The sequence below is a fragment of the Microcoleus sp. A006_D1 genome, from assembly GCF_036702805.1.
Classification (GTDB): domain Bacteria; phylum Cyanobacteriota; class Cyanobacteriia; order Cyanobacteriales; family Microcoleaceae; genus Microcoleus.
This window is the reverse complement of record NZ_JAUBVZ010000011.1, coordinates 57,672-115,342: the sequence shown is the minus strand read 5'-3', so window position 1 is coordinate 115,342 and position 57,671 is coordinate 57,672. Positions and strand designations below refer to the sequence as shown.

Below are 57,671 nucleotides of genomic sequence, written 5' to 3'. Positions count from 1 at the left end.
CGACGAACTTGCCAATCTTTTTTGAAATCTGCTTTGGCTTTTTTAACAGCCTGACAAGCGTCTTTGATGGCAATTGATTTGATTTGAAATGGAACTGATGATGCCCAATCAGGTAGTGAATTAAGAATTTCCGTCTTGATTGCCATCCAGTTTGCCTTGGTTCCCGGTTCCTGCAAGTATTTAATTGTTGCATTGAATACGAACCGCGAAACGCCGAACCATTTCTTCAGAAGAGCTTTTTGTTCAGGGCTGGGGAATATTCGGATCTTCCTTGATTTTCTGGCTGTAGCTTCGCCGGGAGTGCATCCTGCAACGGTCGCCGTGAAGGATGGCAAGAATATCGGCTGTGAGTTCGGTTTCAGGACAGTGTACAGGGCTTGAGAGAACCAAGATTTCTCCACCGTTTTGTCTGACCATGAACTCGAATAACTCAAATCCGAATCGACACAATCTGTCTCTACAGGCAACAATAATTTGGAGCTGATCTGGGCGCATAAGTCTGACCAATAGGGCTTGCAGTCCGTTAGAGTCGATAGAGGGATTGCTACCTCTACCTCTCCTTCAAAACCGTGCATGAGACTTTCGCTTCACACGGCTCCTCAATAACTCCATCCTTGTTACGGATACAATTCAAAACGGATTATCGAAATAACTCTTGTGGAGGGAGGTATCTTGAACCGTTTTTATGTCGTGACAATGCTTGTGTAGAAGTTGTAAGTTGTCCTAGGTATTTTTACCACCTAACGATGTTGCTTTGATATGGTCAACTTCTACTATATCTGTACTTGAAAAATACAGGTTACAGTGGGTACATTTACCCTGTTGCCTTTTGAGTAATTTTGCAACTCTGTTGGGCGTTCCTGGGTATTCTCCACGTCGCTTACTCCAGTAAATCCAGTCGCCGTTGTACGGACTAACTTCACCTTTTACTTTGGTATGCCTTACGATTGGCGTACTTGCGTGTTGGGCTAATTTTAACCCGTCTTCTGTACTGAAACACCAATTTCTGTCGCCTACTGTTCGCCAGTATTTGCCTTTGTTGATGCTACCTTTTCCCCTGCTTCTAGCCCAGGCTCTAAGTTTCTGCCATGTTAGGAAATCTACCTTTGAAAAGGTTTCCTTGCTAACAACCGTTGAGTAATAGTTTGACCATCCCCTAATGATTGGGTTGAGCCTACTAATTAAAGCAGCTTGCGGGGCGGTCTTGTGGGAGTCTATTATCTTGGCTATCTTGGCTAGGTGGTTCTTAACCTTGGCTTTAGATGGGGTAATTAGTGTTTTAAAACCTAGCGGGGTTCCTCTTGAGTTATTAGCACATCGATAGTTGCCTACCTTATATTGCTGAATATGGAATCCTAAGAACTCAAACCCAACATTTCCGTTGAATTCATTGAGGGTGTGGGTTAATTTTGTCTTGCTTGGTTTTAATTCTAATCCGATGTCACTTAACCAATTTGCTACTATCTTCTGACAGGCTTGTACTACGTTGATATCTTCATGGATTATTACGAAGTCATCGGCGTATCGGATTAAGTTTAGGGAAGAGCGGTTGTCCCTCTTATTCCCTTTCAGCGTTTCCGCGTATTGCTTAACCCGTTCTTCCATGCCATGTAAGGCAATATTAGCCAATAAGGGAGAAATTACCCCGCCTTGTGGTGTACCCTCATTAGTAGGAAATAACTCACCTTGGTCTAGTACCCCGGCATTGAGCCACGATTTTAGTTGATGTCTCAATGTTGGATATGTGTTAACCTTTTTCAGTAGCGCTTTATGGTTTATGCGATCAAAACATTTGGCAATATCAGCATCTAGCACAAATTTTGTTTTTTTGCCTAATACTGTCAAATATTGCTCCAATCGCGTCGTGACACGAACGCCCTGGTCTGAACCCGTAACTGTTTGGCTCGAATTTTGCCTCCCATTCAGGTTCAAGCGTTAATTTGACTAACGCTTGTAGTGCGCGGTCATGTATTGTGGGTATTCCCAATGGTCTTTTTTCGTCCGTACCTGGCTTAGGTATCATCACCCTCCTAGTGGGTTTTGATTTCCCGGTAAGCTTTAATTGACCTATCAGGTTAGTACGTTGTTTTGGGGTCAGGCTTTTGTACCCATCCACACCAGCCGTATTTTTTCCCTGGTTATCTTGTGTTACCCGTCTAACCGCAATACACTTTGCAGACCAAGACCTAATCAGGGTCTTTTGGAGTTTGCGAACTGTTTTGGCATCACCACGTTCACTTGCTTGGAATATTCGCTTTTGCAACTTAAAAACTCGCTTTTCTAGCTTTCGCCAGTCTAGTTCGTTCCATTCCACCGTCAGATTATTCTGCGTTTTAGACTTATTCATTGCTACTGGTTATTATTCCTTTGAAGTTATCGTGTGTCCGTCAGCATATCCCTCGCATTACCGAGGGCATTCGCTTCTGACACAATCCTGCCTCCATACACCATTCGTTAGCTACTTACTGGATTTCGACCACTCCAGAGGTATATAGAGGTTAATCCGTTCCGACTACACATTGTTTGAATCTTTAGCGCGATGCTGTCCACCGGGTTTTATGGGCGGTGCTTATAGGTCGACGAAAAAACCGCCTATGCCCAATCCTTGCCTTTTGGCTTGGTCTTGATCAGCCATTTGACCATTTCTTTATAACGATGGTTCAAACGCATCTTTGCTTACGCTACGCATGGATTCTTGCTCGACAGTTACCAGATTTGGCTACCAGTAGTTCTGCCTTTTATCCCCGCTTTACCCTGTTAGTTGCTACCCAAAAAAGTAGGGGATATGCTTTCACCTCAGCACTTGAGGGCTAGGACTTAGGGAGGAACCCTTCACCTAGATGTGTAATCAGTTGTTTTGGCTGTTAAGCCAAACTAACCGTCCCGTAAGCTTTTTAGCTACTTTAGGTTAAACGAATCGCACTTTTCTCTTAAAGTTGAGTCCAGAGCCGATGTCTTGGATGATTTCGGCTTCCGGGTGTCGTTCTGGCATGAATTCAACTTGCCTGGTGAGGTCGTCTCGCTGCTTAGTTGAACTGACGGGACAGTAGCTTGGGGTGCTAGTTCCAATTGCAGGGCGCCCGTATGACTCGACATCGTAGAGTCTTTGCCCTGCTTCGTTTTTGATGCTTTTGATCTTGCCTTCATCGGAGGACTTCCTGGTGTGTGTTTGGGTGCAAGCCCAGAAACTCGACTCATGAGTCTGAGTGGTATGTATGCCATTCACTCTATCTACCGTAGATGTGAGTGATTGTTAATATATGTGAGAAAACTACACACTGTCGATCGACCTCCTGTATAAATGTTCGCTCAGTCGGGGAGCAAGGCTTTGATCCGATCGACAAACTCTTGATGGTCTACTACGGGTTTGGATATATAACCGTCGGCACCGCTTTGATTGAGAAAGGTTTCTCTATCACCGGCCATGGCGTGGGCTGTTACCAAAATTATCGGCAGCGAGGCTGTTTGCGGGTCGGCTTTCAGCAGTTGGGTAATCTTGATGCCATCCACGGCTTTTCCCTGGTACACGCTCCGCGACAGTGACACGTCCATTAATATCAAGTCTGCTTCGCCGGCTGCTGCAATCTGCATTACTTCTTCTACATTTTCCGTGTGCTTGACGGCTAAGCCCCCCCGCTTCGTCAGTATTTTGGAAAAAACCCGAGCATTGACCAAATCGTCCTCTACAATCAGAACGGTTTTCATAAATAAATATGGGAAGTATGGAAACTTTGCGACTTGAGTCCAAAGAGGAACACGACACGGGGAATGTAGTCCCCGTCAAAAATGCAGAGTTTTTCGCGCCATTGGCCGGGAACCCTGCAAAACCCGCATATATAAAATATCGTGCAGCCACTAACTATCAGAGGATGTACAGATGCCCAGAAGCATCCAGTACCATAATTTAGACTACTACACACAGACAGTTTAGTTGTTTTTTAGAACTAGGCTTGACACTGGTGAGAGTCTCCAGATTCCCAGTAGCAGGTTTCTAGTATGCTCTATTTCGCGATGGCCTCCGACTTAGAGTCGGTGAGGTGTGACAATTATTTTCTTTCCTGCTCTTAGAATAAAGCAACGTTTATTCACATATTCCCGCCCAGCATTCGGAGTAGCGAATCTAGCGTCCGATTGTTGGGGATTCCCAATTCTCAGTTTTGAGCGATCGAGACAGCTTAAAAGATGAGGCTTGCGTTCATCAACCGGAGGTCAGACTAGGAGGGCGATCGAGGTGAGCTTTAGACTGCTGAATTCTTCAATATTGCCATTTGTGAGCGATTATAAGGAAAAGCATGACTGTGAATCAACCTTCTGACGGCGGGCGGTGAATAGACAAGTAGGCGCTTCTGTCGGCAATATAGAGGTTAGTGTAAGAGTGGAGAGTAAGAGGCAAGTGTTGCCCGTCTTCGGCACTCTGATTCTGGTTTCACCTGTTAAATTTATTTTTATCCTCCCGCTGGGCGGTTTTGTCGAACTTTCGGTTTGTCTGCGGCAAACGCTTTTCATTCGAGACAGGCAACCTGAGCATTATTGACAGAGACTGTCTTCACTCAGGAATTAACGGACACAAGGACTCATGGCTAAACAACTCAACCTACTTTCCGGGCAAGTAATTTCTACGCCTCTGCACGCCGAGATGCAGCAATCGTACCTCGAATATGCCATGAGTGTGATCGTCGGGCGAGCTTTGCCTGATGTCCGCGACGGTTTAAAACCAGTTCACCGTCGAATTTTGTACGCGATGCACGAACTCGGTTTGACGCCAGACCGCCCTTACCGCAAGTGCGCCCGGGTAGTTGGAGATGTTTTGGGAAAATATCACCCCCACGGCGACCAATCGGTTTACGACGCTCTGGTGCGGATGGTTCAGGAGTTTTCGAGCCGCTATCCTTTGCTGGCGGGTCACGGCAATTTCGGTTCGGTGGACAATGACCCGGCTGCTGCGATGCGCTACACGGAAACTAGGCTGGCATCGATCGCCCACGAAGCCATGCTAACCCAAGTCGGCGACGCAACTGTTGATTTTACTGATAACTTTGATAGTTCGCAGCAGGAACCGACGGCACTGCCTGCTCAGTTGCCGTTTCTGTTACTCAACGGCTGTACTGGCATTGCTGTCGGGATGGCAACTAATATCCCGCCGCACAATTTGGGCGAGGTGGTAGACGGTTTAATTGCTTTGATTGAAAACCCGGAACTCTCAGACGAGAAGTTGATAGAACTGATTCCGGGCCCAGATTTCCCGACCGGAGGGGAAATCGTCGCTACAGAGGGCATTGTTGATGCCTACACTAAGGGTCGAGGTAGTATTGCGGTCAGGGGTGTGGCTGGGGTGGAAGAAGTGCCTGGTAATCGCAAGGTGCGTACTAAAACGGCGATTATTGTGACGGAGTTTCCGTTTCAGGTCAATAAGGCGGCTTGGATTGAAAAGGTGGCGGAGTTGGTGAATGCCGGTCGCCTTGATGGTATTTCTGATTTGCGCGATGAAAGCGATCGCGAGGGCATTCGAGTTGTGATAGAACTAAAGCGAGAATTTACCCCGGAAGCGGTGCTAGCTCGTCTTTATCAACAAACTGACCTGCAAACAAATTTTGGGGCGATTTTGCTGGCAATTGTCAACGGTCAACCCCGACAGTTGACCCTTAGACAATTGTTGCAGGAATTTCTGGATTTCCGAGAAGTGACTCTCACCCGCCGCTACAATTACGAGTTGCAGGCGGCAGAACGTCGCTGTCATATTGTCCAAGGCTTAATGTTGGCTTTGACAAATCTTGATACTACGATCGACATTCTGAGAAATTCTCCTGACGGTACTACTGCTAAACAAACTTTCCAAGTTCGTCTTAATTTGAGCGAAAGTCAATCTGATGCGATTTTGGCGATGCCGATGCGGAGGCTGACTGGTTTGGAAAGACAAAATTTACAGTCTGAGTTGGATGAGTTGATGGGCAATATTCAAGAATTGCAGCGGTTGTTGAGCGACAGGCGCGAACTTTTGAAGGCTTTGAAGAAGGAATTGCGATCGCTCAAACGCAAGTATGCTGACGAACGCCGCACTAAATTTGCCAATGGAACTGGACGCGCGGCAACTGCCGAACCACAAGCTTCTGGTAAGAAAAACGCTGGTGTAAAACCGTTGTTGCCGGCAACAATTTTGCCTAACTTATTGCCGGTTCTAGAGGCAGAGGAAACTATTGTTGAATTTTCGCACAAGCAGTATGTGCGACGCTTGCCGGCTGGGGAACGTCCGCGCTCGAAAAGTCGCGAAAAATCGGTTTCAGCTTTAGAAAAGAATGAAGATTTTATTGTGACGGCAAACCTGACGAAAACCGATCGCACTTTGGTAGTTTTAACCCCTAATGGCAAAGCTTACCCGCTGAAAGTGGCTGATATTCCTAGTAGTAGCCAAAAAGACCGGGGAACGCCTATCGTCGGTTTGTTGTCGCCGAGTGCTACTAAAGAAAGTGCCGGTCGTGCTTTGTCGGAAATCACAGTTGCACACTTTATTTTGCCGGAAAATTCGGAGGCGGCGGATTTAGTAACTCTAACTCAACAAGGGAAAATTAAGCGCTTGCCGATGCAGGAATTTGCAGATTTGACTAATCGCGGCATTACTGTTGTTAAACTCAAGGAGGACGATCGGCTGCGCTGCGCTAGTCTCAGTAAAGTTGGCGACCAAGTGGCTGTCGCAACTTCGGGAGGCCGAGTTCTCCGGTTTGATGTCGATGACGAACAATTGCCACCAATGGGCCGCAGTGCCCAGGGTTCTCAAGTCACCAGGTTGCGGAAGCAGGAACAGTTGGTGGGTTGTATTACGATCGACCGGGAAGACAGTCTAGTGCTATTTTCAGAGTTGGGTTGGGCTAAACGAATGCCTGCGGGTTCTGTCAGACTGACTAACCGTGGCGAAATTGGCACTCAAGCTTTTCGCTTTGCAGAGCCTAAAGATGCTTTGGTTGGCTTGCTGCGGGCTGTTCCGGGTACGGATGTTAAACTTTTTACGAATTCTGGCCGCTTGCTGCGATCGACTACTGATGCTATAGCTTTTTGGGGGAAAGATGCTCCGGGCGATCGGGTTTTTGACCTCAATCCTGGTGAAAAAATTATCAAGGTTGTTAGTAGTCAATAGTCATTGGGCATTGGGCATTGGGCATTGGGCATTGGGCATGGGGCATTGGGCATTGGCCAAACAGGGCATTGGGCATTGGGCATTAATCTGATTTGTGACCTCTGACTTCTGACTTCAACATCCATCCGTTAAATCATTTAAATCCTGTACACTGCTCGTTGCCGAACTGCCTCCTTCCTTGAATATCCCAATTCCCAATTCCCAATTCCCAATTCCCAATTCCCAATTCCCAATTCCCAATTCCCAACTCCCCATGCCCAATTCCCCATGCCCCAATCTAAAATCTAAAATTGTTCGATGGCGCAAGTTGTATTAGAAAATATCTACAAAAGTTTTCCGCTCCGCCAAGGAGAACAGGAAAAAGCAGCAAACATCGTCGCAGAAAGTGTCTCGCCGGAGGCTTCTCACCCTTCGTCTAACAGCGTTTTGCGGCGGATTAACCTGACGGTCGAAGACGGGGAATTCATGGTGTTGGTGGGGCCTTCGGGCTGTGGAAAAAGCACTTTGCTGCGATCGATCGCCGGTTTGGAAGTTTTGACTGCCGGCAATATCTGGGTGGGCGATCGCCTAGTTAACGATTTGCCTCCTAAAGACCGAGATATCGCTATGGTATTTCAAAATTATGCTCTCTATCCTCACTTAACAGTTTACGATAATCTCGCCTTTGGATTGCGTCGCTCGGAAACGGAGAAGGAAGGAAGTTTGGCAACGAGCACTGTACGGGATTTAACGGATAGAAGGAAGACTTCTCCTGAGCGTAGCCGAAGGAAGGAAGAAGGAAGTTCGGCAACGAGCAATGTACGGGATTTAACGGATAGATGGAAGAAGACGGAAGCGAGAAGCCAGAAGGCAGAAGTCATCCAAAAGAAGCTAGAAGAGGTGATTAATTATTTAGCTTTTCAGACTTTAAACAATGCTCGAATACATACTTTGTGGGAGGATTTTTTAGTAGGAGCAACTCGTAAGTTACCTCCGGGTTTGCGCTATTTTTCGGAACGGGAAAAGGCGGTAGGAGCAAGAGTGATCCAGGTAGCTCAATTATTGCAAATAGAACCTCTTTTACATCGCTTGCCGAAACAACTTTCGGGAGGGCAAAAGCAACGTGTAGCTTTGGGTAGGGCGATGGCTCGCAATCCTCAGGTGTTTTTGATGGACGAACCGCTATCGAATCTTGATGCGAAGTTGAGGGCGGAAACTCGATCGCAAATTGTGCAGTTGCAGCGACAGTTGGGCACTACCACTATTTATGTGACTCATGACCAAACTGAGGCGATGACTATGGGCGATCGCATTGCGATTATGAATGCCGGTCAGCTTCAGCAAGTCGCTCAACCTTTAGAGCTTTACAACAAGCCGGCTAATTTGTTTGTTGCTGAGTTTATCGGTTCTCCGCCGATGAATTTTTTGCCGGTGCAGTTTACAGCCCCGCTGTTGATTTCTCACCCGCAATTTCGCTTTACTTTACCGGATATTTGGGCGAAAAATTTACAAAAATACGACGGGCGAGGGCTGATTTTGGGCATCCGGCCGGAACATCTGAGCATTCACCCTCCGGCTACCAAAAATCTGTCTGTACAAGTGGAAATTGTGGAGGCTTTGGGACACGAAACTTATTTGCGGGTGTGTTTGACGGATGATCCGGCCGTGCGGATGCAGGTACGGGTTCCTCCTGAGCGAGCGGTGAGAGTTGGCGAGGAGCTTTGGCTGGCGATCGCCCATGACAAAATTCATTTGTTTGACCCGGATACCGAATTGTCGATTTTTCCTCGTTAGCCAAAATTACAAGCTCGATCAACCGTTGTGACCGATATCACAAATCACACACTTGCTTTTGTTTCAAGTAACTGTTATATTAATTTACATAAGCCTTACAAAAGTTAACGAAAGGAGTTCGCACTATGCAAGAACAAAAACGCAACGCTTGGAACTGGGGCTTTAGCGAAGGAGCTGAAAATTGGAACGGTCGTTTGGCGATGATTGGTTTCTCTGCCGCTGTCATCATCGAATTGGTTTCCGGTCAAGGGGTGCTTCACTTCTGGGGCCTGATCTAATTTTTTAGTTAAGACTTTTTCAGACACTGCAAAGCTTGGGAGTTCCTTTGGGGACTCCCAAGCTTTGCAGCACAATTTTTATGGCGCGATCGACCTACAGCAAAAATCAAATTGCTGTGGTGGAGTTAGCCGCCAAAAACTTAACAGCGATCGCTCTTTTTGGGTCGGGGGGTGTCCCCCCCCAAAAGAGCTAGAATCACTCTTTTGGGTGATGCTAGAGAATTACTCTAGCGGATATATTCTTTCAAGATGCTGTTGCGGTTGGGATGGCGCAACTTCCTGAGAGCTTTAGCTTCGATTTGGCGAATCCGCTCGCGAGTGACGTTAAAGATTTGACCAATTTCCTCCAAGGTCTTCATCCGTCCGTCGTCTAAGCCGTAACGCAACCGCAGTACATCCCGTTCTCGGGGGCTCAGAGTGTCCAAAACGCTTTCTAAGTCTTCCCTGAGCAAGTTTTTTGAGACTTGATCTTCTGGCGTTTCCCCGTCAGATTCAATAAAGTCTCCCAGACGCGAGTCTTCCTCTTTGCCGATCGGAGTTTCTAGAGAGATCGGTAACTGTGCGGATTTAGCGATGAAGCGCAACTTCTCGATCGTCATCTCCATACGGGTAGCAATTTCTTCTTCCGTAGGCTTGCGACCCATTTCCTGAGACAGCAGTTTGGTAGTTTTCTTGATCCGCGAGATGGTTTCGTAAAGGTGAACCGGCAGGCGGATAGTCCGGGATTGGTCGGCGATCGCCCGCGTGATGGCTTGACGTATCCACCAAGTTGCGTAGGTAGAAAATTTGTAGCCTTTTTCGTGATCGAATTTTTCAGCGGCGCGGATCAGGCCCAAAGAGCCTTCCTGAATCAAATCTTGGAAAGACAAACCGCGATTCATGTACTTTTTGGCGATCGACACCACCAAACGCAGGTTTGATTGCACCATTTTCTCCTTAGCCCGCCGCCCAACGTGGAGTCGGTGACGGAATGCAGGTAGTGCCATATCTACAGCATTCGCCCACTCGTTGTCTTTGGGTTCGCGATCTAACTCTTCCAGCAGTTGTTCTCGAACTCGCTCTAATTCCAGCAAATCTGCAATTTTGCGGGCGAGTTCAATCTCTTCATCGGCTCGTAACAGTCGAATCCGACCGATTTCTTGCAGGTAAAGACGAATAGAGTCTTCTGTATAGTGCTTTTTCTTAGCCTGAGCCCGACGGCGGGCTTTGGCGCCTTTGCCGGCTTTGGTGTCGTCTTCTTCGGATGGATTGTCGAGAAAATCTTCTCGATCGTCTTCTTCGTCGATAAAGAGTTCCAACTCGCTCTCCGGTAGAACGCTTTCGGCATTCCGAAGCAAATCGATTGTTTCCATTTGGGGTGTGATTTTAGTTTCGAGTACGGTGTTAGCCTGGATCATGCCGCCTTCCTCATGCTCCTGAATTAAAGAATAAATAACAGTGGAATAGTGTCTGTTTGTAGTTTAGACAAGTTAACCGGTATTGACATTACCGCAGGCTGAAATAGTGAGATTTTCGGCGTGCTAAATGAAGCAGCGACCGAAACTGCACCAGTTTTATCAGTCAAAGTTCGAGTTCTGGTTGGAACTAGCCAGCGCCGTCAATCGATCGCAGACTTTAACACCGCGACGTAAGGATTGAGCGTGCGGCTTTTTCATTCACAGCAAGTTATCGCACGATCTGCGATACCTTACCCAGAGAATCGAAACTAGAAATGCGAGCGATCGCACCTCAAAAAATACTGACTTTTTTCCTCGGTACTTCGATCTTTTACCCGTACTATTTTTCCCGCCCAGAACCCTCTAACTTCTCTGCGTTCGAGGTGTCGAACCTTTGAGTCGCCTGCTGCTTTCACGATGTTGTCTGACATCACAGTTGCACGGCGAGTTCTCGCCACCTCGGATGCGGGTCTGCTGCTAAGAATGCAGCAGCAGAGGGTCGAAGCACCAAACGGTGAAAATTGGATCAGACGAAGACCTTTCCGATTGTAGCCTTTCTCACAAAAAATGGAAGTTGTTTTCCGTTTTTTGTCAAGAACCAGGAAAACTTTGTCAGCTTAGCTTGACAATACGGACTCGTGTCTGGCTCTGCTCCATTCTGAAAACGGCCCGCAAAACTTGGGCACGATCGAACGGCGCTGTTTTCTGCGAATATCTGGGTGAACGGCTGCGGCGTAGTTGGCCAGACACTTAGCAGACAATTTTTGACTTGCCGGAATTGGAACCAATACAATCCGTGTAAATGCACCCATCATTACCCTGTTTCCCTGAATTGAATCATACGCAATGTGCGATTGAATAAAGCTTACGAGCTTTAGTTGTAAGTCGGCAACTCTGGAGGAGAGACCGACGATGACCCCAAATGAAGCGTTGCGGGTTTAGTAGTGCAACAGGGGCTTTCTTTGTTAAGTTAGCTCAATTTTGAAAAATTGGGGCTTATTTTGACATTACATCACATTAAGTTCGTAACGTCACATTCTCATTTCAGCTATTTGCCTGAGCTTTGCTGCCTGAGAGATGATCGCAGCCAGACTGAGAAAGTTTGCGAGCGAGTTCGCTCGTGCGGTAATTGTACGCTGCGAAATGCAAGCGGGATTCCCCGTCTCTCTAGCTAATATCTACATTCATCAGAAAAATGGGTAGAAACCCCGTCCTTCTAGGACAACTTTATATTTTTTTTTTGAATACTATCGCCTTGGGATTGGTTAATCCGGTGTGCCTTTGTGCTGCACTTTCAACGGGACAGTTACCGTTTCAAATCTCCCAATCCTGTACGCATAGTATTTCGCTCGGTTAGAGCCTCCCTTGCGGGGTGATGTTAGCTTCGACCAGTTATAAGAGCTTGCGCAGGGCTTGCAACACTGTTCCAGTGACCTTAGAACTGTTTAATTGCAAGCGACAGAGCAGGAGACTAGCTACGCATCTCAAGGTGTCGTGACTCAAATAACGGCTACCCTTTAAATCGAGGCGAACGACTGCGATCAGGGTGGCAAGAGTCAGAAGGGCTTGTTAGATTTCTCTTTCAAGCCTCATGCCGTCAGGGCTGAGGTTCCTGACTTTAATCTCAGAAACAAGTTCAGTCGAATATTACTAAGTTTAACTCGATCTCGCAGTTCGCAGAGCCTCCTAACAGGTAATAGTCACGATCGCCTCTTGACGGAGATAGATTTTAGAAACTTGAAGCTGCTTAACCAGCTCGCCGTTCAACTGACCTGGTTATTTAAAAGATCGGCAACTTTATACTTGGTTAAAAAATATCCACTGCAATATAAAGATGCGATTCAGCCTTTGCCAGCCTATTTAAGTAAAATTACGCACAACTCGCGATCGCCAGCCAAGTTCTGTGGCGAATCAGCAGTTTGCCACTCCCAAGCTGTCCTCACCCAAGCAACACAATTAAACTGCCTCAACCGCACGAGCATAAAAAGCCAACAGCGCCAAGACGCAAGTTTTGTCGCCGTACAGACGCCCGTGCTGCTGCCGCATTCGATCGGCAATACCGCCCCTCCATTCCGGTTCCAATCCCAGCCTCACAGCTATTTCTACATATTCTGTGCAACTTTGAGCAACCGTTTCTGTCACTCCCAGCATTTGCAAAATCCCAAAGGAATGACGGCCCCGCATAAATTCTCCCGGACAAGTGACAATAGGTAAATTGCAGGCGATCGCTTCCAAAGTCGTGTGACCGCCAGACCAACCGAAACTGTCAAGAAAAACATCACACAGAAGTTGCAAATTCCCATAAGCTTTCTCATCCATCTTCGGTAAAATTGTGCAAAAATCCCCGCTATCCAAACCGTACTTAGCAAAAGCCCGCTGAAGGCGCTGCTGAAACAGCTTGCCAATATCAGCATTCGGACGCGATATAAAGGCAAACTGAGCTTGAGGAACCCGTCGCGCAATTTCGGCAAAAATATAGTCGTGTTGCGGCAAATATTTGCAGAGAGTTTGACAGCATAGATAAACCACAGCCCCCTCTGGCAGGCGAAAATTTGCCCGAGTCGCAGTTGCTGCGGGAATCGCTGGCTGCGGGTAACAAATGCCAATATTCGGCAAGCGAATTAATTTTTCCGCATAATGTTCAACTGCATTGGACGGTTCCATCAAATCGCTGGAAAGGAAGTAATCGACAGTCGGCAATCCTGAAGTCACCGGATGCGCCCAAGAGGTACATTGAATCGGAGCGAGGCGCAAAGCAGCAAGTTGAGTCATTTGCAGTTGCAGCCCAATATCCAGAAAAACCAGTACGTGTAATTGGTCAGCAATAATTTGTTTGCAGATTAATTCTAAGTTGCCGGGAATGTAGCGGAAAAAATCGCTGTACAACCGGAACTGTTGAGTAAAGTTGTCTTGCGTCTCGCTAATGTGATAGCAATATACTTCAAATTCGCTGCTGCTGTGTTGCAGCCAGCCGAGGGTTAATTTGCCCACTGTATGTCCCCACAAGCAAGCAGAGATGTAGCCGATGCGAATTTTGCCTGTTTTACTCAGGGGAGGTAGGGGTAAAGGTTTTGTCCACTGCGGATAGTTAGCGGCCATGACTCTGCTGACAAATTGCCCGTACTGTTTCTGGATTTCTAAGTCGTTGTAGCCTTGATAAGCTAGAAAGAAGTTGGTGTGCTGACCGATAATTGTTAAAGCTTTTTGTTTGCCTTCATCTGTCTTAAGGCTGATTTGTTGAATTAACTGTTTGATTCCTGTCTCGAATCGATCGCGATAAACAGCTATTTCCTCTAAATTTTCATAAATCACCGGCAGAATTAAATACTGTCCCGAATTAAAAAACCAGTCTTCGGGAAACAAACTCGACGCCTCGGCCGCCATCAGGATCGCTTCTGAAGTTCTCCCCGATGCTAGCAAGCCTGAGACTAAATTGCGGTAAAGACTGGCTGCTGCGGGATAAAGTTCGATCGCCTCCAAGCAAACTTGAATTGCTGCTGCATATTCCTCTAAGCCCTGGTAGCAGTTAGCCAAATTTAAGTATAATTGAATGTCCCCTGTTTGAAGTTCTAAAAATTTGCGATAGTGGATAATGGCTGGTTGATATTCGCCGCGCCCATAGCAATCGTTGCCAAAATAAAGGTATGCTTGAATTGGGTCATTTTTGAGACGGCGGGCAAATTCGAGATTGGCGATAACTTCTGAAGCGTCTGGCTGCAATTGCAGGGCAGTTTGGTAAACGGCGATCGCGCGATCGACTTGGGTTTGCGACAGCAGCAAGTTGCCCAGATTCAGGTAGCTGCCAAAATGAGCGGGATTAAGTGCGATCGCTTCACGGTAAATTGACTCAGCTTGACTAATATCGCCGATTTGCCAAAAAATATTGCCTAAATTATTATAAGCATCAAAGCAGTTAGGATTGAGGGCGATCGCCTCTCGATAAGCTCTGACTGCACTAATAGTATCCCCAGTTTTTTGCAACACCAAGCCCAAGCTGTAATGAGCACCAGCTACGGACGAATCAATCTGCAAACACTCGCTCAGCACATCTTGCGCTTCTCGATACCGCTCTGCGGCATAATAAAGTGTACCGAGATTTTGCCAAGCATCTACACACAGGCGATCGCGCTGCAAAACTTGCTTGTACTTCTCCTCTGCTGCGATAAATTGTCCGGCTTGGTGCAGGTTTAAAGCTTGACAATATAACTTTTCTGTGATTAGTTTGTGGTCTGATTGCTGCAAATCACAAATTGATTGAATCACAGCTTGATTCCGGAATTGCTGAAAAGTTGACCAATCGTAATTCCCTAATGTATTGACATCCCAACTGAAAACCTGCAAGCCATTCCAAGCATCGCTGAATTCAGATTCCGAAAAATCCAGCAGCAGTTGACACTGAGGGTGGGCGGCGACAAAATCCCAGTGAGCTTGACGCGGGGCCCCCAAATTGCTATTACTTAAAACAATCAGTGCTGGTTCGGCTAAAAACGGTTTGGATAACAGTAAAGCTAGTAAATGCGATCGGTAATCGTGAGCGGCATCATAAAACAATACACCAATTTTGTCAGCAGATTGCATTTCTCGCAAATCCCAGAAAAATTCCTCAAAATTTTGATTGCAAAAAAATACTTGTTCCGACAAGTTAAAAGTCGCTAAATTTTCTCCTAAATTATCGCTGGTGTCGCCAAAAGTATCAAATTCCGAAAAATCATCAACGCCACAAGCCGTTATTTCTGGATTGTTTAGCAATGCGGCGATTAAACTCCCGCCTTGAAAACAGCCGATTTCGCAGTAAACTTCATCGGGAGACATACATTCGACAGCAAAATTTAGCAACTGCATTGCATTGGCTGTCGTGGTAGTTTGAACAGAGTTAATTATCTGCTGAAATTGACGGGATTTTGGTTCAGCTTGCGGTTTTCCCCAGTTATTGTACAACTCAGATATGTCTTCTATAAATCTTTGGTATTGCATTTTGTACCTCTGGTTGTCAGGGAACATCTCACTTTTGTAAAAAGCATTTTTTCTTGTTGTGCGAGCATCCCCGTATAGCAAAAATTCTACTTTCTTCCCGGTAGAAGATTATCTAATTCTTGCTTCTTCTTCTTCTTCTTCTTCTTCTTCTTCCTTCGTGTCCTAGCGCTCACGCGCCGCTTCGCATACTGCGTCTTCGCGGTTCAATAATACTAATTTTTTTAGCGGGAAAGGAGTATAATCTAGCCGGGACAGCACTATAAAAAACTGAGATGCTCCCGGTTGTCAGTTGTAATAGGATGTGCGGTGAATTGTCAGAAATAAAAACGGTTTGCAATCAGGAATTTAGTCCTCAGGAAATAAACGACTAAATTCCTCATTACAAACATTGGATTACTACTGGTTGCGCAGCCGGGGATTGACAAATTCGTTCAATCCTTCTCCCACCAAAGACAGTCCGACTACCATTAAAGTCATGGCCAAACCGGGAAACAAAGCTGTCCACCAAATGCCGGTAGGTAGCGCGTCTAAAGCTAAGCGCAAATCGTGTCCCCATTCTGGAGTTTCTTCGGGAAGTCCTAAACCGAGAAATCCTAAACCTCCTAATGTTAAAATGGCGTCAGCGGCGTTGAGCGCAAACAGCACGGGTACACTCTGAATCACGTTCAGAAATAGGTAGCGCGAAAGGACTGTCCAAGTGTCAGCGCCCATTGCGCGGGCGGCTTCGACAAATAATTCGGTTTTGACGCTGGCGGTGTGATTCCTGACGACGCGGTAGTATTGAGGGATGTAGGAAATGCTCAGGGCGATCGCAGCATTGAATACTCCTCTTCCCACGACAAATGCTAGAGTTAAGGAAAGCAGCAATCCCGGCAAAGTATAAATTGTATCCATTAAAAATAACAGCACGCGATCGAGCTTTCCGCCCAAATAACCGCTAACCAAACCCAGCGGCACCCCGATAAACAAACTCAAACCTGTGGCTAAAATCACCACTTGCCAAGCCGCCCGCGAAGCAAACAGCGTGCGCGAAAAAACATCGTAGCCGCTGCGGCTGGTACCAAACCAATAATTTGCCGACGGCGGTTCGTGGATGGGGTTAATCAAAGCATCGGTAGGATTTTGCAGCCATCCCCAAGCCTGCATCGCCGGAGACAAGGTGGCTACCAATACAAACACGGCGGTGATTGCCAAACCCGCCCACATCATTTTCATGGACAGGCTTGACGGTGAGGCAATATTGAGAAATCGCGGTAACTGAAGTTTATTTAGTGTCATCTTTAGCCGTTTACTCAGTGAAAATTTGTCTAATTTTTTTGAGATTTTCCTGGGCGGCGATGCAGTTTTCATCGAAAGCCAGGGCTAATTCAAATGCTGACCTTGCATCCGACCAGCGTTTCATATTAATATAAGCTAGACCCAAACAGCAAGCCGGCTCGGTGGTGGTGAAACTTTGCTCGAAAGGTTCTCTTGTATAGTAGCTGCTATCTTTACCCAGTTTCAGGCAATTCTCAAAGTAAGCAACGGCACCTAACGGAAATCCTAAATTAATTAAAGTCATGCCAGCTATATAATTGAGGGGAGGATAGTTGGGGCACCATTCCAGACCTCGCTGACACAGTAACATGGTTGTTTCATAATCTTGATTTTGCAGCGATCGCCCTGCTAAAGTAAAAACTAAGGAGGGAATGAAACCAAATTCTTCTGGAGGTTGACCGTCTATCAAATGCGGAAACAATCTTTCTAGTGCTTCCTCCCAGCAGTCTCGCGCTTTCTCCTCCTCGCCCGCTGCGCCATACATCCCAGCTAGAGAGTATAATAGCATGAGACTCAGGCCTTCTGCTTGTCGGGCCTGTTCTAAGATGGGGATATTGCGGTTGACAACTTTGGCGGCGACTTGTTGGTGGCTGTTAGCGTGATGCCATACTCTCACACTATCTAAAATGCTGACTTCACTGTCGCTAAAATTTCGGTTTTGATACTGGATTTGCTCGTGAAAACGACCGACATATCTCATTTCCGGGAGATTGCGAAACAAACGGGTCATGTGTAGCGGAGTCATTCCCGCTTGAGGCTTGACTTCTGTTCTAATTATTGAATAAGCCAGCGCTGCTGGCTGCGATTTGAGAATTTCGATAAAATCTAATGATTTGACAACTAACTCCTCATCTGCATCCAGCACTAAAATCCACTCGCCTGTCACCAGAGATAAAGCATAATTCCGCGCCGCCGCAAAATCGTCGCACCACTCAAAATATCCCACTTTTGCTCCGTACTGACTGGCAATTTCCGGGGTGCCATCCTCAGAGCCGGTATCCACTACAATTATTTCGTCAGCGTAGGGTTGAACGCTGGCCAAACAGCGCGACAAATTCTCGCTTTCATTTTTGACGATTGTGCAAAGAGATAAAAATGGTTTTGGCCCAAATGCTGCGCGAATGGTCATTTTTGATCCTGATATGTTGCAACTCAAACAAGTTCGCTGTCGCTGGGAAGGTAGAGTGCTGCTAAAATGCTTGGTAGAGCAATAAAATCTCGGCCCACACTGAACTCATCAATAAATGTTTCGGTAAAAACGTCGCCGTAAGGTAAGAGTAAATCTGTTAACGTCTCTGGAGTGTACTTGCGAACGTGCTCTGGTTCTTCATCAGGGCCGAGACAATTGTTGGGTACGGCAAAAAAAGCTCTGCCGGACGATCGCAACACCCTAACTATTTCCCTCACACAAGCTCGATCGTCGTCAAGATGTTCTAAAACTTCTGTTGCGACTACAACATCAAAACTGCGATCGGGGAAGGGAATTTCGGGTAAAGTTGAGACTACCCCTGGAATCTGTTTGGGAAGTTGGGCGATCGCACTTTCAGAAATATCTAACCCAGTTACCGAATTGCCAAACTCTAGCAACTGAGAAGCCAGGACACCTGTACCGCATCCGAGTTCCAACACTTCGAGCCCGTGTCCGACAGCCCAACAAATTCTGCCGAAACATCCTGGATATCGACGCCAAGTTCCGGCGCCTTCTTGTTGCCAAATTTGATTCCAGTAGTCGGGCTGGAGATTCAAGTTAGTTTGTCTCATGTTATGGGCAAATTTCCCTGATTTTACTTGTTCAGGACAGACGCACATGGTCATCAACCCGGTTTCTGTGTAGACTTCTAGTTGCCAAATTTATACCAATTTGAAAAATGCTTGCTACAACACAAATTTTGCGCGGAGTTGTTTGCTCAAATATTGTCGGTGCGTCGCTATAAGATTTTCTATCTGTTTTCAGAATAATCGATGGCGACACACCAGACAAATACGCCTTTGCAGAAATTTTGGAAATTGGTATTAGATTTTTCCCAGAAACTGGGTTGACGATCGTCAGTCCTAATTTTATCAAAAATTCGTCGCGGGCGATCGGGCAATTATCCAGTACCACCCATCACCCGCGCCGGATTTTTTGAATTACAAATTGCTTTCAATCAATTGCCGGTACTGACTTTTCGGCTTAACTCCCTTGAGCTCAGTCACCAAAGCTTTGTCTTTGAAATACTGAATCGTCGGCGTACCGATGACGCCAGCATTTTCAGCAATTTCCGGATCTTCTTCGATATCGATTTCCACGTAGTGGATTTTACCCTCGAACTCATCTACTACTTTGCTCAAAATCGGTTTGAGGCTGTGGCAAGGGCCGCAACTCGAAGCCGAGTATTTGACCACAATCAGTCGATCGCTATCGTGGAACAACTTCCGCAAAGCAAAACCTCCTTCGTGGCGCGTGTCTTGGATATCAAAATTCTCGCTAGTTTTGCGGACTTTGGGAGCTTCCGGCGCTGCGGGTAACTGGGATTCCTCTGTTTGATGGAATTCTTGGGTTAAAGCATTGACTGACAACCAACGTTCTGCGAGCATCGCCCCCATGCAGCCGCTACCTGCGGCGGTGATGGCTTGGCGAAACTCGTGGTCTTGCACGTCACCGACGGCGTAAACTCCCTCGACGCTGGTTTCTACCGAACCGTGTTTGGTGGCGATGTAATTGAGTTCGTCGAGTTCGAGCTGGCCTTGGAACAGTTGAGTGTTGGGAGTGTGACCGATCGCATAAAACAAACCCTTCACCTGCAAATCGCTCTCAGCGCCAGTCTGAATATTTCTAATTTTCAACCCATCCATTTTACTCCCCGGCACTCCCAAAACATCCACAGCTTCGGTGTTCCAGTGCACAGTGATTTTAGGATTGTTCAGCACTCGGTCTTGCATGGCCTTGCTAGCCCGCATTCGATCGCTGCGTACCAGCATATGTACGTGAGAGCCGTATTTTGTCAAATAAATAGATTCTTCCGCTGCGGTATCGCCCGCGCCGATCACAGCTAAATCTACTCCTTTAAAAATTGGGGTAGCGCCGTCGCAAATCGCACAGGCAGATATTCCCAAATTCCAGTAGATATCTTCGCTAGGCAAGCCCAATCTTTTTGCAGTTGCGCCTGTAGCGATTACTATAGTGTGGGTTTTGATTTCTCTGTCTTCCGATCGCACTGTAAACGGACGCTGGCTCAAATCCACGTAAGTTACATCTTCTGTGTATAATTCTGCACCCCAGCGCACTGATTGAGCTTTCATCCGATCCATCAGTTGCGGCCCGGTGATGCCTTCGGGAAAGCCGGGGAAGTTTTCGACTTCTGTGGTGGTCATCAGTTGACCGCCGGGGATGCCTCCGGTTTGGTAGCCTTCAAAGACTACGGGTTTGAGGTTTGCTCTCCCGGCGTAGATGGCTGCGGTGTAGCCTGCTGGGCCTGAGCCGATAATTACTAGGTTTTCTACGGTTTTGTTGGTCATAGTTATTTGAACTCATAACGACTTCGTTTTATCAATTCTAGCAGCGATCGAGCATATTTCTATTTTTGAGGGGTTGAGGGCGATCGGGACAATTAAAGCTAATTTGATAAGCAAATACGATAAGAAAACTAATTTAGTTTTAAATGTTCAATCAATCTCCGAAAATCCCCAAAAATTACCATCCCTCACTATTGATTCCATTCTCATTTACTTGACGAAAGTGCGCCGTTTGAGCTATTATACAATTCCGATACTCAAGCGGTGCTACGACTATTTTTTTGCGCGTAGGCTGAAACCCTTTCAGAACATGGAAGAAGCAAAATCTATAAATGCAATAATCACAATTTCTGATGCAAAACTCGCATTTTCAAGTTTAAGAATTGTAAATAAAACTTTGGCGGATTTGACAAGGTACAGGTATTGTGATATGTAAGGTGCGATCGGACAAAAATGCGATCAAGATTTTTACTTTCTTCCCAAATTAACAGAGAATTTTGCACTTGTGTCTGATGGATAAAATCAAGATACTGTTTGTATGCAGCCAAAACAAGTGGCGGAGTTTAACTGCCGAGAAGATTTGCGAGAAAATTAGCGGGTACAGTGCGCGATCGGCTGGCACGGAAAAAGGTGCGAGAATTAGAGTAACTGAAGGTTTGCTCGGCTGGGCGGATGTGATATTTGTGATGGAAAAGAAGCATGAATCTCGACTTCACAGCAAATTTCCCGAAACTCTCACAGGCAAGAAGGTTATTTGCCTGCAAATCCCCGATAATTACAAATATATGGAGCCGGAGTTAGTAGAGCTTTTGCAGGCGAAACTCAGCCCGTATCTGGAAATGTCCGACAATCAAACAAGTTTTATGGAGCGCGTTCTAGAACCGGAGGTTATGGATACTTGGGAAGAAGCTGTCGAGTATGACTCGATGGATTTTTCTGAGGTGAATGCGGCTTTTGCTAAAAGTGCGATCGCCCTCGGGCCGATATGTGGGAAAATTTTAGATGCTGGGACTGGTACGGCGAGAATCCCGATCGCCATTGCTCAAATGCGTCTAACCTGGGAACTGACTTGCATCGATTTGTCGGCAAATATGCTGAAAGTAGCAGCCGAGAATGTGTCCCGGGCAAAAGTTCGATCGCAAATTAAGCTGGAATCGATCGATGCTAAAGCCATGCCTTATCCTGAGAGTTCTTTTGACATGGTGATTTCCAATAGCATTATCCACCATTTGCCCGATCCGCTGCCGTTTTTGCAGGAAGTTAAGCGGGTGTTAAAACCGAACGGAGCAATATTTTTGCGGGATTTATTGCGACCGGAAAAACCGGAAATGAGGGATAATTTAGTCGAGATGTATGCGGGAGATTGCAACTTGCATCAGAAACAATTGTTCAGCGATTCGCTGCAAGCGGCTTTTACCTTGGCTGAAGTTGAGATGATAGTGGAAACTGCGGGATTGCTGGGTTTGAGGATTTATGAATCTTCGGACAGGCACTGGACTGCGGAGCGCGCTTGGATGTAGAATGGCGATCGAACTCAGTCTTTCCTACTCGATCGAGAATTATCTCATATCCCATCATAATTGTTCGTAGTCAGGACTTTAGTCCTCAGGTTTTGATGAGGACTAAAGTCCTTACTACAAACCAAATTTTTCCGCTCATTTACTTAGTCCAACTTGATAGTACCTAGGATTGCTCGATCGCGCCCTGCGTCTTTAGCTACATAAAGCGAACGGTCTGCTGCTGCAATCAAATCTTTTTCTGAAATTTCCGGTCGCGGCACCGTAGTCGCTACTCCCAAACTCAGTGTAACACAACAACACACTGGCGATTTAATATTTTCGATTTCCAGTTTTTTCACCCAGACTCGAATTTGCTCTGCAATCGAGACAGCAATCTCCGGTGAAGTTCTAGGCAAAATTACCGCAAATTCTTCACCTCCGTAACGAGCTACCAGCATCTCCCCGGAAACTTCACCTGCCGAGCAATTTACCGCCTCAACAATAGTTTTGGCTACCTGTTGCAAACAATCATCTCCCGCCTGATGTCCGTAAGTATCGTTAAATTTCTTAAAAAAGTCAATATCGCATAAAATTAAAGAGAGTTCTGCTGTTTCTTGTTCCAATTCCTGCCATTGTTTCTCTAAGTATTCATTAAAACAGCGGCGGTTGGCAACCTGAGTTAAGCCATCAGAATTAGCAAGGCGATACAATTCGGAATTAGCTGATTGCAATTGAGAATTAGCTGCTTCTAACTCAGATTGTGTCACAGATAAATTGTAGTAAAGTTCGCTAATATACCAAGTAGCTTGTTGGTGAATTTGAGACAAAGCTACCAACACTTGATGCACGTCTAACAGTCGGTAAACTTGAGGTGCTAACTGCACAACAATCGGCTCGTAAAGCTGTTCCGGCGACCGCTGCACGGCTCGCTGAGCTGCCATCACAATTAAGGCAATTCCCGGTAAAATCAAGATATCAGTTTTAGCTATTTGATACAAAGCCGAAATCGGCCTGCAAGCAAATATATCTACTCCGAAAGGGCGGCTCATCCGTTCCATAAATCGCCTGCGCGATATCATCCCTAAAAATTCGCCGTTGACGGTCAAGATAACTCCCGGAAGCAGCGGGTGAGCTTGAAACAACCGAGCTACGTCTTTGGCTAGGGATGAAGCTTCAATCTGAAAATTGAATACAGCCAGCTCTTTCAGAGTAGACTCTAAAGTTAAATTTTCAGGTGGTTTTTCAGGCGAATTAGATGGCGCGATAAATTCCACAGACACAGCGCAGATCCGAATGAACAATACAGCAGCAACAAACCTAGTGTCAGCTCCTAACTTATCTTAACATTTATTTGTTAGCACTGGCTGTATTCTTGACTACAGTGTTTGTTTAAGGATAAGCTGCTTCGTGAGCTTTGGTAGTGTCTGCATTGCATTGATTTATCCTCACTTAATCATAGATTTATTGAATTATTACTCGTTTGTTTACTGTTGAATTTTTGAATCGTAAAACCCCGGTTTCGGGGCCAGTTCTCAACTCATTCACAGCGCAGACTTGCCTCAATAAACCGGGTTGTTCAACCGAGTAGAGGTCGTAACAAAGTTGTGCCTAAAACAAATACGGTTTCTGCACCAGTCCTCAACTCAAAACCCAAAACTGCGAAGCGTTGCGAGTAACAAACGAATCTCACAATTCCCTCACCAGCCCCAAGTTCCGAATCCTCCCTTAAACGGGCCGACAATATCTTTGGTAATCCAACCTCCGTAAAAATCCCCTGGTTGACATTGCACTAATTCCCCGTCCACATGACAAGCATCCATCAGGCTCGGATAAAAAGCCACGTAATCTTTGATAGCTGCAAAAACTTGATTGGGATTCGGATAAAACCAAGCAGCATTTACTACTTCCTTTTCTCCCACCGTCACAGTGTAATAACCAGCTTGTCCCTTCCACTCGCACCAGGAGCCCCGTGAAGTTTTGTGCAAATATTGCATTTGGATGTCCTCGGGGGAGATATAGTAAACAGGAGGGTGACTTGTTTCCAGTACCCGCTGAGGGCGGCGCGTGTCGGCGATCGTCACTCCATTAAAAATTATCTGTACGTGTTTGTTCGATTCCTCAAGGCGAGGGGGACGCGGATAATCCCAAACAGACTCTTGACCAGGGCCGGGCTCTATGCGATCGCAGTTCACTTGCAAAATCTCCCCTCAAAAAAACAATCAGCGGCTGAAGATTACAATTTAATGTATTCTAAGTCTAGTTGCCAATCCAGACAGTCCTCAGCTTTTCTCTATTCTCCGTAATATGAGCATTCGCCACATCGGTGAGGACATAAATAACTTGATGAATAGAGCCGATACCCGTACTGCATCAATGGTTTGATTCGGGTCATGCAACTGTCAACTGTCCACTGTCAACTGTCAACTGCTATATGAGCATTCGCGGTATAGATGTTTCCGACTACCAGCCTTCGGTCAATTGGCAAGCCGTCGCCAAAGGAGGCATTCTCTTCGCATTTGTCAAATCGACAGAAGGTGCAACCATAGTTTCCCAAACTTTCGCCAAGAATTGGTCGGCAATCAAAGCGGCGGGGATTCAACGCGGTGCTTACCACTTTTTTCGACCGACAAGCAGCATTCAAGGGCAAATAGATTTGTTCCTGAAAACTGTCAAACTCGCAGCGGGGGATTTGCCGGCAGTCTTGGATTTGGAAACCACAGGCGGTTTGAGTGCGGACGAATTGTGCGATCGCGCCACAATTTGGCTCGAAGCAGTGGAAAAAGCCACCTTAATGCGACCGATTATCTACACCTACCCCGGATTCTGGGACAACCTCGGCACGCAGCGGTTGGCCGATTACCCGCTGTGGATTGCTCACTATACCAGTGCTGACCAACCTTGGGTACCGGGCGGCTGGAAGACTTGGACTTTTTGGCAGTACAGTGACAGTAGCAATGTGTCCGGCGTCTCGGGCAATGTAGATGCCAATATTTTTGAAAGCGTCCGAGAAGGCGCCCAAAGTTATAAAGTTGCAGATATCCAGAAGCAATTAAGAAGTAAAGGTTTCTATCAAGGCGCGATGGATGCTAAATTTGGAGCCACCACCACCGCGGCGCTGATCTCGTTTCAGAAATCTCAAGGTCTGAATCCAGACGGCATGGCAGGCATCAAAACTTGGGCCGCTTTGATGCGAAAATCTCCCAAAGTAATTGTCCCCCCTCCAGCGCCGACACCCGCCCCAATTCCGACACCAATTCCGACACCAATTCCGACACCCACTCCCGCATCAGCCGCACGGCTGACGGCAATATTCTCCTCTTATCAAGCTAGCGCCAACCAAGATACTGCCTTGATTTGGTTGCAGAGTCAAATTTCTACCTCTGTTTTAGGTGAGTTTGCTCAAAAGTGGCGGACAACTGCCGTACCTCCAGACATTAATTTACGATTGATAGATGCCGGTAAATTTTATCGCGGTTTGGCAGAACAAGACCAAGCTTTAGATTGGCTGCAAAAACAAATTTCTCCGGCTGTAATTGCCGAGTTTGCTCAAAAGTGGCGCGCTCAATCTAATCCTGCAAATTCTCCGATTCGGCTGATAGATGCTTGCAAATTTTATCGGGCTGTACCTAGTCAAAACCAGGCTTTAGATTGGCTCGAAGGGCAAATTTCGCCGGCAATTTTATCGGATTTTCGTCGCAGGTGGCAGAATGCCAAATGATTTGAGATTCGAGATTTTTATCGTTTCCCCACTCGTCAAATCCTCTCCCCTTCTCCCCCTCGAACATAGCAGACAATCTCGGCACTTGCTCCCATCTTTGACGCTAAGAGAATTATCTGATAAAGTTATAGCCAATATCAACGTTTTTTAATTTTATTAGCAAAAAGCCCGGGCCGTGCCGAGTTTGTACGATCGCCAAATATAGCGCCTGTACTCAAGTCACCCGCGATCGCACTTTTAAAACTAAGCGGGTAGCCTGTAACAATTGTATCTATGGAAATCCCCTTTAACATCACCCTGTTGATGGTCATGACCGTCACCTGTGGTATCAGCGCTCAAGTTCTGGCCGCTTATCTGAAAGTTCCGGCGATCGTATTTTTGCTGCTGTTCGGCATTTTAGCAGGCCCGGATTGCTTGGGAATACTGCACCCCAATCTGTTGGGCAGCGGTTTAGAAGTTATGGTATCTCTTTCAGTAGCCTTAATTTTATTTGAAGGCGGCCTGAATTTGGAATTGCGAGACTTGGGCAAAGTTTCCGGCAGTATCCGCAATTTAGTGACTTTCGGCACTTTAATTACCCTAATTGGCGGCGGAATGGCCGCACACTGGTTGGGGGAATTTCCCTGGCCGATCGCATTTCTGTATGCTTCCCTAGTAGTCGTCACAGGCCCCACAGTCATCGGCCCTTTGCTCAAACAAGTATCCGTTGACAAACAAGTCGCCGCCTTGCTAGAAGCAGAAGGCGTTTTAATCGATCCCGTCGGGGCAATTCTGGCGGTATTGGTACTGAATATTATTTTAAACGGCAATGCTGACTTGCTGGTTGTGTTCCGAGATTTAATCGTGCGGCTATTGGTTGGCGCAGTCGTCGGAGTTGCCGGAGGTTGGCTGCTGGGATTCATTCTCAAGCGATCGAACTTTCTCTCAGAAGACCTCAAAAACTTAGTAGTATTAGCAGGTTTGTGGGGATTGTTCGGCTTAGCAGAAGAACTCCGCAGCGAATCAGGACTAATGGCAACAGTTCTCTCCGGCATCGTTCTCAGAGCCGCTTCTGTGCCAGAAGAAAGGCTGCTGAGGAGGTTTAAAGGTCAACTCACAGTCCTTGCTATATCCGTGCTATTCGTGCTGCTGGCAGCCGATTTATCCCTCGCTAGTGTGGTCGCCCTCGGTTGGGGAAGTTTGTTTACAGTTTTAGCTTTAATGTGGGTAGTGCGGCCGATCAATGTTTGGCTGTGTACTTGGAATAGCGGACTGAATTGGCGGCAGAAATTGTTTGTTTGCTGGGTAGCGCCGAGGGGAATTGTCTCAGCGTCGATCGCATCTTTATTTGCAATTTTGCTCACCCAGCGGGGAATCAACGGGGGCGACTCGATTAAAGCCTTAGTTTTCCTGACAATTATTATGACAGTTTTCGTGCAAGGGCTGACGGCCGGACGAATGGCTCAATTATTAGGAGTCACCTCAAAATCGGCAACCGGTGCTGTGATTGTCGGTTCAAATCCTTTGAGTAGATTAATTGCTCGCCTGTTTCAAGAACAGGGCGAATCTGTGGCAATTATCGACACCAACCCGGAAGCTTGCGAACAAGCAGAAAAGGATGGTTTGCGGGTGTTTTTGAGCAGTGCTCTGGATCACAGCGTGTTAGAAGAAGCCGGACTCGATTCGATGGGAACTTTTTTGGCAATGACTAACAACGGTGAGGTAAACTTAGTGTTAGCTCAACGAGCAGCCGAAGAGTTTTCGCCGCCGAGGGTTTTGGCAATATTCCCCAAAGATCCGCAAGCAAATGCGCCTGTAAATAATAGTAAAATTAATCAAGCTTTTGTCTCCGATTTGTCGCTGAAGGATTGGAACGAATATTTGACTGACGGCGAAGTTAAATTGGGCGAAACCGAGTTAAACATTGAGGGATTGCAATTTCAAATCGCTCACTTGCAAGCTTTGGTTCAGGCTGGGGAGTTGGCGCCGCTGTTGCTAGAAAGACAGGGATATTTACAAGTAGTGTCGGCGACTGAGATTTGGCAAGCGGGCGATCGCATTATCTATTTACTTTACGATCCTACACCGAAATTGTTGAAAAGATTGTCGGGTTCGTTTCAGTCTCGCTTGACTTTGGAAAAGCATTCGGTAGTTGAAGAAGTGCCGATTCCCGATCCGGTTTTAGAGGAGATTTTGGAAGTGGCTATAATTGAGAAGGAAGCAGAAGTTTTGCAGCCGCCAGTTTCACGTTAGGCTTTAATCGGAATTATTTAACTTTTCTAGGATGCAAAGAACGCAGATATAATATCAATTCCGGCTGTGCCGAAATGATATAGAGGAGACGGCAGTGCCGTGTCCCTACCACGAGCAATTGTAGGGAGACGGCACTGCCGTCTCCTCTATCATTCGGGTGCTTACTCTGCCTCCCCAATTAACGTAAACGCCGCCCAATTTCGCGGCTCTTGATGAGTTTTCATCGTGGTTAACATTGCCTGCCGCAATGCCTGGGCTTTATCGGGATTATTTTGTAAGTTTTGATAAAATGCTTTCATCAATTCCGATGTCGGTGCATCGGGAACTGACCATAAAGAAACAATCACACTCGGCACTCCTGCCGAAATTAAAGCCCGCGACAAACCAATCACTCCATCCCCAGTAATTCTGCCTTCTCCAGTGTTGCAAGCACTCAAAACGACTAAGCTTGCTTGCAGTTTCATGTCAAAAATCTCTTCTGCGGTCAATAAGCCATCATCGGTGCCAGAAGGAGCAAGAGCGATCGCACTTCCCAATCCGCGCACATCATCCAGCAATCCGTGGGTTGCTAGGTGAATAATTGATGCTTGGGGCATTTTTTGGACGATCGCAGCTTTTGTACCTTGTGCGCCTGTAATCGCTTGGGTTTTGAGCAGAGGCGCGATCGCTCTAGCTTCCGCTTCGGCTCCAGGTAGAGGAGACAATTGCCGTTTGGGTTCTCCTGGAGAGGGAGACACACTCGGCATGGTGGGATTGCCCAATACTAGGGCGTTACCCGTGCGAGATTGCTTCTGTGCTAACTTCTGTTGTCGAGTTAATGCCAGAACTTGAATCGAGGGGGAGGTGAGAATGGTGTGTTTTTGGATTAAGTAAGTGCCGTTGGCGTCTTGAAGGGCGGGGAAGGGAACTTGAAAGAGCGATTTTTGGGGAATGAAAATGACATGGGCATTTGGATCTTTGGGCAGAAGGCTGGCAATGGGATCGATCAGCAGTTGATGCAGTGTCGGTAAGTCTGGTTGGGGTTGGGTGGAGCCAAGACTGCTGCGACTGCGAACAGCCAGGAATTCTTGATTGCCAATAATTAAGTTGGTTAGGGAGGCTTTGTGTTTTTGCCAGAGGGGTTTGAGGTCTACCTCGCGGAAGGTAATTTCGCCTGTCGGTTGAATTACCCAAATGTAAATCGCGGATTCACGCGCTACAATTTGTTTGCCCTGAATCTGAAAGTCGTCGTAAATGATTGAATACTGCACCAAAGTGGCGTTCTGTGCTTTCGCTATTTGGCGGATTTGATCCTGGTTGGGAGCAGTGGCGATGACCGAACTGGCATCACCAGAGGATAAGCGCTGTGTGAGTAGATCGACAAAGGCACGAGCGCGTCCCCGCTCGGCAATTTCTAAGGCTGCGATCGGGTTATTCTGAGCCACCCGGACTTGTTGTAAAGTCACATAGGTGCGAGCTTGTTCTTCAAAGATGGAAACTTTATTCGCATCGTTGGAGCCGAGCAGTTGACGCATCGATTCCCAAACTTGGATGGCATTGACGAGCATTTTCTCAGCTTCTGTTAGATTGCCAGCCTTTAAAAATGATGCTCCGAGGTTGTTGAGCGCCGTACCTTCCCCCTCGGGGTTTTTAATTTCGCGGGCGATGGCTAACTGTTGCTGGATATACTCAATCGCTTTGGAATAGTTCCCCAGATTGAGGTAAGCGATTCCTAAAGCGCCCAGTGCATTACCTTCCCCGTCGCGGTTTTTAATTTCGCGGGCGATGGCTAAACTCTGCTGTGAATACTCAATGGCTTCGGCATAGTCCCCCAGCTTGAGGTAAGTGGCTCCCAAAAGAACCAGTGCATTACCTTCCCCGTCGCGGTTTTTAATTTCGCGGGCGATGGCTAAACTCTGCTGTGAATACTCAATCGCTTTGGCATAGTTGCCCAGATAGATGTAAGTGGCTCCCAAATAGCCCAGTGCATTACCTTCCCCTTCGCGGTCTTTAATTTCGCGGGTGATCGCTAAACTCTGCTGTGAATACTCAATGGCTTTGGCATGGTTGCCCAGATCGATGTAAACGACTCCCAAATTGCCCAGTGCATTCCCTTCCCCTTCGCGGTCTTTAATTTCGCGGGCGATCGCTAAACTCTGCTGTGAATACTCAATGGCTTCGGCATAGTTGTTCAGAGAGCGGTAAGCACTTCCCAAATTACCCAGTGCCTTACCTTCCCCGTAGCGGTTTTTAATTTCGCGGGCGATGGCTAAATCTCGCTGTAGATACTCAATGGCTTTGGCATAGTCGCCCAGCTTGAGGTAAACGAGTCCCAAATTGCCCAGTGCCTTACCTTCCCCGTAGCGGTCTTTAATTTCGCGGGCGATCGCTAAATCTTGCTGTAGATACTCAATGGCTTTGGCATAGTCGCCCAGCTTGAGGTAAACGAGTCCCAAATTACTTAGTGCTACACGCTCCCTCTCGCGGTTTTTAATTTCGCGGGCGATGCCTAAACTTTGCTGTAAATACTCAATGGCTTTGGCATAGTTGCCCAGAGAGTAGTAAGCACCTCCCAAATTGCCCAGTGCCGTACCTTCCCCAAGGCGGTCTTTAAGTTCGCGGGCGATGGCTAAACTCTGATGTGAATACTCAATCGCTTTGGCATAGTTGCCCAGAGAGTTGTAAGCGATTCCCAAATTCCCCAGTACCGCACCCTCTCCTTGGCGGTCTTTAATTTCGCGGGTGATGGCTAAACGTTGCTGTGAATACTCAATCGCTTTGGCATAGTCGCCCAGAGAGTTGTAAGCATCTCCCAAAGCGCCCAGTGCAGCACCCTCCAATTGGCGGTTTTTAAGTTCGTGGGCGATGTCTAAACTCTGCTTTAAATACTCAATGGCTTTGGCATAGTTGCCCAGAGAGTTGTAAGTGAGTCCCAAAATGCCCAGTGCCGTACATTCCCCTTGGCGGTTTTTGACAGCGCGATAAATTTCCAGTGCCTGTTGCCAGGAATTTATCGCTGCTGGGAATTGGCTAGTATCATACTGTTGAAGCCCCTGCTGCATTAGTCGATCGCCCTCTGCTTGACGAGCATCCGTAGTTTGAGCGATCGCTGGGAAGAGAGAGTCAGGAGTAATTAATAGCGGGATAGTGGCAAGCAGGAACAGAGAAATGGAAGTTAGGAAAACAGAAGTGAGCCTAGAGTGGGTTGATTTGAGTCGCTTAAATGGGGAATACAGCATAGGATTCTAGAGTTGGAATTTAGACACTTAGCCCGATCGCCCTTTCTGCCTTCGTGCGATCGTCTCAATCTGCCACAGGCGATCGACCTTCATAGAAGCTTACTCTGTCTCCCCGATCTCGCAGCAGGGATGGGGACTCTAATCTGAATTAGACAAGAATTTTAGCGATCGGGCGATCGGCTTGAATCAAACCATATCCAGTGGCATAGTCAAATCCAACATCAAAACCTGGCGTGTTTAGCTCGTCCATATCCAGAGCCGTCTGCCCTAATGCTCGATTAATGTCCGCAGGACTTAAGTGCGGATTTGCAATGCTATCCTGTCAACCCATTCCGATTAGCTGTTGTCATCAAAATGTACTCAACTTGAGCCGGAGTTAAATTCGGATTTGCACTCAAAACTAAAGCCGCTACACCAGATACTTGTGCTGTTGACATAGATGTACCGCTGTAGGTTTCGTAGCTGTCATAGGGAGTTGTAGAATAGATGTCTACTCCCGGAGCAACTACGTAATCTAAAGGTCTCGAACCCGCACGGTTAGAGTCGTCATCCATTCTGCCTCTTTCATCAATGCTGCCCACTGCAATTCCCAAGCGATCGGCATTACGAGCTGGATAAGCTGGTTGGATATCACCGGAATTTCCGGCTGCCATAACCACAACAGAGCCTTTGTTATTTGCATACTGAATTGCCTCATTTATCACGTTGGAAGGGAAAAAATCATTTCCCAAGCTGAGGTTAATTACATCTGCTCCATTATCAGCAGCATAACGAATTCCATTAGCAACATTATTCGTCTGGCCACCACCAAAGGCGGGCAACACTCTGACAGGCATAATCTTTGCATTGTAGGCAACTCCTGTGATGCCAAAATTATTTCGTTCCGCAGCGATCGCACCTGCTATGTGAGTCCCGTGACCCTCGAAACTCATATCCATTGGGTTGTTGTCGCCCGACACAAAATCCCAACCACGAATATCATCAATATATCCGTTGCGATCGTCATCGATGCCATTTCCGGCAATTTCACCAGGGTTCCGCCAAATATTGCCATCCAAGTCAGGATGGGTGTAGTCAACACCGCTATCCACGACAGCTACAACAATGCCATTTCCTGTAATGTTCTGATTCCAAACTTCCGGCGCATTTATGACATCTAGTGCCGAATTATTCCCGCCCAGATCGGGAAGAGCAGGGAAAAGACTTGAGCGGTTTAACGTGCTGGAAACTGCTGCATTTGCATTCACCAAACCGTAGCCGTAGTCAGTATTAAAAGGACCTAATGGTGTTGGAATATCGGGCGTTACAGGAATAGAGGTTGCAGAAAGATTCAGGTTGTAATTAGTAGAGTTGTTTAAGAAGCTAGAGACTTGGACATAGTATGTCCCTGGAGCCAAATTGGATACATTAATTACATCGGGGATAGTGCCAATATTAAGAGAGTAGCGAATAACTTCACCAGAATCAACTACACCGTTGCGGTTTCTATCTTGAATTAGCTTTACGTCAGCATCCGCTCTCAAACCGTCTAGACGCAGGTTAAAATTGCTCTTAGTGTTGATATCGAATCGGTAGAAATCGCTAGCATCGCCTAGACCCACGAAATCAGTTAAGTTGATGCTACCATTCTCAACGCCAAACACATTACGAGCTGTCGAAAGAGAGTTACCTGGATCGGCGAAATTCAACTGAGAAGCAGACACTGTTCCTGTTAGCGGATCTGCGTTTGCACTGGTTGACTGTGACTGCGGCTTGAGTTGAGTATCGCCGATATCGCCAGTAACTCGATCGCCCGCAGAGAAACTGAAGATATCGCCTGCATCACCTACAATAAAATCTGCGATCTGTGTCTGTTGGTCGATGCTGGATGCTGTGAGATTAGTCAAGCTAGATTCAGGACTGTAACTAGAAGCATTAAATGGAGCGATCGCTCCGTTGAGCAAGTCGCTGTTAACCGGAAAAGTCGATCGGGCGATCGGGTTTTGCTGTTGGCTGAAATAAGGGCGATCGTTAAGATTTGTGTTGATGTCTAACATAATTTAAAACCTCAGATATTTAGATTTGTTCTTTAGTTAAATCTTAAGCCGTCCAGAGGTAAAAGTTATTCGTTCTACCCACAGAGTCGATCGAATATCAGGTGCAAAATAGATTGCGGGAAAGTGCAAAGTAGGTGAATATGTAGAGTAGATGGTTCACTCCCATCAGTTTTGAGATTGAGACGCGATCGCGAACAAAGATTCATTCCACACTCCGCCAGGGAATTAATTCCCTGTCTCATAGCGCAAGTCCTCTCAAAGATGACTGAATAATATAACTCAATACGGTTCAATTAAGAGTTAACAGTTCCGGTATGCGATCGTGCTTGCCCAATTTGCGCAATACTCGCGCTTCCCGCTCGAACAACTTGGTTGTGTTCGATAGACTGACTTTTCAAACGTTTGACTGCACATAAAGCAATACTGTTCAGATCAGAACAATCTCACTTCCTTTCACAAGTCTGTATTCCCATAAATTAGTGAGATGAAATTCGTCAGAGAGTGCTAAATGAACCGTATTGGCACATAAAGGGCGATCGCGTACACCTTCATCTTCCGCAAGATAAGTATCGCTAAGCTCGGTACTTACCAAATGTTCGGTAATTTGGTAAGGCATTCGCATTTTTCTGTCCAGCATCGGATCTGGCGGTACGGGGAGTTGGCTTTTTTGTACAGATTCCGACTGCACGCTTTGCTGTGCCACTCTCATCGCGGACTCCCACAAATTTTTTTTGCGGACTCTTTCGTCCGGATCGATAATTCCTGCATCTTTCAATACCTCTGTCAGCAATTTCCACAAATGATAAGCAACGTATCGCCCTAAGTAGCATATTTCATAGTTCCGCGCGATCGCATAATTATGCTTGATTTCTTCGTATGTAAAACCATCTAACACTCCTTGAATAATTGCTCGCTGTAAGCCGTTCAATGGTTTGCCTCTCTTTTCCTGTACCAGGTTATCTAGAATGTTTGTAGCTGATTCGGATGTATTGTCGCCAATTAGTTGTCGAGATTCTGACGGATCTGGTTGTAAAGTCATAAAAAAAATTCTCTTAATACTTGACTTAAATCTTAAGCAACCCAGATGGGAAAATCATTCGTTCTACCCACAAACTTGATGAGGTATCAGGTGCAAAATAGATTGCGGGAAAGTGCAAAGTGGCCGAAATTAGGAGACGGCAGTGCCGTTTCCCTACAATGTTATTTTGGGTAGGGAGACGGCAGTGCCGTCTCCTCTATCATTCCGGTACAACCGGAATTGATATAATTTAAGATAAAATATTGAGCCGATCGCACTATTCATCAAAACTTACTCGGCCTCCCCAATCAACGTGAACGCTGCCCAATCTCGCGGATTAGAATGAGTTTTCATTGTGGTCAACATTGCCTGCCGCAAAGCCTGCGCCTTATTCGGGTTGTTCTGAAGGTTTTGATAAAATGCCTTCATTAATTCGGATGTCGGAGCATCGGGAACTGCCCATAAAGAAACAATCACACTCGGCACTCCTGCCGAAATTAAAGCCCGTGATAAACCAATCACGCCATCCCCGGTAATTCTGCCTTCTCCAGTGTTGCAGGCACTCAAAACAACTAAACTTGCTTGCAGTTTCATGTCAAAAATCTCTTCTGCGGTCAACAAGCCGTCATCGCTACCAGAGGGAGCAAGGGCGATCGCACTTCCCAATCCGCGCACATCATCCAGCAATCCGTGGGTTGCTAGGTGAATAATTGATGCTTGGGGCATTTTTTGGACGATCGCAGCTTTTGTACCTTGTGCGCCTGTAATCGCTTGGGTTTTGAGCAGAGGGGCGATCGCTCTAGCTTCGGCTTCGGCTCCAGGTAGAGGAGACAATTGCCGTTTGGGTTCTCCAGGAGAGGGAGACACACTCGGCATCGTGGGATTGCCCAATACTAGAGCGTTACTGCTGTTGACTGGCTTCTGTGCTAACTTCTGTTGTCGGGTTAATGCCAGAACTTGAATCGAGGGGGCGGTGAGAATCGTGTGTTTTTGGATTAAGTAAGTGCCGTTGGCATCTTGCAGGGCGGGAAAGGGCACTTGGAAGAGCGAACCTTGGGGAATGAAAATGACGTGGGCATTGGGGTCTTTGGGGAGGAGACTGGCAATGGGATCGATCAGCAATTGATGCAGTGTCGGTAAATCGGGTTGGGGTTGAAGAGCGGGGGAACTGCCACGACTGCGAACGGCAAGAAACTCCTGATTGCCAATAATTAGATCGGCGAGAGAGGCGTTGTGTTTTTGCCAGAGGGGTTTGAGGTCTACCTCGCGAAACGTGATTTCGCCCGTGGGTTGAATCACCCAGATGTAGAGCGCGGATTCACGCCCTTCTTGTTTGCCCTGAATCTGGAAGCTGTCGTAGACGATCGAATACTGCACCAAAGTGGCGTTCTGTGCTTTAGCGATTTGTCGGATTTGATCCTGGTTGGGAGAAGTGTTAATAACCGGATTGGTAGAACCTGAAGATAACCGTTCACTCAGGAGATCGACAAAGGCACGAGCGCGTCCCCGTTCGGCAATTTCTAACGCTGCGATCGGGTTATTCTGAGCCACCCGGACTTGTTGTAAAGTCCGATAAGTCTTAGCTTGTCCTTCAAAAATGGAGACTTTATTTGCATCGTTGGAGCCGAGGATTTGACGCATCGATTCCCAAACTTGAATCCCATCGATCAGCATTTTTTCAGATTCTGTTGGGTTGTCAGCCTTTAAGAACGCCGCTCCGAGGTTGTTGAGCGCCCCACCTTCCCCAAGGCGGTCTTTAATTTCGCGGGCGATGGCTAAACTCTGCTGTGTATACTCAATGCCTTTGGTATAGTTGCCCAAATAGACGTAAGCACCTCCCAAATTGCCCAGTAATAAACCTTCTCCAAGGCGGTCTTTAATTTCGCGGGCGATGGCTAAACTATGCTGTGTATACTCAATGCCTTTGGCATAGTTGCCCAGATTGATGTAAGCGATTCCCAAATTGCCCAGTAATGAACCTTCTCCAAGGCGGTCTTTAATTTCGCGTGCGATGGCTAACTGTTGCTGTGAATACTCAATGGCTTGGGCATAGTTGCCCAGATTTCCGTAAGCATTTCCCAAATTGCCCAGTGATCTCTCTTCCCCAAGGCGGTTTTTGATTTCGCGGGCGATCGCTAAACTCTGCTGCCCATAATCAATGGCTTTGGCATAGTTGCCCAGAAGGTTGTAAGCGATTCCCAAATTGCCCAGTGCTGAACCTTCCCCAAGGCGGTTTTTGAGGGCGCGATAAATTTGCAGTGCCTGTTGCCAGGAATTCAGCGCTGCGGGGAATTGGCTAGTCTGATACTGTTGAAGCCCCTGCCGCAAAAGCCGATCGCCCTCTGCTTGACGAGCATCAGTAGTTTGAGCAACAACCGGGAGTGAGAAATGCACAGGAATGTAAAAGCCAACAGACAAAAGGCAAAAGGCGAGGGGAAACAGGAAGCCCGATCGCACTTTACAATTACTGAATTTGAGCAGTTTTAGCGAGAAAGGCTGCATGGGATTTTAGGGTTTGGGTGGCGGGAGTTGGCGTTGTTGTTCGATCGCCCTTATTTGCCGCAATCGATCGCTCCAATCTTTCAAAGGTTCAGCTTCCGAATTAGCGAGAGAATCTAGCAATTCCAGCACGGGCGTTTGGTTTTGAGAAGTTTCAGAGGCTTTGCGCGCTTCGGCGATCGCGTCGTACCACAGCCCAGCCTCCGCATACAAGTCGATCCGCTGTTGGGGAGTTGACGCGGCTGCAAGTTGAGTCTGCAACGATTCAGCAGGCTGCACCACTTGGATTTCTGCCGTCGCCACCACATTCATCGAAGGAATATTCCGATCACAGACCAAAACCACTTGCCACTTATACGATTGCCCGATCGACAGTGGGGGCAAATTTGCCGGCAAAGCAACGGACATGATTCCTGGCTGACTCTCCATGTCGGTTTTGTAGAGTAGTTGTCCCGTGCGAGTAAACAGCCGGAATTGCAACGGACGAGAAGTGCGATCGGGTACAAACCAGGTAAAAGTCGGATGCCCAGAAATCGTCTCTCCCACATGGCTAAACGGCACTAAGGCAGTCAATCTCGCCGATGAATTGGCTTCGCAAGTGCGATCGCGAGTGGTATTCGTCCCCGTTTCTTTCGGCGCAGAAGGCTTTTTAGGGGGAGTGTATTCTGCCAGGGCTACAGGAGCAATCCAGAAGGAAACACTCAGGATTAAACTCGTAATGACCGCAGAGTAAATGGTTCGACGCTTCAATCCGTGAGTGATCATCTGAATCCTCCCTGTAACTATCTTTTACTTTAATTAGCAATAGAAAAACATAATAGAGGACTGCCCGCAAGCTTTGTTTGCGGGAAGGTGCAAAGTTAACAGTTGACAGTTGACAGTTGACAGTTGACAGTTGTTCGATCGGAATGATTTAACCGCAGAGAGCGCAGAGAACACAGAGAAAGAGAAGGGAGAGATGAATAATTCCGTAACTCTGAGGAATCAATCACCAAAGCACAGGGGATTTAAGTCCCCACCTTTAGATGGATTGTTTTTAGGCAGGGGATTTGAACCCCAGCCTAAAAACTTCGCTGTCAACTGTCAACTGTCAACTGTCAACTGTTACCAAATCCACCGCCGTTTTGCTGACCAAGTTAATTCGCACACTATCCCCCTCGGTTGATTCGGGTAGCGCCGAAACGTTCCACCTAATTGTTTGGCTAAGTTCTTTGCTAACTGTGTTCCTAATCCTGAAGGTTGAAGTTTAGGGTTTATATCTTCAATTATCTCTTTGTCGCAGTTCGTTTCAGCGGAATTAATCGCTTCTGTATCAGACAGTTTCCACCTGCCATTATCCGCTACCCGAATCACTTGCCGATCGCCTTCTTGAGTACAAATTACAGTTAAGCGAGTGGCTTCGATCGCGTGTTTGCCGACATTGCAGAGCGCTTCTTCAAGAAAGCGGCAGAGTCCTCGCTTGTGTTCCAACCGCAGATGCGAGGTGTTCAAAGGATCGAACTGCACTATTTTGAATTTGATCGTTTTGAGGTAGGGCAATTCTTGTTCGAGGGTGTTGGAATAGACTTTGTAGAGCAATTCATGCAACGGGGCTTGTAACGCTAATTCGATCGCACTTCCCATCCGCAAATGCGGTTCATCGGCGATCGCATCTCGTTGCACTGAGCCATAAACGGCTCGTAATTCTTGACTCAGGCGTTGCAACTCCGGTAGAAATGGCGATGGTGTGGCCTCTCCCTGAGCAGTTCTCAAAATTCCCACCAATGTTTGTAACGGGCCGCTGTGAATGGCATTAAAGGTCTGCTCGATCGCAAATTGACGTTCTTCCAACCGCAGTCGGAGTTCCTGTTCGTGGCGATAAAATAACGCTGCCATCAAGCCAGTCCCATTCAACACGAGTACGAGCAACACAGGTACGATCGGCACCCACCATCCCAACAGAATGAGCCAGTAACAGATGGCGATCGGGCTAATACTGGCGACTAAGAGCCCTAACAAAATTTTCCAGGGCGATCGCAGAAACCGCCCCAAACTCATCCCCAAGAGTCCCCAGGCCCCAATCCAGAGCATTTCCCAGCCATCCGCCCAAACCCGAAGCAAAGGTCGCCCATCAAGTACCGCGCTAATAATCTGGCTGGTAGCGTGGGCCTGCATTTCGACTCCGTAAATCCGTCCGGGATTGATACCTGCGATCGCACCTGAACTTGCCAAATCCTTCGCGCTAAAAGACATGATCCCAATCAGCACAATCTTGCCTCGAATCCAATCCGGGTTTACCTTTCCCGATTTGATTTGCGAGACAGAAAGCACGCGAAACGGATGTTTCCCGCTGCGAACATTCAGCAAAATCTGGTTGCCGTCGGCATCCGCCCCCACATATCCGCCAGAGTTTGGCTGCACTCTAGTCAATTCAATACTGCCAAAGCGCATCGCGTATTGATCGCGAATTCCAGTGCCCAACTTAATTTTTTGGGGTGCTAAATAGCGTTCTGCCAGCCGGATCGTGAACGAATAACGGTAATCCTGCTGGGGGTTGTGAGCGCCCAATAAACTGCGACGCTGGTAGCCATCCGCATCCAGAATGGTATCTGCAAAGCCAACCTGTTCCGATGGCAGCGCGGGCGGAGGTTCCACGGTAAAGCCACTGCGATCGCGCAAAGCAATCTCGACTCCGATCGCATTTTTGCTGCTGCGAAACACCGATGTTAGTTCAGCATGACCTGGTTCAACCGGAATATCGCGCACAATATCCAGCCCGATCGCGATCGGTTGGTAATCCTGCAACCGTTTGAGTAAATCGGCAATATCGCGATCGGGAATCGGATAAGTTTTGGCCCGTTGAATATCTTCCTCAGTAATGCCGACAATTACAATCCGTTCATCCATTGGCTCAGGAGGACGCAGCCGCAAAAATTGATCGAACGTCACCAACTCCCAAAACTGAAGCGCACCGCTCAATCTAGCCATCATCACAGCGACAATCACCATCAACCCTGGAAGCGATCCGCGCCGCCAAGTCGTAACCTCTGTTTTTGCCGCTTGCCATCGATCGGGCTTCATCTCGTTTCCGGTTGAATAGTCATAATACTTTTGTCCGACTGTTTGCCCGATGCCCGATGCCCAATGCCCAATGCCCGATGCCCATACAGGATTTATAAGTAATTAACCAGACTTGAGATCACTAATCAATTAATCCTGCTTCCCTAGCCCGCACTTCCGTTTGAATCCGCAGATTTTTGTCATCTTCGGGATACACTTCTAGCACATCTCGAATCTTAGTCCAGTAGTATTGCACAGTACGTTCAGAAACATTCATTCGTTTGGCGATCGCAATATCCTGTAAACTCTCTTGAAAAGCAAATTGCAACACCTCCATCCAGGCAGGTTTAAGTTGCAGCCCATTGCGGATTTCTCTAGGCGTATAAATCCGCTCATGCAGCGCCCAATCGACCATCGCCAGCAAGTCTTTCATCGGCTGACTCTTATCAACAACTGTGAATCCGCCCATGTGATTGTCGATCGACGGTTTCAGCCAAACCAATGTGCGAACATGAGCACTCTGCACTACAATATTCAAACTCGGATACTGTTCCATCAGCCTTTTGAGAAGTTGAAGCCCTGAATTTGCCTGAGCAGTTTCGCCGATCGCCTCTGGCATCACCAAATCCACGATCGCCAGATCCGGGGTAATCTGCGCTATTTGCTCCAGAGCTTCCTGAGCAGTTGAAGCTGTCACAATCTCTACTTCTGGATACTCATGCCTCAGAATATTAAGCGTACCGCCTAAAACCATCGCATGATCGTCCACGACTAAAAATGTTCGTTTCTCCGGTTGAGGTAAAATCTGGGGCATAGTTAATTCGTTGCCGCACAACATTGTCAGTTTAGGTAATCCATCCTCTTATTACAATAGAGCCATTACCTGTCTCTCGTCCTGCATCTGTCCGCCAAATGTGGTTGTGGATGTCAGCAAAGAGAATTGCACTTTAGTGCAGTCCTGTTGATTGTGTTCTAAAATCCGTACATCATCGGAATTATTAGCCGAAATTAGGAGACGGCAGTGCCGTGTCCCTACCCAAAATAACATTGTAGGGACACGGCACTGCCGTCTCCTCTATAATCCAATACGGTTCACTTAACGTTTTTTGTCATTGCGAGCTCTTAGCGCGGCAATCTCCGTGACTATGACTCGGTTAAGTTGGTGCACGCTCAGCCATTATCTTCTTAAGTAAACCGTCTCCTCTATAATCCGGGTATCCTAGCAAAAATAAGGATGATTCTATGCAAGCAAAAGGTTCATATAAAGCTAGCACATATAATCTAGAATTTGAGGCAGAAATCCAGCGGTTCAAAGCTCAAGTTCTCCTGAGTTGGGGAAAAGAAGCACGCACTTTAAAGTGGTTCGGTTTAGCCGACGGGATGAATGTTTTGGAAGCGGGTAGCGGGCCTGGATTTTTTAGTGAAAAACTGTTAGAATTGCTGCCAAACAGTTCAGTAACAGCGGTAGAAATCGATCCGGTATTGCACGAAAAAGCTGTAGGATATTTACAGGACAAAGGGGGCGATCGAGTAAATCACGTCCAAGCATCGGTTGCGGAGACTGGCTTACCTGCTAATAGTTTTGATTTTGCGATCGCCCGTTTGCTATTCGTCCACCTCCCCGATCCCGTCGCAGCAGCCAGAGAAATATTCCGCATCTTGAAACCGGGTGGTAAACTGGTGATTATTGATAGCGATGCGGATCTGTTTTGGCTGACAAGTCCACCCCTGTCAGTAGAGATTGTCAGGGAGAAATTCAAGCAGGTAATGGCATCTCGGAATGGCAATTTGTCGATCGGGCGAAATCTGTGCCGCCTTCTCAAAGAAGCTGGGTTTGTTAACGTTGATTTAGAATCCGTTGTCAGCCACAGCGATATCATCGGAATTGAAGCATTTGAACCTTTGCTCGACTCCGGGCCAATTTTACAAATGGTCAAACAAGGGTTGATTGCCGAGTCGGAAATAGAAAGCTATCTGGTTTCGCGGGATAAATTTTTAGCTGAGGGCGATCGACTAATGATGAGTTTTTGGTTGATGGCTTGCGGAGAAAAGAATCAATAGATATCTCGAATAACTCTCAAGCTTCCTCCCAGCAATGACTAAGAACTAATTGCCAATGACTCTAAAAAACCTTGATGTTCGGCTGTAGTCAATCCCTGCTGCAAAACCTCCAATACTCTCGCCAAATCCCCAGCCAACAAAGCAAACTTATCTAACCGCAAACCTGGAAAAACTTCCGAACAAATTATCCCCTCAGCATTAGGTTCAATGGGCACATATTCCCCATCCCTTAACTGAAGCCAATCTAATTCACAATTATAAACCCGCCAAATTACGTATTCTTGCACTCCATTGCGGCGGTAGACTCTAAGTTTTTCGTGCAAATCGTAGGAAGCGCTGCTGGCGGCAATTTCCACAATCAATTCTGGCGCACCTTCAACATAATCATCATCGCTGATGTGCGATCGACCTCCCGCATCAATTCTCAACAAAGCATCCGGCTGAGGTTCATTATCCGCGTCCAAGCGCACAGTCGCATTTGCGCCCAGTTCCACCCCCGGCGTAGCAGCCTCATAAACCCCCAGCCAACCTATAATATGAGCGTGTGGTTCGCCGTGACTTCTGAATCTTACCGGTGATGCAATATAAACTATCCCTTCAATCAATTCAGCTTTTTTTACTTCCGGCATTGCACTGTAACGGCGCTCGAATTCAGCGCGGCTGAGCCGATCGCCATTTTCCAAAGGAAGTACACTTAAAAGAGAATTGAGTAATCGCGGGCTTGCCATCATAATAGTTAAAGTTGGCGATAAAAATTTAAGCAAACATAGCATCGCAAAGAGACGAGTTTTAGAGCATTAAACTCGCTCCTAATACAAATTCTAACTAAATCTTCTGCTTCTTGCTTTGTGGAACAGGCGTCCCGCCTGTGGTAATTTATTTCTACCGCAAATACCCAATCCAAGCCGGCAAAACCTCCGGCGAACCGTACCATTTTCCCGGAGAGCGAGGCGAATGCCAAACACCCTCCAACACCAAATTTTCCGCACCGTCCAAATGAGCAGCTTCCACCGGCGTAATTCCATCCCCCCAATTTTCGCCCTTCCCCACAGTCAACTCGTAACTTTTATAAGCCAGCCAAGTCTTTAAACCCGGCTTGCCAAAAACAGCTTTCCCCGCAGCGCATACGTAGCGCACCTGCGGGTGAAAAGCCCCCGGATAGTGAATTTTGACAAAATCTAAGTTTTTGCGCGTCCAGCGCTCTTGAGAGACGTGCGGCGTGCCTAAAGTGATGAGAGTGTGGACGCAAGGGTGAGCGTTCCACAAACCGACATCCTCAAGCACGTCGCCGTGAATTGTGTAAGGCTTTTCACCCAAATAGATTCGAGAAATCCAGCCGCCGGCGGAATGACCGACGAGATTGATCTGTTGGCTGCCGTATTGCTGTAACATTTGTTTGACCGTGCGATCGAGCTGCCGCAAAATTGGCACCATCGATCGCCCGCCGAAAGTCGGCAACCAATCTCGCTTGCCCAGTGGTACTGTTAGTGTGGGGAAACCTCGATCGACTAGAGATTTTTCTAATTCCCGATAGTCTGAAGCAGCAGCAAAATATCCTGGCAAAATCACGGTTGGTAATGGCATTATCAATTTGAGATTTGAGATCTGAGATTTGAGATTTTGCGATCGGGATGCTACGATCTATTTTTCAAGTTCAAAGACGCTTGCCGAAGTATCCTTTGGATGGCTAACATCAGTCGCTGGTTAAACTTTTTGCTTGGGGAATATCTACTTCTATGGCTCGCGAGCCGATTCCAACATTGTATTTTACCCTAGTTGTCGTTCACTTAGAAGACCGTTTTCTACTGGTACAAGAGCGCAAGTACGATCAGCAGTGGTATCTCCCAGCAGGGCGAGTGGAAAAAGGTGAGACTTTGCTGGATGCTGCTGTGCGCAATACCGTCGAGGAAGCGGGCATTTCTGTGATCGTGGAGGGAATTCTCAGGGTAGAGCATACGGTGATGCCTAGGGGCAATGTGCGCCTCAGGGTGATTTTTGTTGCCCGTCCTGAAGATAAGACGCCACCCAAGAGCAAGCCGGACGAGTATACTTTGTGTGCTGGTTGGTATTCTATCAAAGAGTTAGACCAGTTGTCGCTGCGGGGCGAGGAGGTTCGGGAAATGTTTCAATATATGGCAAGCGGTGCTCCAATTTATCCGATCGACTTGCTGAGCATCGAGGGAGCTCCTTTTAAAACTTACCGTTATCGCTGGTGAATCAACAGAGTTTTGAGATTGCAGCCACAGCCGGCGCTGCTGAATTTTGAGTTGCGTGATGGCGTAACCGAATTGGAAACGCCGATCGATCTGTGGCAGGCGATCGTGTTTAATGAGTTTGGTTGAGTTTTGGGCCGATGAATTGTCATCAAGGTCGATCGAGCAACTTCGAGGGCGATCGTGCTAAAATTATACCTTTGAATTCCCAACCTCTCCTCATTAACACGAATTCACACTCACTCAAAACAATATAAATTACCAATCCCCCAATCTAAAATCTAAAATCTAAAATCTAAAATTTAAATGACTGACTCATCCTCCCTAGCCAACGCCCTTTCCGAACCGCTGCGCCAGCCTTTTTGGTGGGCAGCCCTAGCTTCTGTCGGCCTTCACGGAGTGCTCGGAGCAAGCGCCCCAACAATCTCAAACTTAATCTATGGCGGAAATTCCTCAAAAAATCTGCCCGGTTCCGTCGGCTTGATAGAACTAACTCCAGCAGAAGCCGGCCGCCTGCCGCAAACCATACCATCGAAGCCGACCAATACGCCGTTTTCGCTCGTAGCACCAGTTCCCTTCCCCGCCTCGCCCAATTTAGCCCCGCCCCTGCCCCCCGCCCCTGAATCTATCGCCTTGCCCGCCCTGCCGCCGGGAATGCCCCCTCCTGGATTCTTTTCGCCTCTCCCTCCTGCCCCTCTCCCCCCCTCAACGTTCCCAACAGCCCCGCCGCCCAAAGCTCCAGCCCCCAATTTTGCAACCCCCTCCCAAAAAATACCCGTTTTCATCCCGGCAGTACCTCCCGGGGGTCAGCTTTTCGGGCCGTTACCCGGTAATTTCGATCGCAATATTCCACCGCCACCACCAGGAGTGACAGGAGCGCCCCAGATTCCCGGCGGCCCACCGGAAGATGAGGCAGAGACGCTCAGAAAGACCATCGCCAGTAGGGGCGGACTCCCGCTATTTCCAGACGGAGCTCCAGTCTTTACCCCCCAATTCCCGATTACCGGCAGGAATTCGGGACTGGAGGAAGAACCAAAATTGACTCAAAAAGATCCGAATAAACGGAATCTGATCGCAGAAACTCCCGAAGAAAGAATCAGGAGACAACAATTTGACCAGGGACAACGACAGCTAGAACTCCCCGGACAACCGGGTTCAAACTTACCCACCGACAGAGAGACGCAGCTTGCTGCTGCCAATACCTATGTTGCTTTGTTTGAAAGATTCAAAAAGGCTTACCCAGACTTGGAAATGACGGGCCCAACTCCTGTGGATGTGGCTTATCCCGCAGCGGCTTGCTCGCAAAAACTCGAAGGAGTAGCAGTTTTTGGAGCAGTTGTCAACCCTCAAGGCTTGCTCAAGGCCGAGCCTCAGGCGATCGTCCCCACTGGTTACGGTATTCTCGATAATGTAGCTAAAAATGCGATTATTAACCCTGCTCTGACATTTCCAGCAGCCAGCACCCACAAGCTTTACCAGGTGGCTGTGGCGTTTAAATACGACGAAAAAATTTGCAGCGGCTTTCCTGTCGCCCCATCCACCGCCCCAACCACCGCCCCCACCAGGCCCAGACCAACAGGCCAGCCGTCACCGCTAGCCCCCACAGAGCCCTCCCTAGCGCCTAGGGAAGTTAAACCCCAGTTTGAGAAGCCACCGGCCCCCTCAAACAAACCGCAGCCCGGGGCCCAACAGTCGCCGCCCGCACCAAAACCCGCCGCCAAACCGTCTCCCTCAACTCAACCGAAACCAGCAGCCGAAAAATCGCCTTCTCCCCAACCCCAGCCCGCACCCGAACAGTCCCCGTTACCGGAAGCTGCGCCAACTCCCGCCCCGGAAGTGTCGCCCTCACCTGAAGCTGCGCCAACTCCCGCCCCGGAAGTGTCGCCTTCTCCAGAAGCGTCGCCTTCACCGGAATCTACGCCTTCTCCCGCCGCCGAAGTTGCACCTTCTCCTGCTACCGCTAATTAATTGTTAATTAGGTGGGAATTGGTAATTGGTATTGGTGATTAGTCAGTAGGGTGCGTCAGTTGTCATATTTGTTGCCTAGCAAACCAATTTATATTTGCTAGCTCACTCTACATTTTTAACTGGATCTGACATCAAAAAATCCCACCCAATTACAATGACCAATGACCAATGACCAATGACCAATGACCAATGACCAATGACCAATTCCCTCTCAAGTGTATTGAACTTTATACATTTGGAATAAGTCGCCGTTTTGCTTTTTCACTACTTTAGCGCCAGCAGCTTTAATGACTTTTTCCCAATCTTCTATTGTCTCTAAAAATACTTCCCCTGCTCGATAAGTTTCCAGAATTGCCCAATCTTCTGCTAAAGGAGCGTTGGGGTTGAGGACATCAAATACAAAATGACCGCCCGGTTTTAGTACCCGCTTGACTTCTGCCATTACAGTAGTCCAATAGTCTATGGGATAGTAACAGCTAAAGCCTGTAGCGAGGCATAAATCGAATTGAGCCTCTTCGTAATTTAACTGGTGAGCGGGAGCCCATTCTACGCCTTTGAACAGCTTAGAATTGAGCTGCGGGCCGCGGGCGTTTAAGGCGTCTCGGGCTGCGCTGCTGATTTCTTGACCGTAAAAAAAGGCTTCCCATTCCCGCCAAGGGTAGATCAGAAAGCTGACTCCGCAGCCAATGTCTAAACAGCGCTGGTTTTTTTGGGGTTTGGCAAGTTTCCAGAAGGGAGATACTGTTTTTGCTTGCAGTGTTCCGGCGACTGATTCTAGGAAAATCGGCATGGCTTCGACTTCTTCGGGTAAGGCGAATGCTTCTCCTCGGTATTCGCGATCGAACCGAGAGGCGACTTGCGATAGTAAAACTTGCCAGCTATCTGATTTTCCTTTGGCAAACCAAGTCTGCTCTTGACCTGCAACTGGGCGATCCGACTTTTTAGACATTCTTGAATTACCTTCTAGAGCCTTTGAGTGCTTTTGTAAAGTTTTGGCGGTAAGGCTTATTAAAAATTAACGCGGGCCACAGCAGCGATAGTTTCAGGCGATTTGCGAAACTTCTGTCGAAGTTTGTGCGATCGAAACCATTCCAAAATTTCCAAATACCGCCGCCGTAAGCGACTAGCAACACCAATCCAATTAACGGTTCCATCAAATAACCCCCTAAGCGACTGATTGGATTTTGAGTCAGCGAGGCAAAGCCCTACTCTTAATCTATCATTTTTCAGACGCCAAGGCGCACCGATATCCGTAGCAATTCCACCTTCAGCTAGATACTTCAAAATCCCTGATGGTGGCAAACTTAAAAATATAGCAGAAGAAAGTTCATTCAGTTGACAGTTGACAGTTGACTGCTTGAGTGCGACCTCTACCTGGAAGTCCGAGGATTGGAGTAATGAATCGTCTGATTTTAATTTCTCGCCTTTAAGGCTTGGGGCTTTAAACCAATTCTTTCTCGTAATTAAGAGCATCCTAGCTGTCGGGTACGGTTAAAAGTATCAGCCAGGAAATAGCTTTCAGAGTGCAAGCAAGAAGCGACTTATGCTGAAAATCGATGCCCTAAATTCTCATGCGATTGAAATTGGTTGCTGTTGGGAGATGCCGTCGCTTTCCGGGATTTCAGAAGCGCGCGATTACTCAAAGATAATTAAGACTGATAGTTAGTGCCCTACAGGTTACAGCAGGCAAGTTTTTTCTAGCGGACAATGAGGGTAGAGAGCTTTTTAAGCAAGGAGGATTTTATGCGTGCAGTGCTGATGGCTGGGGGGTCGGGAACGAGGCTCAGACCCCTGACGTGCGATTTGCCTAAACCGATGGTGCCGATTCTTAATCGCCCGATCGCAGAACACATTATCAATTTGCTAAAAAGGCATCAGATTACGGAAATTATTGCCACGCTGCACTACCTTCCCGATGTGATGCGCGAATATTTTACTGATGGGGCAGAGTTTGGCGTTCAAATGACTTACGCTGTGGAGGAACACCAACCGCTGGGTACGGCTGGTTGTGTCAAAAATATTGCGGAATTGCTCGATCGCACTTTTCTAGTCATCAGCGGCGACAGCATCACAGACTTCGACTTGACCGAAGCGATCAAATTTCACCGCCGCAAGCAATCCAAAGCCACGTTAATTTTAACTCGCGTTCCCAACCCGATCGAATTCGGGGTGGTGATAACCGACGAAAATTACCGCATCAGTCGCTTTCTGGAAAAACCCTCTAGCAGTGAAATTTTCTCCGATACCGTCAATACCGGCACCTACATTTTAGAGCCCGAAGTCTTGGATTATCTGCCTGTAGATCAAGAGTGCGACTTCTCGAAAGACTTGTTTCCGCTGCTGCTGGAAAAAAACGAGCCGATGTACGGTTACATCGCCGATGGTTATTGGTGCGATGTCGGCCAGCTTGATGTTTACCGGGAAGCTCAGTATGACGCGCTGCGGGGAAAGGTGAAACTGGATTTGACCTACTATGACGAAGTTCGATCGGGACTTTGGGTAGGTCAAAATACTTTTATTGACGATAGCGCGATCGTCGAAGTACCGGCCATGATCGGTAGCAATTGCCGGATTGGAGCAAGAGTCAAAATTGACGCGGGTTCAGTAATCGGAGATAACGTGACAGTCGGGGCCGATGCTAACCTCAAACGTCCGATCGTTTGGAATGGAGCAATTATCGGCGAAGATGCCCATCTCAGAGCCTGCGTGATTTGCCGCAGCACCCGCGTAGACAGGCGCGCTCACGTCCTCGAAGGTGCTGTCGTCGGTTCAATGTCGATCGTCGGAGAAGAGGCGCAAGTCGGCCCTTCCGTGCGCGTCTGGCCGAGCAAAAATATTGAATCCGGCGCTCTGCTAAATCAAAATTTAATTTGGGGAGAACAAGCTAAGCGGAATTTGTTCGGTCAGCGCGGCGTTCAAGGACTGGCAAATGTGGATATTACCCCGGAATTTGCGGTGAAATTGGGCGCGGCTTACGGCTCAACTTTGAAAACCGGGGCTTCGGTATCGGTTTCTCGCGATCAGCGGAGCATTTCGCGGATGGTTTCGAGGTCTTTGATTGCAGGTTTGATGTCGGTGGGAATTAATGTGGTCAATTTGGAATCGACGGCAATTCCGATCGCGCGCACGGTTTCGTCTACGATCTCAATTGCTGGCGGCATTCACGTTCGCATTTCGCCCGATCGCTCTGACCACATTTTAATTGAATTCTTCGATATCAAAGGCATCAATATTACTAAAGCTGCGGAGAAAAAAATCGAGGGCGCTTATTTTAAGGAAGATTTGCGGCGGGCTCTGATTCCCGAAATTGGAGAGATGTCGTACTTCAACCAAGCTCTCGACGTTTACAACCGGATGTTTGAGCGGCAGATGAATGTTGAGGCAATTCGTTACAGCAATTCTAAGGTGGTAATCGATTACGTTTACGCAGTTTCTGGAGCCATTCTGCCGCAAGTGCTCGCCAAGTTCGGCTGCGATGCGGTGGTGCTCAATGCCAGTCTCAAACAGACTTCTCTGAGCAACGGGGAACGGGAATATTTGCTCGACCAACTCGGCCGGGTGGTGAAAGCACTCAGCGCTAATTTTGGGGTGCAGGTGTCGGCCAACGGCGAACAGCTCATTTTGGTAGATGAGTCGGGAATCGCGATTCGCGGGGAAATGCTGACGGCGCTGATGGTAAATTTGATGCTGACTTCCCATCCCACAGGTACAGTAGTAGTGCCGGTGAATGCGTCTTCTGCGGTGGAGGCGATCGCCCGTCGCTATCAAAGCAAGGTAATCCGCACTAAGGCAAACCCAACTGCTTTGATGGAAGCAGCTCACAGAAACCCAAATGTAGTTTTGGGCGGTAGCGGTAATATGGGTTTTATTTTCCCGCAGTTGCATCCGGGCTTTGACGGAATGTTCTGCATTGCTAAAGTGATAGAAATGATGACGATTCAGGAGCGATCGCTCGGACAGATCAAAGCCGAACTTCCCCGCGTCACCCACCGCAGTTACAGCGTCCGCTGTCCTTGGACGGTCAAAGGTTCGCTAATGCGGCATTTGGTAGAAACTCATTCGCCCGATCGTTTAGAATTAATAGATGGAGTGAAGATTTTTAACTATAGCGACGACAATTGGCTATTAGTTTTGCCCGATGCTAGCGAACCCACCGTTCATATCTTCGCCAACAGCGAGGATCGAGATTGGGTATCTGAAACTTTGAAAGAGTACCGCGCCCTGGTTCACGATTTTGTCACCCAAGCCGAGGCGGCGGTTCGCCAAGATAAATTTGGTAACGGGTAATTGGGAATTGGGAATTGGTAATTGGTAATTGGGAATTGGTCATAGGTAATTGGTGACAACTAACAGCTAATAAGTAGTTGTGCAAAAATAATTATACTTGCATCTCGCCTGAAAGTCTTGTCAGCGTTAATAGTCTTTATGTAATTAATTTTGCCTGTTACTTAGCAGAGAAAAATCAAAAATCCTGAACTCCCAATTCCCAATAACCAATTCCTAAATTCCAAATGACCAATAACTAATGACCAATTACCAATGCCCAATGCCCAATGCCCAATGCCCAATGCCCAATGCCCAATGACCAATGACTAATGACAAATGACCAATTACGCACAGAAAAAAGATGAATAGCTGCATTTTAATGGCGGAAATAATTCAACAACCGCAACTCCGTTATACTCCCGACAATCAACTTCAAATTGCAGAAATGCTGGTGCAGTTTCCCGGCCAAAAACCTGAAGATCCGCCCGAACATCTGAAGGTGATAGGATGGGGCAATTTAGCTCAAGAAATTCACGAAAAATATCGCGAGGGCGATCGCGTGATCATTGAAGGCCGACTCGGTATGAATACGATCGACAGAGATGGTGTCAAAGAAAAGCGCGCTGAACTGACAGCTCAAAGGATTTACAGTGTTGGCGCAGATGCCATGAGTGCACCTCCGGCAACTAGAACCGCGCCCGAACCTGCTCAAATTCGCGACAGCGCTCCGGCTAATGTGCCGAGCAATGTGGTTCCCATGAGTTCCCGAGGCCGCAGTTCTAACAGCGCTCCAGGCTCTGCTAATCGCACGTCAAGTTCAGATTGGAACTCGCATCAGTCTTCTGAGTCCGATCGCCAATCTGGTTCCTCTAACGAAACTGACAATCCCGATTACGATCCGATTCCGTTTTAAGACGGCGGTTGAAACCGCTTCTACACAGGCAAAACCCGCCTCCGCGGGTTGAAAAACGGGTGGTTAAATTTACGTTCTTTTCTTCAGTCTGCGGAGGCAGACTTCGTTTTTGTAGACGCGGTTGCAACCGCCGTCCAATCCGATCGCACAATTTCCACTCCAAAAACGCGAGCAAATTCAGCGAGTACGATCGATCGCACAGTTTTGACCTCAATTCCCGGAATAAACTGCTCCAAACTGCCAACGGGTCGATCGGGAATCCCGCAAGGTACAATTTGCCCAAAACCTGCGAGATCCGGGCAAACATTTAAGGCAAAACCGTGCATGGTAATCCAGCGACTGACTTTAATCCCGATCGCACCCACCTTGCAGCCATCCACCCAAACCCCAGTCATCCCCGGAACCCGCGAACCCTTCAGCCCGCAAACTTCTAGCACCCTCAGCAGCACTTCCTCCAACTGCCGCAAATACCAGTGCAAATCCTGCTGGTGACGGCGCAAATTTAAAATCGGATAGCCCACCAACTGGCCTGGACAATGGTAAGTCACCTCACCACCGCGCTCGACTCGATGCAATTCCGGCTGAGTTTGACTTGGGTCAAATTTCAGAAATTCCAACTTTGAACCCAGTCCCAAAGTGTAAACCGGCGGATGTTCCAGCAAAATCAGCACATCTGGCAAATCTGGATTGTCCCGGCGTTCTTGCACCAGTTTTTGCTGAATTTCCCAGGCTTGGGAATAGGGTACTTGTCCCCAATCGAGGAGCAAGCAGGGTTTAGGGATCAGAGGTTTATGGATGAGAGGGGAGATCATGCAAAAAATCAACAGTGTTTTTACGGAACATTGGCGCAGTTTAAATCAAGAATTGTCAACATATAAAAAAGATTTGGAAGATAAGTGTTTTGTAGAATACATAGTGCTATTGTATGAACTATACCCACGTTACAGAAGGGAGGGAGCTCTATGAAGCTTGTTATCCAGGGTAAAAATATAGAAATCACCGATGCGATTCGCGAGTACGTCAATCAAAAGGTGGAAAAGGCAGTTAGCCATTTTCAAACTTTGACGACGGAAGTGGACATACATCTATCGGTGGCTCGTAACCCCAGGATCAATCCTAAGCAGACTGCTGAGGTGACTATCTATGCTAATGGCAGCGTGATTCGGGCTGAAGAAAGCACGGAAAGCCTATATGCCAGCATCGATTTAGTTGCCGACAAAATAGCCCGTCAACTGCGGAAATTCAAGGAAAAACGCCACGACAATAAAACCACTAGCAACGCCAAAACGGTAGCTGTGGTGGATGAACTTCCTGTTGTTGCCGACTTGATTGGCGATCGAACTCCCGAACTTCCTGCTGAGGTGGTGCGGACTAAGTATTTTGCCATGCCTCCAATGACTGTGCAAGAAGCTTTGGAACAATTGCAGATTATCGATCACGATTTTTATATGTTTCGCAATGCCGAAACAAACGAAATTAACGTGCTCTACGAACGCAAGACTCACGGCGGCTATGGAGTTATCCAACCACGCAATGCCAACGGCAACGGTAATAGCAAAAATGGCAAAACTGCCGAAAGCGCTGTACCTGAAAAATCAGTTGCTGCGAAAGGTTAGATAATTCTGAATAGCGAATTATTCACTAGCAATTCCCTAGAAATTAAGGACTAAAGTCCTTACTACAAACCACAAGTTCGTAGTGAGGACTTCAGTCCTCTTTTGATCTTAGTCTGCGGAGGCAGACTTTGTTCGTGTAGACGCGGTTTCAACCGCCGAGTCCCATTATTTATGACTAACCTTTAATACTTTCCAGAGTTTTTAGCGCTTCCGAAACGTGTCCCTTAAAATCCAACATTGAGTCAAAAATATGCTTGACAACGCCTTGTTTGTCGATCGCATAAGTAACTCTACCGGGCATAATCCATAGTGTAGCAGGAACGCCATATAATTGCCGAACTTTATTACCAGTATCGCTCAACAAAGTAAAAGGTAACTGATATTTGGTAGCGAATTTTTGATGAGACTGCTGGGAATCATCGCTAATCCCAATTACTTCTGCACCTGCGTCTTTGAAAACTTCATAACTATCACGAAAAGCGCAAGCTTCCGCTGTGCATCCAGGGGTGTCATCTTTGGGGTAAAAATAGACGATGACATTTTTTTGACCTCGAAAGTCCTTGAGGCTGACGGATGCGCCAGTTTGAGATGATAAAGTGAAATCCGGTGCGATGTCTCCTACTTTGACTGCCATATTTTTTTGAAGTGAGTTTTGTTCCTTTTTGGTTATTATACAGTCTCCGTTACGCTCAATACTTCTCTTACCTTATTCAAAAAAGCCAGCGAGTTAAAATCCGCCCCCCCGCCCCCATGACTAAATATCGATAGAGCACCAACAGAATCATCGCCAATAATGCGATCGAATGGATCTAGCTTGAGACTGATTTTTTGCCGAGCTTTGTACCGAGAGAAGTGAAAAATCGTGAGATAATGCAGCAAAGTATCTTTGATTATACCATCATAAATCAAACCTTGACGAATATTTTGGTCATCAAGAATTCCCTCATAAATATTCAATAGCGTCGAATAGGAAATCACTCCATTGTAAAAGTTTTTCTCACCTTGCTCTACTTTAATCCCGTTAAACAAATTAAAAAACACAGCAGCTTGCTTGCTCGTATCTGCAAACAAGCTGCTAAGCTGCGCTGTATCTTGAATATAAAAAGATTCTCCTCTATGCTGTTTGGGACTGTGGACGTAGTATTTATCAAAAAACACCGGGTAAATTCTAATATCTTCCCGCTCTCCTTTCAAAACTCGGATGATATTTTTTGACATAAAAAACAATTTATCATCTTCATCATTTTGAGTAATATGCAGCGTACTCATATAAGGTGCTTGCGAGATATATAAAAAATTTCGATAGCCTCGATTGTATAACTGGGTGACAATATCTCCGAGAATTGATGGCTGAGTATAAAGATGCTGAAGACTGTAGTTTTCCGAAAAAGTTTTCAGCATTCCCACCTGAATAGTATCATCTTCTTGACGCCTGATTCCGGTGACTTCGCCCATCAAACAGGCTTTTCTGTCAGCACGATTGCCCTTACCCTTTTTTACATCGCTATCCCTGGTAGATACCGCAATAATCGCTAAATTATCCAACTCAGAAGATAACTGTACATTGTTGAATCGAAACTTTTTAGGTAGTATTGAATACAGTGAACTCAAACCGTTTCGGATTGTCAAACCACTCGGAGTTCCCATGATGCGGAATCCCTTGGAGTTCGATCGCTGTTTTTCGCTCAAAATATGGCATAATGTTTTAGAGAAATGCCCAATAAACTTTTCCGAAGGTGAAGGATTTTTTGAGTCGCCTTCATGAAGTCTTACCATCGGCACAAATAAATTATTTGGTAATTTCTCTAACAAGATTTGTAAGCAAATATACGACATCAGGGCCACAGCAAATTTGTAAACAAAAGCCGCTTGTGGTTTCAAGCCTCCCTTGCTATCTAACCGTCGGTTGTCGTAGGGAAATACGACGAATTTATTCTGAAAACTTTTATAAAAAACATCTCTAGAATGCTTTGTTTTAGCAATCCAAACTACTGGTAAAACCTGCATACCTTTGATATTGTACTCCATGCTAAAACTTTGAGATTCATCGGTTGGAAAATAGCGAACATCTTCAATAGTAATATTCAGAGGCAATTGACAAATTGCTCTTGTGCTGACATTTGGCTTTACCACCGAAATATACTGAAGTGTTTCCTTGGGATTGCGCCCCACAACCTCCTTAAAAAAAATTCCGGTTGTCAAGGTACGATCGATATTTTCCAGTAAACCTCTTTTAACCAAAATCAGTCGCGATTCTGTTCGAGGTGATAAAATAGTTTGATCTAAAATACATTTTTGCAGCAATTGCTTGAGACAGTTGATTTTGTGGGTGATATTAATTTCTTGAAATCGCTTAAAAAAATTGCGGAAAAGCTGCTTTTTATGCTCTTCATTAGAACTTTGTAATATCGGCATGACTACTCGCTCAAATCCTGCGATCGGATCGTATTCTAGTTCGGCTTCTGGGCTGTAATTGGCTGCTAGCGGATTCTGAGACGAGGCAAAGACAAAGTGATACAAAAACGCTATTTTTAATACCTTGCGGAAGAAAGTCTCACGATTTGCTGGTGCCTCCAATGCGGCGAGATGTTCCTCGCTGTCGGGATTTAGCAAATTAAGATAGTAGTCCAATACGCGATCGCCTCCCCGCGATTGAACAGGATTGCCAAACTTGAGTTTGAGGCCAAAAACAAATTGGCGATCGCCCCCAGAGTCATCCGTAGTTTCTCCCAGACTACCTGCTATAATCGGAACGATCGGCAAATAATCAAAAGCTTCCGATCGCGAAAACAGATCTCTGTAATTAACCTGAGTTCCCTGATAGCTGACCAAGTAATCACCATCAGGTTTGTTGATATCGCTGATATATGCTTCTATTAACCTCATACGGCGAATCAAATCTTGCAAATAAATTAAACCGCGCACATTTTCGGTAGTTGAATCAAGATTTTCTAAAAGATACTCCAAGTAAGTAATTGTAGCTTCTTTCTTCAATTGTCCCAGAGTTTCCCGATCCACAACTCGCACCAGGCGGTGAAAATCAGAAGTTTCATTTTGCACCATTTCATCAAGCAATAAATTAAGTTCTTCCCGATCGTCTTTATTCTCAGCATTTTCAGCAATATAATTCTTTAAGCCAGCTTTCAACTCTTCTTGAAAAATATCTGCATTGCGGACGACAATAGTTACTTTATGAAACTTCAATAGTGAATCGCAGTCAGAATCTAAGCATTCTAAACTCAGCTTCTGTTTCTGCAAACTATCATAGCATTTGCCAAAATCATACTTGAAACCCAACTCACTTCCCTTACCTTTAAAAGACTCTAGGGGACTGGTTAAACTAGCTGCAAACTTTTCAATTGCAATACTATTTCCCACAGCAGATTCTAATTTATGGCGCAAACAAGCTTGAATCTCCCTAACTTGACTGCGAAAACGCACCTCAACTTCCGGCAAAAAATTTACCGTAGCAGAATCCGCTTGATTTTCACAATTACCCAAAGGATTTTGTACTTCTTTGCAAGTAGCGACTTGATTAGCCAGTGTATCAATATCTATTAGTAAACGTTTGCGATCGCCCGAAATACTAAACGGGTTCTTTTCCTGCAAAACTTCTAAAATTTTGTCCAGCAAATCGCCATAATCTACAGTTACTAAATCACTATTGTCGAATCTTAACACGTTCACCCTATCAACCCCCAAATTCACATTTTTTCAGACAAAACTAAATTTAGTATATTCAACTCATTTGAACTCAAAAGATACTTATCCGTAAATATCTTTTGCCTCACCTGTTCTAAACTATAACTCCTAAACACAACAAATGGGAAATCTTGATACTTATCTCCAATAGGCAGAACATTACCAATAGGATACAGCGCCCGGATATATTGAGTCAAGATATCTCTAAAATGTTGGTATTTCGGTTCTTCCGGGTTGCTGGCAAAATATTCGCTGAATACTTCACCAGCAATAAATACAAACAATGGCAAGGCATAATACTGGTCATTTCGCCGACTGCTTTGCTCAAATCTTTGTGTTTTGTCAACAGAATCTGTCAGTTTTTGAACTAACTCCATAGCATCTTGAATAGCAAATTGCAAAGTTTCTGAATAGGAACTACTACGGCTAATTGTTTGCATATTATGCCAAAGTTCACTATTGGCAGTTTTGGCTATTTTTACCAGAGGCATCAGGTAGGTTTCCTCCAAAGTTTGCGATGCAATCGGTACAACTAATAAACCACCACTCATGTAGCCGAGTTCCAGGTGATCAAGGCTTAATAACTTCTCGAAACCTTCACTTACTAACTGAGAAAATTGATTGTTGAAAAACTCGCGCTGTGTCAGATACGAAGTCTGGGATTTACCACTAGACTCAACATTCTGTCTCAATGCAAAATCAGCTTGACCAAGTAAATCTTCTAGACTATTATAGACTTGTGGTAAACGCCGATCGCTCCTGTTCTTCCTGTGTTCGCTTTTCAACAAATCGATTAAGTTTTTCATTTGGGATGAAAATGTTTCACCAGCAGCCAATACAGACTTGCCGCCGATCGGTATAATGATAAACTTATCTGAACCAATTTGCCCGCAACCATAAATTCGCGTCATTATAGATGCTTTCAAAATCAACAAAATATTTAAAATACTCAGTTTACTTTCCTGTATCGATATCTCTTTGTTATCTTCAAAATATACTGCCCGATCGCCTAAATAGAAAATCAATTCTTTATCTTGATTATCAATCTCATCCTTTCCGCGCCCCCGATAAATCACCTGAATCAATTCCATCAGGTTTTTCTCTATTTCAAACCTCGGAATCTCAACTAGAATGTGTTTAGCCTTGGGAAAAGATAACCCGCGACTACCTGAAGCAGTCATAAATACTACTTTCACATCTTCTTTACATTTTTGAACTAACTCCTTTTCCTCCTCACCAATATTAGCGTGTATTTCTATATAATCCGTTCC

The 57,671-nt window shown here is 46.7% G+C and carries 44 protein-coding genes (2 of these 44 cut by a window edge); 13 read left to right on the top strand and 31 right to left on the bottom strand.

Annotation, left to right across the window (positions count from 1 at the left end):
- From QUB68_RS20035 to QUB68_RS20015, 5 genes are all read right to left on the bottom strand, one after another.
- Positions 1–575: the beginning of an RNA-guided endonuclease InsQ/TnpB family protein gene (locus QUB68_RS20035; RefSeq protein WP_332995738.1), read on the bottom strand. The gene continues 835 nt to the left of window position 1, outside the view; only the first 575 of its 1,410 coding nucleotides appear in the window; its start codon is at positions 573–575; its stop codon lies beyond the left edge, outside the window.
- Between the two features lie 148 nt (positions 576–723).
- Complete coding sequence (locus tag QUB68_RS20030) at positions 724–1,845, bottom strand: group II intron reverse transcriptase (protein WP_332995736.1); 1,122 nt, start codon at positions 1,843–1,845, stop codon at positions 724–726.
- Entirely contained in the window at positions 1,802–2,347 is a 546-nt protein-coding gene (locus QUB68_RS20025; RefSeq protein WP_332995734.1) for a reverse transcriptase N-terminal domain-containing protein, read from the bottom strand. Before QUB68_RS20025 ends, QUB68_RS20030 begins: the two co-directional genes overlap by 44 nt.
- 561 nt (positions 2,348–2,908) lie before the next feature.
- On the bottom strand, positions 2,909–3,226 hold the full coding sequence (locus QUB68_RS20020) for a hypothetical protein (RefSeq protein WP_332995732.1): 318 nt from the start codon (positions 3,224–3,226) through the stop codon (positions 2,909–2,911).
- An 83-nt stretch (positions 3,227–3,309) separates the two neighbouring features.
- A complete protein-coding gene (locus QUB68_RS20015; protein ID WP_332995731.1) occupies positions 3,310–3,705 on the bottom strand; it encodes a response regulator in 396 nt (131 codons plus the stop codon).
- Between the two features lie 871 nt (positions 3,706–4,576).
- Between QUB68_RS20015 and QUB68_RS20010 the strand changes: the two genes are divergently transcribed.
- Positions 4,577–7,129 (top strand): DNA gyrase/topoisomerase IV subunit A, encoded by a 2,553-nt coding sequence (locus tag QUB68_RS20010; protein ID WP_332995730.1) that lies wholly within the window; start codon positions 4,577–4,579, stop codon positions 7,127–7,129.
- A 114-nt stretch (positions 7,130–7,243) separates the two neighbouring features.
- Here QUB68_RS20010 and QUB68_RS20005 read toward each other — a convergent pair whose 3' ends face one another.
- Positions 7,244–7,435 (bottom strand): hypothetical protein, encoded by a 192-nt coding sequence (locus QUB68_RS20005; RefSeq protein WP_332995728.1) that lies wholly within the window; start codon positions 7,433–7,435, stop codon positions 7,244–7,246.
- Between QUB68_RS20005 and QUB68_RS20000 the strand changes: the two genes are divergently transcribed.
- Both QUB68_RS20000 and QUB68_RS19995 read left to right on the top strand, forming a co-directional pair.
- Entirely contained in the window at positions 7,427–8,902 is a 1,476-nt protein-coding gene (locus QUB68_RS20000; RefSeq protein ID WP_332995726.1) for an ABC transporter ATP-binding protein, read from the top strand. The two genes, QUB68_RS20005 and QUB68_RS20000, sit on opposite strands and share 9 nt — an antisense overlap.
- Positions 8,903–9,027: 125 nt before the next feature.
- Complete coding sequence (locus tag QUB68_RS19995) at positions 9,028–9,180, top strand: chlorophyll A-B binding protein (RefSeq protein ID WP_332954881.1); 153 nt, start codon at positions 9,028–9,030, stop codon at positions 9,178–9,180.
- A 227-nt stretch (positions 9,181–9,407) separates the two neighbouring features.
- Here QUB68_RS19995 and rpoD read toward each other — a convergent pair whose 3' ends face one another.
- From rpoD to QUB68_RS19965, 6 genes are all read right to left on the bottom strand, one after another.
- The gene (gene rpoD / locus QUB68_RS19990) at positions 9,408–10,577 is read right to left on the bottom strand and encodes an RNA polymerase sigma factor RpoD (protein ID WP_332995723.1); all 1,170 of its coding nucleotides are present in this window, start codon (positions 10,575–10,577) and stop codon (positions 9,408–9,410) included.
- A 656-nt stretch (positions 10,578–11,233) separates the two neighbouring features.
- Positions 11,234–11,431 carry a hypothetical protein gene (locus tag QUB68_RS19985; protein WP_332995721.1) on the bottom strand — a complete coding sequence of 66 codons (198 nt, stop codon included), beginning with the start codon at positions 11,429–11,431 and terminating at the stop codon, positions 11,234–11,236.
- Between the two features lie 1,141 nt (positions 11,432–12,572).
- Entirely contained in the window at positions 12,573–15,590 is a 3,018-nt protein-coding gene (locus QUB68_RS19980; RefSeq protein ID WP_332995719.1) for a tetratricopeptide repeat protein, read from the bottom strand.
- Positions 15,591–15,986: 396 nt separating this feature from the next.
- Positions 15,987–16,868 (bottom strand): ABC transporter permease, encoded by an 882-nt coding sequence (locus QUB68_RS19975; protein ID WP_332995717.1) that lies wholly within the window; start codon positions 16,866–16,868, stop codon positions 15,987–15,989.
- 10 nt (positions 16,869–16,878) lie between these two features.
- Positions 16,879–18,036 (bottom strand): glycosyltransferase, encoded by a 1,158-nt coding sequence (locus QUB68_RS19970; protein ID WP_332995715.1) that lies wholly within the window; start codon positions 18,034–18,036, stop codon positions 16,879–16,881.
- Between the two features lie 23 nt (positions 18,037–18,059).
- Positions 18,060–18,668 (bottom strand): class I SAM-dependent methyltransferase, encoded by a 609-nt coding sequence (locus QUB68_RS19965; RefSeq protein ID WP_332995713.1) that lies wholly within the window; start codon positions 18,666–18,668, stop codon positions 18,060–18,062.
- A gap of 239 nt (positions 18,669–18,907) precedes the next feature.
- Between QUB68_RS19965 and QUB68_RS19960 the strand changes: the two genes are divergently transcribed.
- Positions 18,908–19,036 carry a hypothetical protein gene (locus QUB68_RS19960; protein ID WP_332995711.1) on the top strand — a complete coding sequence of 43 codons (129 nt, stop codon included), beginning with the start codon at positions 18,908–18,910 and terminating at the stop codon, positions 19,034–19,036.
- Between the two features lies 1 nt (position 19,037).
- Here QUB68_RS19960 and trxB read toward each other — a convergent pair whose 3' ends face one another.
- Positions 19,038–20,405, bottom strand: coding sequence for a thioredoxin-disulfide reductase (trxB, locus tag QUB68_RS19955; protein ID WP_332995709.1), 1,368 nt, complete (start codon positions 20,403–20,405; stop codon positions 19,038–19,040).
- 509 nt (positions 20,406–20,914) lie between these two features.
- Here trxB and QUB68_RS19950 point away from each other — a divergent pair.
- The gene (locus tag QUB68_RS19950; RefSeq protein WP_332995707.1) at positions 20,915–21,922 is read left to right on the top strand and encodes a methyltransferase domain-containing protein; all 1,008 of its coding nucleotides are present in this window, start codon (positions 20,915–20,917) and stop codon (positions 21,920–21,922) included.
- 143 nt (positions 21,923–22,065) lie between these two features.
- On the opposite strand, the gene QUB68_RS19945 is transcribed toward QUB68_RS19950, so the two are convergent.
- Entirely contained in the window at positions 22,066–23,181 is a 1,116-nt protein-coding gene (locus QUB68_RS19945) for a diguanylate cyclase (RefSeq protein ID WP_332995706.1), read from the bottom strand.
- 417 nt (positions 23,182–23,598) lie between these two features.
- Positions 23,599–24,093 (bottom strand): DUF427 domain-containing protein, encoded by a 495-nt coding sequence (locus QUB68_RS19940; RefSeq protein ID WP_332995705.1) that lies wholly within the window; start codon positions 24,091–24,093, stop codon positions 23,599–23,601.
- Between the two features lie 239 nt (positions 24,094–24,332).
- On the opposite strand from QUB68_RS19940, the gene QUB68_RS19935 reads away from it, so the two are divergent.
- Together QUB68_RS19935 and QUB68_RS19930 are read left to right on the top strand one after the other, a co-directional pair.
- Positions 24,333–25,619 (top strand): GH25 family lysozyme, encoded by a 1,287-nt coding sequence (locus QUB68_RS19935; protein WP_332995703.1) that lies wholly within the window; start codon positions 24,333–24,335, stop codon positions 25,617–25,619.
- A gap of 273 nt (positions 25,620–25,892) precedes the next feature.
- Positions 25,893–27,851 (top strand): cation:proton antiporter, encoded by a 1,959-nt coding sequence (locus tag QUB68_RS19930; RefSeq protein ID WP_332995701.1) that lies wholly within the window; start codon positions 25,893–25,895, stop codon positions 27,849–27,851.
- Positions 27,852–28,012: 161 nt separating this feature from the next.
- Here QUB68_RS19930 and QUB68_RS19925 read toward each other — a convergent pair whose 3' ends face one another.
- From QUB68_RS19925 to QUB68_RS19895, 7 genes are all read right to left on the bottom strand, one after another.
- Positions 28,013–31,069, bottom strand: a complete 3,057-nt coding sequence (locus QUB68_RS19925) for a CHAT domain-containing tetratricopeptide repeat protein (protein ID WP_332995699.1) — start codon at positions 31,067–31,069, stop codon at positions 28,013–28,015.
- A 314-nt stretch (positions 31,070–31,383) separates the two neighbouring features.
- Complete coding sequence (locus QUB68_RS19920) at positions 31,384–33,105, bottom strand: S8 family serine peptidase (RefSeq protein WP_332995697.1); 1,722 nt, start codon at positions 33,103–33,105, stop codon at positions 31,384–31,386.
- A 427-nt stretch (positions 33,106–33,532) separates the two neighbouring features.
- Positions 33,533–34,144 (bottom strand): hypothetical protein, encoded by a 612-nt coding sequence (locus QUB68_RS19915; protein WP_332995695.1) that lies wholly within the window; start codon positions 34,142–34,144, stop codon positions 33,533–33,535.
- A gap of 270 nt (positions 34,145–34,414) precedes the next feature.
- Complete coding sequence (locus QUB68_RS19910) at positions 34,415–36,625, bottom strand: CHAT domain-containing protein (RefSeq protein WP_332995693.1); 2,211 nt, start codon at positions 36,623–36,625, stop codon at positions 34,415–34,417.
- A 6-nt stretch (positions 36,626–36,631) separates the two neighbouring features.
- On the bottom strand, positions 36,632–37,387 hold the full coding sequence (locus QUB68_RS19905) for a DUF928 domain-containing protein (protein WP_332995690.1): 756 nt from the start codon (positions 37,385–37,387) through the stop codon (positions 36,632–36,634).
- A 339-nt stretch (positions 37,388–37,726) separates the two neighbouring features.
- Entirely contained in the window at positions 37,727–39,682 is a 1,956-nt protein-coding gene (locus tag QUB68_RS19900) for a sensor histidine kinase (protein ID WP_332995688.1), read from the bottom strand.
- Between the two features lie 121 nt (positions 39,683–39,803).
- Complete coding sequence (locus QUB68_RS19895; RefSeq protein WP_332995687.1) at positions 39,804–40,475, bottom strand: response regulator transcription factor; 672 nt, start codon at positions 40,473–40,475, stop codon at positions 39,804–39,806.
- A gap of 428 nt (positions 40,476–40,903) precedes the next feature.
- Here QUB68_RS19895 and QUB68_RS19890 point away from each other — a divergent pair, with 428 nt between their 5' ends.
- Positions 40,904–41,722, top strand: coding sequence for a class I SAM-dependent methyltransferase (locus QUB68_RS19890; protein WP_332995685.1), 819 nt, complete (start codon positions 40,904–40,906; stop codon positions 41,720–41,722).
- A gap of 38 nt (positions 41,723–41,760) precedes the next feature.
- On the opposite strand, the gene QUB68_RS19885 is transcribed toward QUB68_RS19890, so the two are convergent.
- Positions 41,761–42,450: a Uma2 family endonuclease gene (locus QUB68_RS19885; protein WP_442923107.1), complete on the bottom strand. Its 690-nt coding sequence runs from the start codon at positions 42,448–42,450 to the stop codon at positions 41,761–41,763.
- A gap of 154 nt (positions 42,451–42,604) precedes the next feature.
- Complete coding sequence (locus QUB68_RS19880) at positions 42,605–43,306, bottom strand: lipase family alpha/beta hydrolase (protein ID WP_332995681.1); 702 nt, start codon at positions 43,304–43,306, stop codon at positions 42,605–42,607.
- A gap of 152 nt (positions 43,307–43,458) precedes the next feature.
- Between QUB68_RS19880 and QUB68_RS19875 the strand changes: the two genes are divergently transcribed.
- Positions 43,459–43,938, top strand: coding sequence for an NUDIX domain-containing protein (locus QUB68_RS19875; protein ID WP_332995679.1), 480 nt, complete (start codon positions 43,459–43,461; stop codon positions 43,936–43,938).
- Here QUB68_RS19875 and QUB68_RS19870 read toward each other — a convergent pair.
- Positions 43,926–44,147, bottom strand: a complete 222-nt coding sequence (locus QUB68_RS19870) for a hypothetical protein (RefSeq protein ID WP_332995677.1) — start codon at positions 44,145–44,147, stop codon at positions 43,926–43,928. The two genes, QUB68_RS19875 and QUB68_RS19870, sit on opposite strands and share 13 nt — an antisense overlap.
- Before the next feature lie 94 nt (positions 44,148–44,241).
- Between QUB68_RS19870 and QUB68_RS19865 the strand changes: the two genes are divergently transcribed.
- Positions 44,242–45,903, top strand: a complete 1,662-nt coding sequence (locus tag QUB68_RS19865) for a hypothetical protein (protein WP_332995675.1) — start codon at positions 44,242–44,244, stop codon at positions 45,901–45,903.
- A 211-nt stretch (positions 45,904–46,114) separates the two neighbouring features.
- On the opposite strand, the gene QUB68_RS19860 is transcribed toward QUB68_RS19865, so the two are convergent.
- Together QUB68_RS19860 and QUB68_RS19855 are read right to left on the bottom strand one after the other, a co-directional pair.
- Positions 46,115–46,852: a class I SAM-dependent methyltransferase gene (locus tag QUB68_RS19860; RefSeq protein WP_332995673.1), complete on the bottom strand. Its 738-nt coding sequence runs from the start codon at positions 46,850–46,852 to the stop codon at positions 46,115–46,117.
- Between the two features lie 7 nt (positions 46,853–46,859).
- The gene (locus QUB68_RS19855; RefSeq protein ID WP_193974558.1) at positions 46,860–47,057 is read right to left on the bottom strand and encodes a hypothetical protein; all 198 of its coding nucleotides are present in this window, start codon (positions 47,055–47,057) and stop codon (positions 46,860–46,862) included.
- Between the two features lie 589 nt (positions 47,058–47,646).
- On the opposite strand from QUB68_RS19855, the gene QUB68_RS19850 reads away from it, so the two are divergent.
- Both QUB68_RS19850 and QUB68_RS19845 read left to right on the top strand, forming a co-directional pair.
- Entirely contained in the window at positions 47,647–50,190 is a 2,544-nt protein-coding gene (locus QUB68_RS19850) for a mannose-1-phosphate guanyltransferase (protein WP_332995671.1), read from the top strand.
- Between the two features lie 340 nt (positions 50,191–50,530).
- On the top strand, positions 50,531–51,082 hold the full coding sequence (locus QUB68_RS19845) for a single-stranded DNA-binding protein (protein WP_332995669.1): 552 nt from the start codon (positions 50,531–50,533) through the stop codon (positions 51,080–51,082).
- Between the two features lie 83 nt (positions 51,083–51,165).
- Here the strand turns inward: QUB68_RS19845 and lipB are convergent, their stop codons facing one another.
- Positions 51,166–51,894, bottom strand: a complete 729-nt coding sequence (gene lipB / locus QUB68_RS19840) for a lipoyl(octanoyl) transferase LipB (protein ID WP_332995667.1) — start codon at positions 51,892–51,894, stop codon at positions 51,166–51,168.
- A gap of 150 nt (positions 51,895–52,044) precedes the next feature.
- Here lipB and hpf point away from each other — a divergent pair, with 150 nt between their 5' ends.
- Complete coding sequence (hpf, locus tag QUB68_RS19835; RefSeq protein ID WP_332995665.1) at positions 52,045–52,698, top strand: ribosome hibernation-promoting factor, HPF/YfiA family; 654 nt, start codon at positions 52,045–52,047, stop codon at positions 52,696–52,698.
- 175 nt (positions 52,699–52,873) lie between these two features.
- Here the strand turns inward: hpf and QUB68_RS19830 are convergent, their stop codons facing one another.
- The 3 genes in view from QUB68_RS19830 to QUB68_RS19820 are tightly spaced (at most 35 nt apart) and all read right to left on the bottom strand, a layout consistent with a single transcriptional unit that may run on beyond the window.
- A complete protein-coding gene (locus tag QUB68_RS19830) occupies positions 52,874–53,332 on the bottom strand; it encodes a peroxiredoxin (protein ID WP_332995663.1) in 459 nt (152 codons plus the stop codon).
- 35 nt (positions 53,333–53,367) lie between these two features.
- Entirely contained in the window at positions 53,368–56,385 is a 3,018-nt protein-coding gene (locus QUB68_RS19825) for a hypothetical protein (RefSeq protein WP_332995661.1), read from the bottom strand.
- Positions 56,386–56,402: 17 nt separating this feature from the next.
- Positions 56,403–57,671 carry the 3' end of an ATP-binding protein gene (locus tag QUB68_RS19820; RefSeq protein WP_332995659.1) on the bottom strand. 2,361 nt of this gene lie beyond the right edge of the window, so only the last 1,269 of its 3,630 coding nucleotides appear in the window; the start codon falls outside the window, past its right edge — the gene reads right to left on this strand; it ends in the stop codon at positions 56,403–56,405.

Excerpts from the sequence above, each read along its gene's own strand:
- QUB68_RS20025 (WP_332995734.1), bottom strand. The coding sequence starts at position 2,347 with ATGAATAAGTCTAAAACGCAGAATAATCTGACGGTGGAATGGAACGAA.
- QUB68_RS20015 (WP_332995731.1), bottom strand. The coding sequence starts at position 3,705 with ATGAAAACCGTTCTGATTGTAGAGGACGATTTGGTCAATGCTCGGGTT.
- QUB68_RS20010 (WP_332995730.1), top strand. The coding sequence starts at position 4,577 with ATGGCTAAACAACTCAACCTACTTTCCGGGCAAGTAATTTCTACGCCT.
- QUB68_RS20000 (WP_332995726.1), top strand. The coding sequence starts at position 7,427 with ATGGCGCAAGTTGTATTAGAAAATATCTACAAAAGTTTTCCGCTCCGC.
- QUB68_RS19995 (WP_332954881.1), top strand. The coding sequence starts at position 9,028 with ATGCAAGAACAAAAACGCAACGCTTGGAACTGGGGCTTTAGCGAAGGA.
- rpoD (WP_332995723.1), bottom strand. The coding sequence starts at position 10,577 with ATGATCCAGGCTAACACCGTACTCGAAACTAAAATCACACCCCAAATG.
- QUB68_RS19985 (WP_332995721.1), bottom strand. The coding sequence starts at position 11,431 with ATGATGGGTGCATTTACACGGATTGTATTGGTTCCAATTCCGGCAAGT.
- QUB68_RS19980 (WP_332995719.1), bottom strand. The coding sequence starts at position 15,590 with ATGCAATACCAAAGATTTATAGAAGACATATCTGAGTTGTACAATAAC.
- QUB68_RS19975 (WP_332995717.1), bottom strand. The coding sequence starts at position 16,868 with ATGACACTAAATAAACTTCAGTTACCGCGATTTCTCAATATTGCCTCA.
- QUB68_RS19970 (WP_332995715.1), bottom strand. The coding sequence starts at position 18,036 with ATGACCATTCGCGCAGCATTTGGGCCAAAACCATTTTTATCTCTTTGC.
- QUB68_RS19965 (WP_332995713.1), bottom strand. The coding sequence starts at position 18,668 with ATGAGACAAACTAACTTGAATCTCCAGCCCGACTACTGGAATCAAATT.
- trxB (WP_332995709.1), bottom strand. The coding sequence starts at position 20,405 with ATGACCAACAAAACCGTAGAAAACCTAGTAATTATCGGCTCAGGCCCA.
- QUB68_RS19950 (WP_332995707.1), top strand. The coding sequence starts at position 20,915 with ATGGATAAAATCAAGATACTGTTTGTATGCAGCCAAAACAAGTGGCGG.
- QUB68_RS19935 (WP_332995703.1), top strand. The coding sequence starts at position 24,333 with ATGAGCATTCGCGGTATAGATGTTTCCGACTACCAGCCTTCGGTCAAT.
- QUB68_RS19930 (WP_332995701.1), top strand. The coding sequence starts at position 25,893 with ATGGAAATCCCCTTTAACATCACCCTGTTGATGGTCATGACCGTCACC.
- QUB68_RS19925 (WP_332995699.1), bottom strand. The coding sequence starts at position 31,069 with ATGCTGTATTCCCCATTTAAGCGACTCAAATCAACCCACTCTAGGCTC.
- QUB68_RS19920 (WP_332995697.1), bottom strand. The coding sequence starts at position 33,105 with ATGTTAGACATCAACACAAATCTTAACGATCGCCCTTATTTCAGCCAA.
- QUB68_RS19915 (WP_332995695.1), bottom strand. The coding sequence starts at position 34,144 with ATGACTTTACAACCAGATCCGTCAGAATCTCGACAACTAATTGGCGAC.
- QUB68_RS19910 (WP_332995693.1), bottom strand. The coding sequence starts at position 36,625 with ATGCAGCCTTTCTCGCTAAAACTGCTCAAATTCAGTAATTGTAAAGTG.
- QUB68_RS19905 (WP_332995690.1), bottom strand. The coding sequence starts at position 37,387 with ATGATCACTCACGGATTGAAGCGTCGAACCATTTACTCTGCGGTCATT.
- QUB68_RS19900 (WP_332995688.1), bottom strand. The coding sequence starts at position 39,682 with ATGAAGCCCGATCGATGGCAAGCGGCAAAAACAGAGGTTACGACTTGG.
- QUB68_RS19895 (WP_332995687.1), bottom strand. The coding sequence starts at position 40,475 with ATGCCCCAGATTTTACCTCAACCGGAGAAACGAACATTTTTAGTCGTG.
- QUB68_RS19890 (WP_332995685.1), top strand. The coding sequence starts at position 40,904 with ATGCAAGCAAAAGGTTCATATAAAGCTAGCACATATAATCTAGAATTT.
- QUB68_RS19885 (WP_442923107.1), bottom strand. The coding sequence starts at position 42,450 with ATGGCAAGCCCGCGATTACTCAATTCTCTTTTAAGTGTACTTCCTTTG.
- QUB68_RS19880 (WP_332995681.1), bottom strand. The coding sequence starts at position 43,306 with ATGCCATTACCAACCGTGATTTTGCCAGGATATTTTGCTGCTGCTTCA.
- QUB68_RS19875 (WP_332995679.1), top strand. The coding sequence starts at position 43,459 with ATGGCTCGCGAGCCGATTCCAACATTGTATTTTACCCTAGTTGTCGTT.
- QUB68_RS19865 (WP_332995675.1), top strand. The coding sequence starts at position 44,242 with ATGACTGACTCATCCTCCCTAGCCAACGCCCTTTCCGAACCGCTGCGC.
- QUB68_RS19860 (WP_332995673.1), bottom strand. The coding sequence starts at position 46,852 with ATGTCTAAAAAGTCGGATCGCCCAGTTGCAGGTCAAGAGCAGACTTGG.
- QUB68_RS19855 (WP_193974558.1), bottom strand. The coding sequence starts at position 47,057 with ATGGAACCGTTAATTGGATTGGTGTTGCTAGTCGCTTACGGCGGCGGT.
- QUB68_RS19850 (WP_332995671.1), top strand. The coding sequence starts at position 47,647 with ATGCGTGCAGTGCTGATGGCTGGGGGGTCGGGAACGAGGCTCAGACCC.
- QUB68_RS19845 (WP_332995669.1), top strand. The coding sequence starts at position 50,531 with ATGAATAGCTGCATTTTAATGGCGGAAATAATTCAACAACCGCAACTC.
- lipB (WP_332995667.1), bottom strand. The coding sequence starts at position 51,894 with ATGATCTCCCCTCTCATCCATAAACCTCTGATCCCTAAACCCTGCTTG.
- hpf (WP_332995665.1), top strand. The coding sequence starts at position 52,045 with ATGAAGCTTGTTATCCAGGGTAAAAATATAGAAATCACCGATGCGATT.
- QUB68_RS19830 (WP_332995663.1), bottom strand. The coding sequence starts at position 53,332 with ATGGCAGTCAAAGTAGGAGACATCGCACCGGATTTCACTTTATCATCT.